The organism is Mesorhizobium sp. 8, assembly GCF_006351905.1.
In the GTDB taxonomy this organism is placed as follows: domain Bacteria; phylum Pseudomonadota; class Alphaproteobacteria; order Rhizobiales; family Rhizobiaceae; genus Mesorhizobium; species Mesorhizobium composti.
In genome coordinates, this window is the sequence record NZ_CP040914.1 from 2,844,582 (window position 1) to 2,898,530 (window position 53,949).

A 53,949-nucleotide genomic window follows, 5' to 3' on the forward strand; every position below is an offset into this window, starting at 1 on the left:
CTGCCGGCCTCCAGCGTCGAGACGCTGGCTCACCACATGCTCCGGCCCTGCGATCAACGGTGTGCCGATCAGGTCGCGGATACGGGAAGAGTGGCTGAAACGGGCCGACGACGTATCCTCGACCGTCGCGGTGGAATGCGCGGCGGTGGCGCGCGCCAGCGGCCGGAACTCGGTCGCGCCGTAGGTGTCGACGCCGGCGTTGACGATGTAGTGCTGGCGCCCCGACGACAGTTCGAACGACAGGCAGCCGGCATGCGCGGCTTCCGACACCTCGGTCGGCGGCGGCGGGCCGGTGTCGGCGATGACGGTCACGCCGCCCGCCGCGAGCCGCTCGTAGCCGGAATGCGGTGCGTGCAGCAGCGGCTGGCCGTCGGTATCGTCATGGCGCAGGATGGCGGCGATACGGTCGTGGATGGTGGCGCCCATGCCGTTGAAGCGGGCAAGGCTACCGTCGCTGTGACGGAAGAAGCGCAGCGCCGGCAGCATGCGGTCGATGGCGCCGATGAGGGCGGCGGGCGGCTGCTCGGCCTGGTTGGCGTAGGTCTGGCGCAGCGGCAGGAGATCGGCCAGGATTTCCAGCACGGCAAGCGGACTACGCGAGATGTGGCCGCCGTCGGGCAGGATCTGGCGATCCAGTTCTTCCGCCAGATGGCGCGTGGCGGCGCGCAGCGCCGAGGCCGGCGCCGGCAACGAAAGCGCCGCGAAAGCCAGCGCCACGCGGGCGCGCAGCCGCTCCTTGCCGTCCGGCATGCCGGGTGCGGCCGAGCGCAGGTAGCGGATTTGCATGGCAAGCGACTTCAGGAAGGCGCGATAAAAGGGAAATTCCGCCCCTTGCAGCACGACAGAGGAATGCTGCAGCCAGGCGATGATGCGCTTTGCCGTCGTGCCGGGCTCCCAGGCCGGGCCACCCATGCGGCTGCCGTGGATGGCGATCCAGTCGGTGACCAGCGCACGCGCATTGGCGGCGGCGAGCTCGGTGCCGGCGGCGCGCATGTGGCGCAGCCAGCGGAAGCCGTGCAGCGACTTTTCCCAGCCGCGGCTCGCCACCTCCATCTGGAACGGCGACTGGCCGCCCGTCTCGACCAGATGTCCCGCCAGCGGATAGCGGCCGTAGTAGATCTCGGAGGCGATCTGCGGATCGGCGAGCCGAAGATCCGGCGGCGCGATCAGCACGCGCTCGGGCGTCCGCCCGGCATAACGCCAACGGAAAACCGGCCCGACGCGCATGCGTCGGCGGGTCTTGCGCCAGAATTCCCGTGCGACAAGCGCCCACAGACGCGTCATGTTGCCGGCTGCGAGCGCCAACATCCCTCCAAAACTCTTTCGCCCACAAACAAGTTTATATGATTCAACGCTTTATGCGAAGGCGCGCGGCGAAGAATCCGTCCAGTCCGGAAACGCCGGGCCGGCCGAGATCGAGGTCGGCCGGCGTGGTGCGAAGGGTGCCTTCGGCGGTCAGGAACGGATCGATGCCGGCGAATTCGCCCGGCCGTACCGGATCGAGCGCGATCCCGGCATGGTCCGAAAGAAAGGCGGCAAGCAGCGCCTCGCCCTCCTGCGGATCGAGCGAACAGTTGGAAAAGACGACCGCACCGCCCGGCCGCACGAAACTCACCGCGCGCTCCAGCAGGCGCCTTTGCAGATCGGCCAACTTGGCGATGTCGGCCGCCGTCTTGGTCCACGGCACGTCGGGATGGCGGCGCACCGTGCCGGTCGAGGAGCAGGGCGCGTCCAGCAGCACGGCGTCGAACGGCGCCGCCGGCTGGTATTCCAACAGGTCCGCCTGCACCGTTTCGGCGCCCAATCTCAGCCGGTCGAGATTCTGCCTCAGCCGCGCCAGCCGGTTGCGCGAGGTGTCGATGGCGGTGACCTCGGCGCCGGCGAGCACGAGCTGGGCGGTCTTGCCGCCCGGCGCTGCGCACAGGTCGGCCACGCGCATGCCACGCACGTTCCCCAGCAATCGCGCCGGCAGCGCGGCGGCGGCGTCCTGCACCCACCATTCGCCCTCGGCGAAGCCCGGCAGTTCGGTCACCGGCGCGGCAAGCCGCTCGACGCGGACCGAACCGGTCGGCAGGACGACGCCGCCGAGCCGCTCGGCCCATGGCGCGGGATCGCCCTTGACGGTGAAGTCGACAGGCGCCTCGTGCCGGTGCGCTTCGAGGATCTTTCCAGTCGTTTCTTCCCCGTAGGCCGCCGCCAGCCGCTCGGCGAACCAGTCCGGCGCGTCGGCCGTCGTGGCCAGCGCCTCGGGCAGTTCCGCATCCTTGGCTCGCGCCAGCGCTCGCAGCACGCCGTTGACCAGCCCGGAAAAGCGCGCCGTACGCGGGTCCTCCTTGGCGTGGGTGACGGCGAGATCGACGGCGGCGCTGTCGGGCACGTCGAGGAACAGGATCTGCGCCGCCGCGACATGCAGGATGTGGGACAGCGCGGTGGCATTGGCCGGCAGTGGCTTTTCCAGCCGCCGCGCCAGGAGCGCCGCGATGGTGCGCCGATGACGCAGCGCCGTGACGACGATGGCGCGCACCAGCGCGCGGTCGCGGCCGTCCAGCACCCGGTATTGCGGATGGCCATGCTCGGCGTCTGTCATGCCGTCGAGCGGGGTGTGGGCGTCGATGACCGCCGCCAGCAGCCGCGCCGCCGCCTTGCGCGCGGCAAGGCCCGGAGCGGACGAGGGGCGAGAGGGACGGGCCGCCTTTGACTTGTTCATAGGCCGCCCATGTCACGGAGCCGGACGCTTGTCGAGGGGCAGCGGCAGGCAAAGGACGAACGCGGCCGCCGTCGACGGGCATCCAGGCCCGGCACATCAGCCCATAGTCAGATGGACGCCTTCGCCCTCGCGGCGCTAAGCTGGGGCGAAAGCAGCATTCGGGAGGAAAGAGATGCCGTCGCGCTATCATGAGGTTTACGACAGTTGGAAGCGCGACCCAGAGGGTTTCTGGCGCGAGGCGGCGAAGGGGATCGACTGGTACCAGCCGTTCGATACGGTGTTCGACGCGGCTGACGGCATCTATGGCCGCTGGTTCGCCGGCGGCGTCTGCAACACCTGCTTCAACACCGTCGACCGCCATGTCGCGGACGGCCGCGCGGACCAGCTCGCGCTGATCCACGACAGCGCCATGACCGGCAAGGTGCGCACCTACACCTTCCTGGAGCTTCAGCGCGAGGTGGTGGCGCTGGCGCAGGTGCTGTGGCACCACGGCGTGCGCAAGGGCGACCGCGTCATCATCTACATGCCGATGGTGGCGGAGGCGGCCATCGGCATGCTCGCCTGCGCGCGGCTCGGCGCCATCCATTCCGTGGTCTTCGGCGGTTTTGCCGCGCGCGAACTGGCAACCCGCATCGACGACGCCCAGCCCAGCGTCATCGTTTCAGCCTCCTGCGGGCTGGAGCCCGGCCGCACCGTGCCCTACAAGCCGCTGCTCGACGGCGCCATCGAGCTTGCCCGCCACAAGCCGAAGCATTGCCTCGTCCTGCAGCGCGAGCAGCTCCCCTGCGATCTCATCCCCGGCCGCGACGTCGACCTCGGCGACGCGATGGCGCGCGAGAAGGCGGCCGGCGCCTGGGTGGACTGCGTGCAGGTCGAGGCGACCGATCCGCTCTACGTGCTCTACACTTCCGGCACCACCGGCCAGCCGAAGGGCGTCGTGCGCGACAATGGCGGCCACATGGTCATGCTCCACTGGTCGATGGAGAACGAATTCGGCATGAAGCCGGGCGAAGTGTTCTGGGCGGCCTCCGACGTCGGCTGGGTGGTCGGCCATTCCTACATCGTCTACGCGCCGCTTCTGGCCGGCTGCACCACCGTCATGTACGAGGGAAAGCCCATCGGCACGCCGGATGCCGGCGCCTTCTGGCGGGTCATCGCCGAGCACGGCGTCGCCGCCCTGTTCACCGCGCCGACCGCCTTCCGCGCCATCAAGGGCCAGGACCCGCAGGCGTCCTTCCTGCCCAAATACGATCTGTCGAAGTTCCGCACCCTGTTTCTCGCTGGCGAGCGCGCCGACCCGGAAACGATCAAATGGGCGGAGCGGCACCTGAAGGTGCCGGTCATCGACCACTGGTGGCAGACCGAAACCGGTGCGCCGATCACCCATAATCCGGTGGGGCTCGGCCTGCTGCCGGTCAAACACGGCTCGCCCGGCGTGCCGATGCCGGGCTACGACATCCGCATCCTGAGCGACGCCGGCCATGAGGTGCCGAACGGCACGCTGGGCAACGTGGTGGTGAAGCTGCCGCTGCCGCCGGCCTGCCTGCCGACGCTGTGGAACGCCGACAGGCGTTTCCGCCAAGCCTATCTCGATGAGTTCCCCGGCTACTACAAGACCGCCGATGCAGGCATCCTCGACGAGGACGGCTACTTGTTCGTCATGGCCCGCACCGACGACATCATCAACGTCGCCGGCCACCGCCTCTCCACCGGCGCCATGGAGGAGGTGTTGGCCGAACATCCCGACGTCGCCGAATGTGCCGTGGTCGGCGTCGCCGACGAGCTGAAGGGACAGGTGCCGCTCGGCTTCGTCGTGCTCAACGCCGGTGTTTCGCGCGACACCGCCGCGGTCGAGAAGGAAGCGATCGCGCTGGTGCGCGAGCGCATCGGCCCGGTCGCCGCCTTCAAGACGGTGGTGACGATCAAGCGCCTGCCCAAGACACGCTCCGGCAAGGTGCTGCGCGGCACGATGCAGAAGATCGCCGACAAGGAGGAATGGAAGATGCCGGCGACCATCGACGATCCGGCGATTCTCGATGAGATCGGCGTCGCCCTGCACGCCAGAGGCATCGGGGTCTGACCCGCAACGGTCTTTCCTTTCCGGCAACGGTCGGCTAGAGCGTCCGCTTCCCAAGAAAGCGCATCCCAGCACCGGCAGGTCATGCGCCGTCCATTGCGAGCTTCCGACCATGGCAGAAGCCTTCTGTGGTGTCGATTTCGGCACCACCAACTCCACCGTCGGCCTGTGCGAACCGGGCGGCGCGCCTGTTCTCGTGCCGCTCGAGGAAGAGAACCTGACCATTCCCTCGGCGCTGTTCTACAGCCTCGAGGACGGCAGGACCTATTTCGGCCGCGCCGCCGTCTTCGAATATATGGATGGCGCCGAAGGGCGCTTCATGCGCGCACTGAAATCCATCCTCGGCACCAGCCTCATGAAGGATACGACGCAGGTCGGGCGCGAGCGCCTGCGCTTCGAGGCGATCATCGGCCGCTTCCTGCGCCATCTGCGCGGCCGGCTCGAGGCCGAAAGAGGCACGGCACCCGAAAAGGTCGTTCTGGGCCGGCCCGTGCGCTTCGTCGACGAGGATGACGAGGCCGACCGGCAGGCCGAGGCGCAGCTCCAAGCGGCGGCACGCATGGAAGGCTTCCGTCACATCGAATTCCAGTTCGAGCCCGTCGCCGCGGCCCTGAGCCACGAAAACGCGATCGACGCAGAACAGCTTGCGCTGGTGGTGGATATCGGCGGCGGCACTTCGGACTTCTCCGTACTCAGGCTGTCGCCCGAACGCGCCAAGCGCGCCGACCGCCGCGACGACATCCTCTCCACCACCGGTGTCCACATCGGCGGCACCGATTTCGACCGGCAGCTCAACATCGCCAAGGCGATGCCGCATTTCGGCCTCGGCTCCTCCACCGCCGACGGCAAGCGCAGGCTGCCGGTCTGGTACTTCAACGACATGGCGACGTGGCATCGCATCAATACGCTCTATACGCGCAGGAATGCCGACGACATCCGCATGCTGATCAGGGAAGCGGCCGAGCCGGAAAAACTGGAGCGCTACGCCCACCTGCTCAGGCATCGCTCCGGCCACCGCCTTGCCGCGGAAGTGGAGAAGACCAAGATCGCGCTCACCGACGCGGACACCGGGACCATCGCCCTGCGCGAACCCGGCTTGGCGCTCGAAGTGCCGGTGGCCAGGGCCGAATTCGAAGCGGCGAGCCACGATCTCGTCCATCGGATCGGCGCTTCCATCGACGATGCCCTGATCCAGGCCGGCACCAAGGCCGATGCGATCGAAACCGTGATCCTGACCGGTGGCGGCGTCCAGGTGCCCGCCGTGGAAAAGGCCGCCACGTCGCGTTTCCAGCGGGCGCGCATGTCCCGTTCCGATCGATTCGGTTCGGTCGGCCTTGGTCTGGCCATCGACGCGGCGCGGCGCTTCGGCTGACGCCGCACAGAAGAATTCCATTCGCCCCGGCGCCGTCCTGACAGACTGCTGTCAGGAGCCCTGTGCGATACTGCCTCCATCAAATCGACAGGAGGTTGTCATGAAAGAGAGCACGCTGTTTTCCGGTATGAGGACCTATCTGGGCAAGATCCGCACGCTGCGCAACGAGAGCCGCACGCGCCGCCTGCTCTGCAACCTGCCGCTCAGCGTCCAGAAGGACATCGGCTGGCCCGATCGCGACGACGATCGCTTCCGCCGCAATTTCCGCTAGATCAAACCTTGGCAAACCGCTCGCCGCAACCCAGATAAAGTCCCCGGCGAGCGAACAGGAGGACAGCTTGTCAGAACCGAAGAAGATTGGCTTCGTTTTCATCCCCGCTTTCGCGGATTGGGAATTCGGCATGCTGTCGGGTCCCGCCGCGGATTGGTTCGGCCAGAAGACGGTCGCGCTGACGCCCGGCGGCGAGCCGGTGACATCGATCGGCGGGTTCCGCCTGAGCGGCGCGCGTTCCCTGGATCCTGCCGAGAATGCCGATCTCGATGCCGTCGCGGTCATCGGCTCCGACACATGGCCAAGCGCGGATGCGCCCGACATTTCCCCGCTGCTGCACGCCGTCGCGCAACGCGGCGGGCTTGTCGGCGGCATCTGCGGCGGCACGCTGGCGCTGGCGCGCGCCGGCCTGTTCGATGGCGTCGAACACACCAGCAACGGACGCGACTGGATTCTCAAGCATCTGCCGGACTATGCCGGGCGGGATCGCTACCGCGACGTGCCGCATGCGGTTGCCGACGGCCGCATCGTCTCGGCGCCGGGCTCCGCGCCCGGAACATTCGCACTGGAATTCCTAGCCGCGCTGCTGCCCGGACAACAGGCCCAACTTGCCGAAATGCGCGCGCTGTTCGGCAGGGAGTACGGCCAAGCCTCCTGACACGATGTTGTCAGGAGCGCCATGCCATAACAGCGCGCCTTGGGCAGGGGGCCGGAAGGACGTTTGTCACGATTGGCCGGGCGGTTCGGTTGAACACGGCCGGCTTCGGCGGTATCAAGCCCGCCCGGCGATGCCTGTGCCGATGGCTGGAACCATAAGGACCGGGGATACGAACGATGCGACGTGCCGACAGGCTTTTCCAGATCGTCCAGCATTTGCGCGGCGGCCGGCTGGTCACCGCGCAGAAGCTCGGGACATGGCTGGAAGTATCCGAACGCACCATCTACCGCGACATAGCGGACCTGCAGTCGACCGGCGTGCCGATCGACGGCGAGGCGGGCGTCGGCTACATGATGAGGGAAGGGTTCGACCTTCCGCCGCTGATGTTCACGCGTGACGAGATCGTGGCGCTCGTGGCCGGCGCGCGCATGGTGCGTGCCTTCGGCGGCGCGGCGATGGCGCGCGCGGCCGACGAGGCGCTGGTCAAGATCGGCGCCGTGCTGCCGGACGCCGAGAAGGACCGCATCGCCCGCACGGAGATCCACACACCGATGTGGGTGGTCAGCGATACCGACCGCGCCAACATCGACCTGATCGAGCGCGCCGTGGAAAAGCGGCAGGTGCTGACCATCGACTATCGCGATGAAGCCGGCCGCGGCTCGGAACGCGATATAAGGCCGCTCGGCCTGTGGTTCTGGGGCAAGGTGTGGACGCTCGTCGCCTGGTGCGAGATGCGCGGCGATTTCCGCGCCTTCCGCATCGACCGCATCGGCGCGGTCGTCATCGCCGGCCGCATCTTTAAGCCGGAGCGCGGCAAGCAACTCGCCGACTTCTACCGCGCGGTCGAGCGCAGCGAAGCCTACGGCATGAGCCCGACCGCCAGGGGCGCGTAAGCACCCGGCGGTTTATTCCTCGTCGGTGTCCTCGTCCTTCGACTTCAGCGCCGACAGCTTGGCGAAGACAGCGTTGGCGTCGAGTTCCTCGTCCTCGTCGCGCGGCTTCGGCTGTTCCGGCGTCAGGCGCTCGGTGAGCGCTGCCGGCAGCAGCGTGTCGCCGGTCGGCTGCGGCGCCTCGCGGCCGCGCGAGGCGCGCTGCACTTCGAGGTCGAGGTCGATCTGCGAGCACAGGCCGAGCGTCACCGGGTCCATCGGAACCAGGTTGGCGGCGTTCCAGTGCTTGCGCTCGCGGATCTGCTCGATGGTCGATTTGGTTGTGCCGACGAGGCGCGAGATCTGCGCGTCCTTCAGCTCGGGATGGTTGCGCACCAGCCACAGGATAGCGTTCGGCCGGTCCTGCCGCTTCGACAGCGGCGTGTAGCGCGGTCCCTTGCGCTTGGATTCGGGCACGCGCACCTTCGGCTCCGAAAGTTTCAGGCGATAGTCCCCGTCCTTTTCGCCGCGCGCGATCTCCTCGCGGGTGAGCTGGCCGGTGATGACCGGGTCCATGCCCTTGATCCCTTGAGCCGATTCGCCATCGGCGATGGCCTTCACCTCGAGCGGATGCAGCGAGCAGAACTGCGCGATCTGGTCGAAGGAGAGCGCGGTGTTGTCGACCAGCCAGACGGCGGTCGCCTTGGGCATGAGCAGGGTGTTGGCCATCAGATAAATCCTTCTCGTTCGCCCGCGTCCCGGCGCGGGCGGTGGTACAAGGCCACCAGTAAGGGAAATCGCGGCGTGTATAACCGCTCCTGTCCCGTTTCGCAACGATTTTGGCCGAGAACCCTCAAGAAGGCGGATGCAAACGAAACGGGCCGGCTGGGAGCCGGCCCGTCCGGGTCAATGCCGGCGAGACTATTTCCAGTCCCGGATATCGACGAAGTGGCCGGCGATCGCCGCCGCCGCCGCCATCGCCGGCGAGACGAGATGCGTGCGACCCTTGAAGCCCTGCCGGCCCTCGAAATTGCGGTTCGAGGTCGAGGCGCAACGCTCATGCGGGGCCAGCCGGTCGTCGTTCATGGCAAGGCACATGGAACAGCCTGGCTCGCGCCAGTCGAAGCCGGCCTCGATGAAGATCTTGTCCAGCCCCTCGGCCTCGGCCTGCGCCTTCACCAGGCCGGAGCCCGGCACGATCATGGCGTTGACCGTCGGCGCAACCTTCTTGCCCTGAGCGACGGCCGCCACTGCCCTGAGGTCCTCGATGCGGCCGTTGGTGCAGGAACCGATGAAGACGCGGTCGAGCTTGATGTCGGTGATCCTCGTGCCGGCGGTCAGGCCCATATAGTCGAGCGCGCGCTTCTTGGAATTGCGCTTGTTCTCGTCCTCGATCTCTTCGGGATCGGGAACCACGCCGAGGACGGAAGCGACGTCCTCGGGCGAGGACCCCCAGGTGACGATGGGCGGCAGCTTGGCGGCATCGAGCACCACGACCTTGTCGAAATGCGCGCCCTCGTCGGACTTCAGCGTCTTCCAGTATTCGACAGCAGCGTCCCACGCCTCGCCCTGCGGTGCGCGCGGCTTGTCCTTGACATAGGCGAAGGTCGTCTCGTCCGGCGCGATCAGGCCGGCGCGTGCGCCGCCTTCGATCGACATGTTGCAGATCGTCATGCGCCCTTCCATGGAGAGCGAACGGATCGCCTCGCCGGCATATTCGATGACGTAGCCGGTGCCGCCGGCGGTGCCGATCTCGCCGATGATGGCGAGGATGATGTCCTTGGCGGTGACACCGACCGGCAGCTGGCCGTCGACGCGCACCAGCATGTTCTTGGCCTTGCGCTGGATCAGCGTCTGCGTCGCCAGCACGTGCTCGACCTCGGATGTACCGATGCCGTGCGCCAGCGCGCCGAAGGCGCCATGCGTGGAGGTGTGGCTGTCGCCGCACACGATGGTCATGCCGGGCAGGGTAAAACCCTGTTCCGGGCCGATGATGTGGACGATGCCCTGGCGGCGGTCCTTCTCGGAATAGTATTCGACACCGAAATCGGCGGCGTTCTTCGCCAGCGCCTCGACCTGGATGCGGCTTTCCTCGTTCTTGATGCCGTTGACGCGGTCAGGCGTGGTCGGCACGTTGTGGTCGACCACGGCCAGCGTCTTTTCCGGGTGCCGCACCTTGCGGCCGGCCATGCGCAGGCCCTCGAAGGCCTGCGGGCTGGTGACTTCGTGGACGAGGTGGCGGTCGATCCACAGGAGACAGGTGCCGTCGTCCTGGCGGTCGACCAGATGGTCGTCGAAAATCTTGTCGTAGAGGGTGCGCGGTGCGCTCATGTGCGTAAATCCGTCGATTTGAGAATGGAAAGAGCCCGGCAAATGCCGCCGGAAGGCCGGAAAATCAGCCGAGCAGGCAGGTCAAGGCGCCGCAAACCTGCGCGAAGAAGCGTGCCGGCAGGCGCTTGCGGTCCTGCAGCACGAACTTCTTGTAGGCGGGATCGCCGAAAAGCTCTTCCATGGCAGCGTCCATAGCAATCTTTTGCCGGAACGGCAATCGAGACGCCGTCCTCAAGCCGCCTGCTGCTCCTGGCAGATCTGTCCGGCCTCGGCATCTTCCAGCGGCTGTTCCAGCAGCCGGCAGAAATGCGCGCCAGGCCCGCGTGCGTCCCATGCGAAATGGCGGCAATCGCGGCAGATGCCGAAAGCACGTCCACCCCGCGCCACAAGGGCGACCTGCATCAGCGCCGCCAACCCTTCGCGCAACGCCGCCTGCCGTTCCGGCGCAAGTCCGGCCAAGGCCTGCCGTATCGATGCCATGCCGTCCAGCGCCAGCAGCGCCCGGCCCTTTGCCGACAGGTCGAGCCGAACTGAGCGCCCGTCGCCGGGATTGGCGGTCTTTTCGACCAGGCCTGCGCGCTCCAGCGCCATCAGCGTCTGCGAGACCGTGCCCTTGGTGACGCCGAGATAGGCGGTCAGTCCGCCCGGCGTGCGCGAGAAGCGGTTGGCGCGTGCCAGATAGCGCAACGCTTCCCATTGCGCCGGCTTCAGCCCGTGGGAATGACCCTCGTTGGCGATCAGCCGCGCCAGCCGCTCGACCAGCTCAATGGTTTCGTCGGAATCGGTCATGGCATTTAGTATCGTAACTATACCACTCTTGCAACGGTCCGCCGACCCTGCTAGTCCATAAATGTATCGACTCGATACTATTGGAGGAAATCATGAGAACCATTCCCCTCGCCGCTGCCGGCTTTTTCGCGCTGGCCGCAACCGCCACGGCGCACGACATCACCAGCGCCGTCGATCCAGCCAGGCCCGCCGCCTTCGACATCACTTCGGCTTCCGCCACCACCGACGGTCGGCTCGCTACCTTCATGATGGAGGTCGCCGGCGAGGCCGGGTCGGTGAAACCGGAAGCGACAGGCAAGCTGCCGGGCGCCAAGGTCGCGGCCTATGTCTGGCCGACCCGCTTCGACCCGTCCGTCGTCGGCTTCGCCGAGAAGTCCGGCATCCTGGCGCTCGCCATCACCGCGCATCCGGACTTCGACGACACGCCGCTCTACGACGAGAACGGCGACGGCGACCCGGCCAACGACGGCGCCGGCTGGCATTCGCACTGGGTCGTTCTGGAAAAGGCCGAAGCCTGCGGCGCCGGCCTGAAGGTGCGCGACGTCTCGCCGGGCGTCGACGTGCTGCCGGCAACCGCGCCGATGCTGCCGTTGGCGCTCGACAGCCCCGGCATGTCGCCGTTGCTGAAGGGCAAGGTGGCGAAGATCACGGTGCCGGTGAAAGGCGGCGAAGGCGTCTCCTTCGATGCAGTGACGGCCGAATTGCAGGTGAACGCGGAAGGCAAGGCGCCGCTGCTGTGCGTGACAGGAGTGCACGATGTCGCCTCCGGCGATCTTTCGCTGCCGGGCAAGATCGTCAAGGAGTGATCGCGGGTCGAAACAATGCCGTGGCCGGCCACGGCGAGAGGCGCCGCGTCAGCAGACTTCAAACACGAAGGTCCTCACCTGCGCTTCCGGTTCGACCACCGCATAGCAGCGGAACCACGGGCTTTGCTCGACCGGCCGCCATTTGCCAGCGGCTTCCAGCCCGTCGAACACGGCCTGGAAGCCACCGCTATCGAAAACCTGGTCGCGCACCGTGAAGATGGCGTGGCCGCCTTTCTTCGTGATGCGCACGAGGTCACGCAGGCCGGCGGCCGGCGCATGGCCCATGGTGAACACGCCGGTGGAGAAGAAGGCGCGGAAATGCCCGTCCGGCCACGGCAGCCGCTCGCCCAGCGTCGCTTGTTTCAGTTCGGCGTAGCTGTCGCGCCCGGCGGCTATTCCCAGCATCTCTTCGGAGAGATCGAGCCCCGCAAGGTCGTCGTAGCCCAGCGCCTTGAGCTGCGGGCCGGAAAGCCCGGTGCCGCAGCCGGCGTCGAGCAGCGGCCCGCCACCGGGCTGAACATAGCGCGCCACCCACGCCGGAATCAGGAACGGCAGCAGATAGCCGAGTTCGGCCGTTTCGCGGTCGTAAGTCGCCGCCCACCCGGCATAGGCGACAGAGACTTCGCGCGGATCGCGGGCGGAGTAGACGGCATCCAGTGCCGCATTGGCCTTTTCGACGGTCATCGGCTTCCTCCCATACCAGTCAGCGGCCGGCGTCCCCGTATTGGCTCTCCGGGCTGCGCAGGCGCTTCTCCAGCCCTCTCAGCGCCAATGACAAGCCGACCGTCAGGAACAGATAGATATAGGCGACGATGGAATAGGTCTCGAAGAATCGGAATGAGCCGGCCGCATAGACCTTCGCCATCTGCGTGATGTCGGCGACGCCGAGTATGGAGACCAGCGAGGAATCCTTCACCATCGCGATGAAATCGTTGCCGTATGGCGGCAGGATGGTGCGGAAGGCCTGCGGCCAGACGATGTGGCGGAAGCGCCGGTAGCGGCCGAGCCCGAGCGCCTTCGCCGCCTCGATCTGGCCGAGGGCGACGGACTTGATACCCGCCCGGAAGATCTCGGCGATGAAGGAGGAATAGGCGATGGTCAGCGCGATGACGGCGCGCCACAGAAGCGAGACGTCGCGCACGACCAACGCGTCCATCAGGCCGGCATCCTGCAACGGCGCGGTGATGAAGTTCCACGCCGTCACGAACAACGGCACACCGACGAAGGCGATCCAGAACAAAAGCACCAGGATCGGCACGCTGCGCACCATCTCCACATAGAAGCGCGCCGTCTGCCTCAGCCATATCGACTGCGACAGGCCCATCAGCGCCACGGCAAGGCCGAGCAGGGAGGCCATAGCGAAGGCGATCAGCGTGACGAAGACGGTCACGCCGATGCCGGCGACGACGGTGGAGAACACCTGCCGGTAGAGATCGCTGGCGGCAATCGCGAGCGCCGCCGCCGCAGCAATGGCGACGGCGGCGGCAAGCCACCAGGGGAAGTCGGGTTTCGAGGCGGGTCCCATCGTCAGCGGGTGGCCGCGCCGCCGGGCCTATGGAACGGGTCGCACGCCAAGATGAACGTCTACTCGCCCATCTTGTAGTCGAGGAACCACTTCTTGTTCAGCGCCTCGATGGTGCCGTCTGCCTTGAGCGCCGCGATCGCCGCGTTGACCGGCACCACGAGATCGGACCCCTTGGCGAAGATGAAGCCGAAATCCTCGGTGCCGAGCGGGCCGCCGATCAGCTTCAGCTTGCCGTCGGAGGCCGCGACATAGCCCTTGCCGGCGGTGGAGTCGGTCAGCACCACGTCGACGTCGCCCACCTTGAGCGCCTGCACGGTGGCACCGAACGTCTCGAACAGCTTGATGCGCGGGTTCTGCTCGTTGCCGTCGAGGACCGAGTAGACGGCGGTATAGAAGGGCGAGGTGCCGGGCTGGGCGCCGATCAGCCCGTCCTTGAAAGCGGCGAAGCTCTTGGCGTCGGTGAAGCGGGTCTCGTCGCCGCGCACCAGCATATACTGCTCGTTGCGCATATAAGGGTCGGAGAAATCGACCTTGGCCTTGCGCTCGTCGTTGATGGTGATGCCGGTCATGCCGATGTCGTACTGCTTGTCCGACACCGCCTGGATCATCGCGTCCCATGAGGTGTTCTGGTACTCCACGGCGAAGTTGAGCCGCTTGGCGATCTCATTCATCGCGTCGTATTCCCAGCCGATCTGCTTGCCGCTCTTGGGATCGACGAATTGCAGCGGCGGATAGGCATTCTCCGTCACCACCACCACCTTGCGGCCCTGGAGGTCTGGCAACGCATCGGCGGCGAGCGCCGCCATCGGCGCGACAAGGCAGGCGAACAGTGCCGCCAGATAGAGCTTCGATTTTGTCATGTGCCTTCCCCGAGCTTGGTGCGCCCGCAAATGCGGAACCGCGAAATCGCCGAGACTTTAACCGTCCGCCGCAACCTTGCAAGCGGCTACGATGCGCACCGCGCAGCCACGATAAAATGCGTTTCCAGGCAAATCTCGAAAACGGCAATGAAAAAGGCGGCCGAAGCCGCCTTTCGCAACAGATACCAGCGTGAAGCTTACTCGGCAGCCTTCGCGGCTTCTTCCGCGGCCTTAGCCTCGGCGGCGTCCTGCGCGGCCTTCTCGGCAGCCAGAGCCTGCGCAGCGGCGACCTTCTCGGCCTCGATGCGGGCCTTCTCGGCGGCCAGCGCCTCGCGCTCCTCGTCGTTCAGCTTGCGGGCGCGCACGCCGGTGTTCTCGGAAATGCGGGCCGACTTGCCGCGGCGGTCGCGCAGGTAATAGAGCTTGGCGCGGCGCACCTTGCCGCGGCGCACGACCTCGACGCCCTCGACCATCGGCGAATAGACCGGGAAGACACGCTCCACGCCCTCGCCGTAGGAAATCTTGCGCACCGTGAAGTTCTCGTTGAGGCCTGCGCCGGAACGGGCGATGACGACGCCCTCATAGGCCTGCACGCGGGTGCGCGAACCTTCCGTGACGCGCACGCTGACGCGAACGGTGTCGCCGGGCTGGAATTCGGGCAGCTTGCGCTTGGCTTCGATCTTGGCGGCCTGCTCGGCCTCGAGCTGACGGATGAGATCCATCTCAAAAATCCACTTCTTGTTCTTCCGACAGTCAGAGCGCCCGCGCTCGCCTCGCAGTTCATAAGACCGCTCGGCTATGCCTCGATCGGATCGATCTCGGCAGGGGCGATTGCACCGTCCTTGTTGACGGGCCCGGCAGTTTCACCGGTTCGGGCGGGCACATACAGGGAATTTTCGCGCTTGTCACGCACCAAAGCGAATTTCGGCCTGCGATTTGCGGCGCGGACCGCAGCCGCCGGGTTGCAAGGCCTGTCACTGGACCGGTAAGTAGGCCGCAATGTGGCTTGTGCGGTCGGGCGCTCCTTCCTAATGCCTTGGCCTCAATCGGGGATCGACGCGCCTTGGATATTCTCACCATTGTTCTTCTCTTCGTCGCCGGCGTGTTCACCGGCATGATCAATGCGGTGGCCGGCGGCGGCACGTTTCTGTCCTTCGGCGCGCTGACGCTGATCGGCGTCCCGCCGGTGGTCGCCAACGCGACATCGTCGATCACGCAGTTTCCCGGCTACATCACCTCGACGCTCGCCTACTGGGAGGATTTCAAGACCTTCTGGCGTGGCGCGATCGCGCTGTCGCTCGCCTCCATCGCCGGCGCGCTGCTGGGCTCATGGATCCTGCTTCAGCTCGACAATCCGCAGTTCCGCACGCTGGTGCCGTGGCTGCTGCTGGCCGCCACCGCCTTGTTCGCCGCCGGTCCCTATCTCAAGCCGAAGCCGAAGCCTGGACAGGAAGCCTCGGTCGGCTCGTTCTTCGGCACGGCGATGCAGTTCGTCACCGCCATCTACGGCGGCTTCTTCGGCGCCGGAATGGGCGTGATGATGCTGGCCTCGCTCGGCCTGTCGCAGGCCGGCGACTATCACCGCCTCAACGCCCTGAAGAACATGCTGGCCGTGGTGATCGCCGCAGTCGCCATCGTCGTCTTCGTCTCAGGCGGCGTGGTAGCGTGGCCGCAGGCCATTGTCATGATCCCCGGCGTGGCGCTCGGCGGCTGGAGCGGCGTGTGGGTGGCCAAGCGCGTGCCGCAGAGCATCATGCGCTGGGTGGTGATCGCCGTCGGCCTGCTGCTGGCGGTCTATTACTTCGTCAAGTAGCCCGCTTCGGCGGGTCGGCGAGCAGGTCCGGCCGCCGCTCGGCGGTCAATCTCTCCGCCTCGGCGCGCCGCCATGCGGCGATCTTCTTGTGGTTTCCCGAGGTCAGCACCTCGGGGATCGACCGGCCTTCCCACTCCTGCGGCCGCGTATAGTGCGGATGTTCGAGCAGGCCGTTCTCGAAGCTCTCCTCCTCGCCCGACGCCTCGTTGCCCATGACGCCGGGCAAAAGCCGCACCACCGCGTCGAGCAGCACCAAGGCCGCCGGCTCGCCGCCCGACAGGATGAAGTCGCCGATCGAGACTTCCTCCAATCCGCGCGCTTCGATGACGCGCTGGTCGACGCCCTCGAAGCGCCCGCACAGGATGACCGCGCCCGGCCCGGCGGCAAGTTCGCGCACCCGCTCCTGCGTCAGCGGTTTTCCGCGCGGGCTCATCAGCAGCCGCGGCCGCGGATCGCCCTCCGGCGAGGCATGGTCGATGGCGCGTGCCAGGACGTCGGCGCGCATCACCATGCCGGCGCCGCCGCCGGCCGGCGTATCGTCGACGGTGCGGTGGCGGTCGGTGGCGAAGTCGCGGATCTGCACCGCCTCCAGCATCCAGGTACCCGCCTCCAGCGCCCGGCCGGCCAGCGACAGGCCGAGCGCACCGGGAAACATCTCCGGATAAAGGGTAAGGACGGTGGCGCGGAACATCAGTTGTCCATTGTCAGGCGCGTGTCTTGCGCCGCGTCTCACGCTCGATCTCGTGCTTTGCAGCGCGAGCAAGGAAGCCGGACCGCGTGTAGCCCGTGTCTTGTGCAAACAGATCGATCTGCCTCAACACATCCTCGGGAAAGGTCACGTTGACGCGGATGGAACGCTGGTCCGCATCGGGCACCTTTACCAGTATGGCGACGCCGTCACGGTTGTCGGGGTCGGCCATGACGGCCTCAAGGGAGGACGGCTCGGGGATAGAATCCCCGTCCTCGATCATACCCTCGATGTGCAATGCCAATGCCTCCTCCGCGCCGGCACGGGCATCGTCGAGCGTCGGACCCGCTGAAACGCATCCCGGAAAATCAGGAAAGGAGACACCGTAGTCGCTGTCGATGTCCTTGTGGATGAGACCGATGTAATTTGCCATGTCAGACCAGCTTCACACCCGATTGCTTCTCGATGCTGCGCAAGGTGCCGATGGGAATATCCCGTCGCGGATCGGGAACCGTAACCCGCCCCGCCTTGGTCGGATGCTTGAACTGCGCATGACTTCCCTTGCGCGCCACCTCCCGCCATCCGTCAGCCTCAAGTCGCCTGATGACGTCACGGCTACGCATGATGTGTATCTATACACACAGAAAAATTTTGCAAGACTTCACCGGTTGCCTCCCGCGCCCTTCGGGCCGCGCGGCCGGCGTTTGGCGTCGAAGCCCGTGCGGTCGGGCGCCGTTTCCATATCCGGTTCGCCGTCACCGTCCTCGTCTTCCACCAGCCCCGCCGCCACCGGATCGACGCGGATATAGCCGCCGGCGACGGAGACTTCCGGCACAGCGGCTTTGGAGAACGGAATCAGCACGCCTTTGGCGTGGCCCAGCGTCAGGTCGAGGATATCGCCGCCGCCGAAGTTCTGCACCGCGACGACCTTGCCGATGGCAGCACCCTTATCGTCGCGCACGTCGAGGCCGATCAGGTCGGCCTGGTAAAAATCGTCTTCGTCGTCGTCATCCGGCAGCGCCGAGCGATCGACGAACAGTTCCGTTCCGGTGAGCGCTTCGGCGGCGCTGCGGTCGGTGACGCCCTTGAAGCGCACCACGACGACCGTGCCGGCGGGACGGATATCCAGCATCTCGAAGGCGCGGCCGTCCTTCGCGTAAAGCGGCCCATAGTCGCCCAGCGCGAGCGGATCGCCGGTGAAGGTCTTCACCCGCACCTCGCCCTTGATGCCGTGCGCGGCGCCGACCACGGCCATCTGGATAGGATTTTTCAGCTTGGGCATTGGAGCTTCACCGCTCGCTAACTTCGATCGTTCAGCATTGCCTTATTCAATCGGATGCAAACTGCCAATGCAGGAATTCCTCATCCCGGCCAGGCCCGACCTTCAGGCCGCGCGCGAAAGCTGGCTGAAGGCACTGGCCGGCGAGCGGCGCCTGTCGGCGCTCACCGTCGAGGCCTATGAGCGCGACAGTCGCCAGTTCCTGCAATTCCTGACCGGCCATTGCGGCGGTGCGCCCGGCCTCAAGGACATTGCCGACCTCAGGCCGGCGGATCTGCGCGGCTTCCTCGCTTCCCGCCGCAACACCGGCGCCGGTCCGCGCACGCTGGGGCGCGGGCTGGCCGGCGTGCGCTCCTTCCTGCGTTTCCTGGAACGGCGCGGCCTTGCCAATGCGGCGGGGGCTGCGGCGCTGCGCGCGCCGAAACAGCCGAAATCGCTGCCCAAGCCGCTGACGGCGGGCGATGCCCGGCGCGTCGTTTCGGCCGATGAGCAACTGGCGGAGGAACCCTGGATCGCCGCCCGCAACGCCGCCGTGCTGACACTGCTCTACGGCTGCGGCCTGCGCATTTCCGAGGCGCTCGGCCTCACCGGCGCCGATCTTGCCTCGTCGCGCGAGACCGTGCTGCGCATCACCGGCAAGGGCGGCAAGACGCGGCTGGTGCCGGTGCTGCCCGTCGCCTTCGCGGCGGTGGCGGAGTATCGCCGGCTTTGCCCTTACCATCTCGACATGGAAGGTCCGCTGTTTCGCGGTGCGCGCGGCGGATCGCTCAACCCGGCCATCGTCCAGCGTGAAATGGCCAGGCTGCGTTCGGCACTGAATCTGCCGGACACCGCCACCCCGCATGCGCTGCGCCATTCCTTCGCCACGCACCTGCTCGGCCGTGGCGGCGACCTCAGGACCATCCAGGAACTGCTCGGCCACGCCAGTCTGTCGACGACGCAGATCTACACCGGCGTCGACACCGCCCGCCTGCTCGATATCTACGAGGCGGCGCATCCACGCGCCTGAATGCCGCCATGCCTGATCGACAAGTTGTCGGGCGGCGTTAACCGTTTCGCTGTCTTTTGTCCTTAGACAGGACGGCATGAAACCGCTCGTCGCCCTCGCCGACCGCGCCTCGCTCCCAGCGTTCAAGCTGCTGGTCGCGCTCAATGGGCTGGCATTCCTGGCGTTTCTGGCCGGCCTCCTCGTCGCCCTGGGCAGGATTTAGCACAGCCTATCCCACCAGACCTGGCCACTCCGTCCGGCCGCGTCGTCCGCTCCTCTTTCACGGTCTTGTGAAACCCAATCGCCTTTCGCGCGTTTGGTTGCTGCCGAACCAGGTTTCACGGAGGACGACATGGCCAATCCCGGCAATCTGGATCCCAACGATCCGCGCCTGACCGACCCGCTCAACCCCACCCCACCGCGCGATACCGACCCGGTCATCGACAACAGGGTCGTCAACCAGCCGAGCGGCAGCGGCGGCACCTGGCTGATCGTCCTGGTGGTCGTCATCCTCGCCGTCGTCGCTTACTTCCTGTTCGGCCGCAGTGCCGAAGCGCCGGCGCCGGGAGAGCCGCCGGCCGCGAGCGAGACTGCGCCGGCCCAGCCCGCACCCTCGGATGGCGGCACCATGAAGCCGGCCGAGCCGGCACCGGCTCCAGCAACGCCGCCGGCCGACAATTCGACGGCTCCGGCCAATCCGCCGGCAAACGGCGGCACGACCGAACCAGCCCCGGCGACACCGCCCGCCAACAACTCGACGACACCGGCTCCGGCACAGTAAGCCGGTACAGAATCCGCAAACGAAACGGCCCGCCATTGGCGGGCCGCGCTCTTTAATTCAGGCGAGATGGCTCAGATGTGGATCGGCTTGAAGAAGGTGGCGAGCGCCGCCTCCTTCACCGCTTCCGACATGGTTGGATGCGCGTGGCAGGTACGCGCCAGATCTTCCGACGAACCGCCGAACTCCATCAACACCGCCGCCTCGTGGATCATTTCGCCCGCGCCGAAGCCCAGGATGTGGACGCCGAGCACCTTGTCGGTCTTCTTGTCTGCCAGGATCTTCACGAAGCCGTCCGTATGCAGCATGGCGCGCGCGCGGCCGTTGGCGGTGAAGGGGAACTTGCCGGCCTTGTAGTCGACGCCGGCCTTCTTCAGCTCCTCCTCGGTCTTGCCGACAGACGCCACTTCCGGGCTGGTGTAGACGACGCTCGGGATGACGTCGTAGTTCACGTGGCCGGCCTGGCCGGCGATGCGCTCGGCCACCGCCACGCCTTCGTCTTCGGCCTTGTGCGCCAGCATCGGCCCGGCGATCACGTCGCCGATCGCCCAGATACCCGGTACGTTGGTCTGCAAGTGTCCGTCCGTCTTTACACGGCCACGCTCATCCACCTCGACGCCTGCCTCCTTGAGGCCGAGATTGTCGGCATAGGCGCGCCGGCCGGTGGCGACCAGTACCACGTCGGCCTCGATGGTTTCGGCCGCACCGCCCTTCACCGGTTCGAAGGTGACGGAGGCGCCCTTCTTGCCCTTGGCGACGGCCGTCACCTTCGATCCCAGCTTGAACTCGAAACCCTGCTTGGAAAGCAGGCGCTGGAACTGCTTCGCCACCTCACCGTCCATGCCGCCGAGGATCGAGTCGAGGAATTCCACCACCGTGACCTTGGCGCCGAGCCGCGCCCAGACCGAGCCAAGCTCCAGCCCGATGACGCCGCCGCCGACAACGATCAGCTTTCCCGGCACCTTGGCCAGCGACAGCGCACCGGTCGAGGAGACGATCACCTTCTCGTCGATATCGACCTTGACGCCGGGAATGCCGGCGACCTCGGAGCCGGTGGCGATGACGATGTTCTTCGCCTCGATCTCCTGGCTCTTGCCGTCCTCGCCGGTGACGGAAACCTTGCCGGCGCCAAGCACCTTGCCGGTGCCGCGGAAGGCGTCGATCTTGTTCTTCTTGAACAGGAAGGCGACGCCATTGACGTTGGCCGAGACCGTCGTGTCCTTGTGCGCCATCATCTTCTTCAGGTTCAGCTTCGGCTGCACCTCGACGCCCAGCGTGTCGAAGGAATGGCCTGCCTCGGAAAACATCTCGGAAGCGTGCAGCAGCGCCTTGGAAGGGATGCAGCCGATGTTGAGGCAGGTGCCGCCGAACGTCTCGCGCTTCTCCACCACGGCCACCTTGAGCCCCAACTGCGCCGCCTTGATGGCGCAAACATAGCCGCCGGGGCCGGAGCCGATCACCACAACATCATATGCCATTTCGCAAATCCCTGTCCGATGCGGCCCGCGGGCCGGTCCCTCAATACGATCTTCAGTCCGGCAATGCCACCGCCGGACGGTTCATTCCTGGCAACCCTTCAGCGCGAAAACGTCCCACGGCACTTTCGTGAAGCCGCTCTCGCCATAGGCCGTCGAAAGCCTGAGCGACGGGCCGAGGTCCGGAAAGATCAACGCCTTCGGCGCATCGCCCGTTTTCGGCAGCAGGTCGATCGCGCCGGCATCGTCCACCGCATAGATGACGCCCTGCCAGACGGTGCAGGCTTCCAGTTCGGCGCCGGTAACGTCACCGTCCGGGCATCTGTAGGTGAGCGTGCCGTAGGGCCGCTCCGTTCCTTCGCTCCACATGACTATTCCGTCCAGCATGGTGCCGTTGTCGAGGTTCATGCGGAAGGTGTTGGTCACGGCGGCGAGATCGATGGCCGGACGGAAGTCGATGCCGGCCGCGTCGTCGCGGTCGCCGTAGACGGCAAGCTCGACCGGACAGGCCGCGAAAGCGGACGCCGCGGCAAGGATGGCCGCGCAACCCACGAGCATGCCGGCCGATCGTCGGACCAGGGAGTCCGGCATGGTCAGGCCATCAGCCGGAACAGCATCATCACGAGGCCGACCACCGATACGCACCACGCAAGGGTTCGCACCGCCGGCACGCCGAAGGCATAGAGCGGTACGTAGACGATACGCGCGATCAGCCAGATCCAGGCGCCGGTCGCGGCGATGCCGCCGGTCTTGCCGGTGACGGCGAGCGCCAGCGCCAGCGCGACGAAGGCCGGGTAGGTTTCCAGCAGGTTTTCCAGCGCCCGCTTCAGCCGGCCGGCCCAGACGTTGCCGGACTGGCGGTTGTCGTCGCGCGGCCCCAGCAGATAAGGGCCGAGATCGTAGGTCGAGATGGCCTGCAAAATGATCTGCACGAGCAAGAGCACGACGCTCCATCCGAGCACGACGATCTCGGTCGATGCTGCTGCGGCTTCCATGACGGCCTCCTTGGCGAACGCGGCCCGTGCCGGTCGGCTACAGATCCAGAACCAGCCGCTCCGGATCCTCCAGGCTTTCCTTGACCCGCACCAGGAAGGTGACGGCTTCCTTGCCGTCGACGATGCGGTGGTCGTAGCTGAGCGCTAGGTACATCATCGGACGGACGACGATCTGGCCGCCGACCACCACCGGCCGCTCCTGGATCTTGTGCATGCCGAGAATGCCGGACTGCGGCGCATTCAGGATCGGCGTCGACATCAGCGAGCCGTAGACGCCGCCGTTGGAGATGGTGAAGGTACCGCCCTGCATGTCCGCCACCGAGAGCTTGCCGTCGCGCGCGGCGATGCCGAGGCGGCCGATCTCCTTCTCGATATCGGCTATTCCCATGGCGTCCGCGTTGCGCACAACCGGCACGACGAGGCCCTTGTCGGTGCCGACCGCCACGCCGATATGGGCGAAGTTCTTGTAGATGATGTCGGTGCCGTCGATCTCGGCGTTGACCGCCGGGATTTCCTTCAGCGCATGGGTCACCGCCTTGGTGAAGAAGCCCATGAAGCCGAGCTTGACGCCGTGCTTCTTCTCGAACACGTCCTTGTATTTCGAGCGCAGGTCCATCACCGCCTTCATGTCCACCTCGTTGAAGGTGGTGAGCATGGCGGCCGTCGATTGCGCTTCCTTCAGGCGGCGCGCGATGGTCTGGCGCAGCTTGGTCATGCGCACGCGCTCTTCGCGCGGGGCATCGTCAGGAGACGACGGCGCACGCGCGGCAGCCGGAGCGGCGGGCTCGCGCGGCGGCTCGGCCGGCTGCGAGGGCGCGCCGCGGGCGATGGCGTCCAGCACGTCGCCCTTCAGCACCTGGCCGCGCTTGCCGGAACCGGACACCTGGTCGGCCGAAAGGTTCTGCTCTGCGAGCAGCTTCGCGGCCGACGGCGCCGGCGGCATGCTGCGCTGCTCGATCGGCCCCTCGCCTGCGGTTCCGGCCTGCTGGGCGGCTGCTTCCTTCGTGCTCGCAGCGGCGGTAGGCGCCGACGCCTGTGCCACCGCCGCTTCCTGCTTCGGCGTCGGCTGGGCGGCAGGCTTGGCGGCAACGCCGCCGGCCGAGATCGAACCGAGCAGGGCGCCGACATTGACCGTCTCGCCTTCCTTGACAACGATCTCGTCCAGCGTGCCGGCGGCCGGCGCCGGCACTTCGATGGTCACCTTGTCGGTTTCCAGTTCGACCAGCGGCTCGTCGGCGGCGACGGCGTCGCCGGCCTTCTTGAACCACTTGCCGACGGTCGCCTCCGTCACGGATTCGCCGAGGGTCGGAACTTTGATTTCGGTGGCCATGGATCGTTTCCGTTGTTGGAGGTCTGTCTGCGCCGGCGGCTCAGCCGCCGAGCGCGTCTTCGAGCAGGGCGGCGAGCTGGGCGAGGTGCTTCGACATCAGCCCGGTCGCCGGCGAGGCCGCCGCCGGGCGGCCGGTGTAGCGCACCCGCTGATGCTTGGCGTCGATATGGGCGAGCACCCATTCCAGGTATGGGTCGATGAACGACCAGGCGCCCATGTTCTTCGGCTCCTCCTGGCACCACACCATCTCTGCATTGCGGAAGCGCGACAGTTCGGTGATCAGCGCCTTCGCCGGGAACGGGTAGAGCTGTTCGACGCGCAGGAGGTAAATGTCGTCGATGCCACGCTTCTCGCGCTCCTCGTAGAGGTCGTAATAGACCTTGCCCGAGCACAGCACGACGCGACGGATCTTGGAATCCTTCACCAGCTTGATCGGCTGATCGCCGAGATACTGCGCATCGTCCCACAACAGCCGGTGGAAGGTCGATTCGCCCGCCATTTCCGACAGCGTCGACACCGCCCGCTTGTGGCGCAGCAGCGACTTCGGCGTCATCAGGATGAGCGGCTTGCGGAAGTCGCGCTTCAGCTGCCGGCGCAGGATGTGGAAATAGTTGGCCGGCGTCGTGCAGTAGGCGACCTGCATGTTGTCTTCCGCGCAGAGCTGCAGGAAGCGTTCCAGACGCGCCGACGAATGCTCAGGGCCTTGCCCTTCGTAGCCATGCGGCAACAGGCAGACGAGGCCCGACATGCGCAGCCACTTGCGCTCGCCCGACGAGATGAACTGGTCGAACACCACCTGCGCGCCGTTGGCGAAGTCGCCGAACTGCGCTTCCCACAAGGTCAATGCCTTGGGTGCTGCCAGCGAATAGCCGTATTCGAAACCGAGCACGGCTTCTTCCGACAGCATCGAGTTGATCACCTCGTAGCCGGCCTGTGCCGCCGAAAGGTTGTTCAGCGGGATGTAGCGGGTCTCGTCGCGCTGGTCGTAGAGCACGGAGTGGCGCTGCGAGAAGGTGCCGCGCTCGCTGTCCTGGCCGGAAAGCCGGATCGGGTTGCCGTCGAGCAGGATAGAGCCGAAGGCGAGCGATTCGGCGGTCGCCCAGTCGATACCCTCGCCCGTCTCGATGGCGTGGCGGCGATTGTCGAGGAAGCGCTGGATCGTCTTGTGAACCTCGAAATCCTTCGGCACGTCGGTAAGCTTCTTGCCGACCTCCTTCAGCACCTTCAACGGCACGGCGGTCTTGCCGCGGCGCAGTTCGTCCTGGCTGTCGGCCGTGCGCAGGCCCGACCACGCGCCGTCGAGCCAGTCGGCCTTGTTCGGCTTGTACTGCTGGCCGACCTCGAACTCGGATTCGAGATGCGCGCGCCAGTCGGCCTTCATCTTGTCGACCTCGTCCTGGCTGATGAGACCCTCGGCGATCAGCTTGTCGGCATAGAGCTGCACCGTCGTCTTGTGGCCGCGGATCGAGCGATACATGATCGGCTGCGTGAAGGCCGGTTCGTCGCCCTCGTTGTGGCCGAAGCGGCGGTAGCAGAACATGTCCACCACCACCGGCTTGTGGAACTTCATGCGGAACTCGATCGCCACCTTGGCGGCGTGGACGACCGCTTCGGGATCGTCGCCGTTGACGTGGAAGATCGGCGCCTCGATCATCTTGGCGACGTCCGACGGATAGGGCGAAGACCGCGAGAAGCGCGGATTGGTGGTGAAACCGATCTGGTTGTTGATGATGAAATGCAGCGTGCCGGCGACGCGATGGCCGCGCAGGCCCGACAGGCCGAGGATCTCGGCGATCACACCCTGGCCAGCGAAGGCGGCGTCGCCATGCAGCAGCAGCGGCAGCACCTTGGCGCGATCCTCCAGCGGCACGATCTCCTCGCGGCCGCGCCCGAACAGCTGGTCCTGCTTGGCGCGCGCCTTGCCCATCACCACCGGGTCGACGATTTCCAGGTGCGAAGGGTTGGCCGTCAGCGACAGATGCACCTTGTTGCCGTCGAACTCGCGATCCGACGAGGCGCCGAGGTGGTATTTGACGTCGCCCGAACCCTCCACGTCGTCGGGCGCGTAGGAGCCACCCTTGAACTCGTGGAAGATGGCGCGGTGCGGCTTGGCCATCACCTGGGAGAGCACGTTGAGGCGGCCGCGATGGGCCATGCCGAGCACGATGTCGCTCATGCCGAGCTGGCCGCCGCGCTTGACGATCTGTTCCAGCGCCGGGATCAGCGATTCGCCGCCGTCGAGGCCGAAGCGCTTGGTGCCCTTGTACTTGACGTCGATGAACTGCTCGAAGCCCTCGGCCTCGATGAGCTTCGACAGGATCGCCTTCTTGCCCTCGGCGGTGAAGGAGATCTCCTTGTCGGCGCCCTCGATGCGCGACTGGATCCAGGCCTTTTCTTCCGGATCGGAAATGTGCATGAACTCGACGCCCAGCGTCGAGCAATAGGTGCGGGTGAGGATTTCCAGCATCTGCCGGACGGTACCGAATTCCAGCCCGAGCACGTTGTCGAGGAAGATCGGCCGGTCGTAGTCGGCTTCGGTGAAGCCGTAGTTCTCGGGCGACAGCTCGTTGTAGTCCTCGAGCTGTCCGGCGATGCCGAGCGGATCGAGATTGGCGTGCAGGTGGCCGCGCATGCGGAAGGCGCGGATCATCATGATGGCGCGCACCGAATCGCGCGTCTGCTGGTGAACGTCGGCTTCCGAGATCGCCTTGCCGGTCGCAGCGGCGCCGTTGGCGGCCTTTTCGCGGACCTTCTTCTCGATGACCTTCTCGACGAGGCCCCAGTTGCCGTCGAGCGCCGAAACCAGCTCGCCGTTGGCGGCCAGCGGCCAGCTCGGCCGCGACCACGAGGCACCGCGTGCGTTCTTGCGAACGTCGTCGGCATTGTCCTTCAACGCGGCGAAGAAATCCTGCCACTCGGGATCGACCGAAGCGGGATCGTCCTCATAGGCGGCATGCAGCGCCTCGATGTAGTCGGCGTTGCCGCCATAGAGGAAAGAAGTAAGGGAGAACTGGTCGTTGGTTTGATCTTGTCGTGCCATTGTACGCCTCGGAGTTTCCGCTCCATCTCCTTGGTAGGAAGGGAATAGGTGAATAAGGGAGTAGGGCAGTATGTTGGCGATCCCTGTTCCCCTACAGCCCTATTCCCATACTCCCTTAACCTTTAATCGCTTCCACCAGCGTCGTGCCGAGCCGCGCCGGCGAGGGCGAAACCTTGATACCGGCCGATTCCATCGCCGCGATCTTGTCTTCGGCGCCGCCCTTGCCGCCGGAAATGACGGCGCCGGCATGACCCATCGTGCGGCCGGGAGGCGCCGTGCGCCCGGCGATGAAGCCGGCCATCGGCTTCCTGCGGCCGCGCTTGGCCTCATCCTTGAGGAACTGTGCCGCGTCTTCCTCGGCAGAGCCGCCGATCTCGCCGATCATGATGATGGACTTGGTCTCGTCGTCGGCCAGGAACATTTCGAGCATGTCGATGAATTCGGTGCCTTTCACCGGATCGCCGCCGATGCCGACGGCGGTGGTCTGGCCGAGGCCGGCATTGGTGGTCTGGAACACAGCCTCATAGGTAAGTGTTCCCGAGCGCGAAACAACGCCGACGGAACCTTGCCTGAAGATGTTGCCGGGCATGATGCCGATCTTGCACTGGTCGGGCGTGACGATGCCGGGGCAATTCGGCCCGATGAGGCGCGACTTCGACTTGTCGAGCTTCGCCTTGACCTTGACCATGTCGAGCACCGGGATGCCCTCGGTGATGCACACGATCAGCGGGATTTCGGCCTCGATCGCCTCGATGATGGCCGCAGCCGCGCCCGCCGGCGGCACGTAGACGACGGACGCCGTGGCGCCGGTCTTTTCCTTGCCTTCGGCCACGTTGGCGAAGATCGGCAGCTTTTCGCCCTTCGAGCCTTCCCAGGTCTCGCCGCCCTTCTTCGGGTGGATGCCGCCGACCATCTTGGTGCCGTGATAGGCCAGCGCCTGCTCGGTGTGGAAGGTACCGGTCTTGCCGGTCAGGCCCTGGACCAAGATCTTGGTGTTCTTGTCGATGAGAATGGACATGCCGGACCTTCTTGCTCAGAGGGTTGTTTGGGACGGCGAAACGCGCCGGAACGCGCCCTTCGCCATGTCTTGCCAGTTTTCGGAACCGGCGGGTTTGAATTCCAGGTGAGTGCGGTAACCGTCTGGACCATCGATCATGTAGGTGACGCGAGCCGCTCCGCGCGGCGACAGGCGCTCCAGCACAAGCCGGTCGCCCTCCCATGAGCCGCTGGCCGGACCGGCCGGGAAGAAGCCCATCGAATCGAAGGCGAACATCTTGGTCAGCCCGTCAGCCTGGTCGAAACCGAAGACGTTGTGCGAAGCGAAGCTCTCGCGACCGTCGCGCGTCTGCCGGTAGCGCTGGGTGACGAACAGGCCGCCGAATTCGGCCGCCGCCTCGACTTCCGCCGAGGCCCGGCCGGCCGGCGCCCATTGCGTCGCCGACATTTCCTCCTCGCCGCGCCAAGCGCCGACCAGCGCCTGCAGGCGCCGGTGGTCTGGGGTAAGGGAGGGGGCGGCACTCATGGTCACACCTTGGCCGGGCCGGGGAGGCCGGCCCAACCTTTACTTGCCGACGGCCGCGACGATCTTCTTGGCGGCGTCGTCGAGATCGTCGGCAGGTTGAACATTCAGCTTGCTGTCGCGCAGGATCTGCTTGCCGAGCTCGGCATTCGTGCCTTCCAGCCGCACCACAAGCGGCACCTTCAGGCCGACTTCCTTGACCGCCGCAACCACGCCCTCGGCGATGACGTCGCACTTCATGATGCCGCCGAAGATGTTGACCAGGATGCCCTTCACGGCCGGATCGGCGGTGATGATCTTGAACGCCGCCGTGACCTTCTCCTTCGAAGCGCCGCCGCCGACATCGAGGAAGTTCGCCGGCTCGGCGCCGTAGAGCTTGATGATGTCCATCGTCGCCATGGCGAGGCCGGCGCCGTTGACCATGCAGCCGATGTTGCCGTCCAGCGCCACATAGGCGAGGTCGTACTTCGACGCCTCGATCTCCTTCTCGTCTTCCTCGGTCGTGTCGCGCAGGTCGACGACGTCGGGATGGCGGAAGAGAGCGTTGTTGTCGAACGACACCTTGGCATCGAGCACGCGCAACCGGCCGTTCTTCATGACGATCAGCGGATTGACCTCGAGCAGGCTCATGTCCTTCTCGACAAAGGCCTTGTAGAGCACCGGGAACAAAAGCGCGCCGTCATCGGCCGCACCGCCCGTCAGCTTCAGCGCGGCGTTGAGCTTCTCAACGTCGGCATCGGTGACGCCCTTGTCCGGATCGATCGCCAGCGTGACGATCTTCTCCGGCGTGTCGTGCGCCACCGTCTCGATGTCCATTCCGCCTTCGGTGGAAACGACGAAGGCGACGCGGCCGACCGTGCGGTCGACCAGGATCGACAGGTAAAGCTCACGGTCGATGTCGGCGCCGTCCTCGATATAGAGGCGGTTGACCTGCTTGCCGGCCGGGCCGGTCTGCTTGGTCACCAGCGTGTTGCCGAGCATCTCGTTGACGTTGGCGATCACCTCGGCGACCGACTTCGACAGCCTGACGCCGCCCTTGGCGTCCGGGCCGAGTTCCTTGAACTTGCCCTTGCCGCGGCCGCCGGCATGGATCTGGCTCTTCACCACATAGAGCGGGCCGGGCAGCTTCCTGGCGGCGGCTTCCGCCTCGCCTGCCTTGAACACCGGCACGCCTTCGGCCACCGGCGCCCCGAAACCCTTCAGAACCTGCTTCGCCTGGTATTCATGGATGTTCATGGCGCCCGCTCCGCTTACTTCTTGGCCAGTTGCGGCGCGATGCCGACGCAGGCCTCGGTCAGACCCTGCACGGCGGCGACCGACTTGTCGAACATCTTCTGCTCGGCCTTCGAGAAATCCAGTTCGAGGATGCGCTCGACGCCGCCGGCACCGATCACCACCGGCACGCCGACATAGGTGTCCTTGACGCCGTATTGGCCGTTGAGATGCGCCGCGCAGGGCAGCACCCGCTTCTTGTCCTTCAGGTAGCTCTCGGCCATGGCCACCGCCGAGGACGCCGGCGCGTAATAGGCAGAGCCGGTCTTGAGCAGCGCGACGATCTCGCCGCCGCCCTTGCGGGTGCGCTCGACGATGGCGTCAAGTCGCTCCTGCGAGGTCCAGCCCATCTTGATGAGGTCGGGCAGCGGCACGCCGGCCACCGTCGAATAGCGCACCATCGGCACCATGTCGTCGCCGTGGCCACCCAGCGTCATCGCCGACACGTCCTCGACCGACACCTTGAACTCCTCGGCGAGGAAATAGCGGAAGCGTGCCGAGTCTAGCACACCGGCCATGCCGACTACATGCGTCTTCGGCAGGCCGGAGAACTTCTGCAGCGCCCACACCATGGCGTCGAGCGGATTGGTGATGCAGATGACGAAGGCCTTCGGCGCATACTTCCTGATGCCGGCGCCCACCTGCTCCATTACCTTGAGGTTGATGCCCAGCAGGTCATCGCGGCTCATGCCGGGCTTGCGCGGCACACCGGCGGTGACGATGCAGACGTCCGCGCCCTCGATGCCGGCATAATCGTTGACGCCAGTCAGCCGCGCGTCGAAACCTTCAACCGGCGAGGACTCGGCGAGGTCGAGGCCCTTGCCCTGCGGGATACCCTCCGCGATGTCGAACAGCACCACGTCGCCAAGTTCCTTGAGACCGATCAGATGAGCGAGCGTGCCGCCGATCATGCCCGAGCCGATGAGCGCTATCTTGTTGCGTGCCATGTCAGGATTGTTTCCTTTAGCTGTGGCGCCGGAACGGCGTCGAGAAGAGCGGAACTGTGCGGGAACCCGCGCGAATTCGCCGCACCCATTACTGCCATCGGCAAAAATACTCAACGGTTATTTTCGCCCCAGCAATTTCAATCGGTTATACTAATTTTGACTTACGTAAACGTCAAAGTTTTTTGCACCTTTCGAGGAGTCTTACACCCAAGCTCCAGGTTTCAGAAGATAGCCGTTCGTCGATGACACGCTTGTGATGGCGGGCCGGTGTCAGCCGCCCGACGCGACATCCTGGCGGGGTGGCGCGGCCTCGCGTGCATGCCGCGCGGCCCATTCCTCCAGCCAGTCCTTGCTCTGCATCTCGATCAGGCGCGAGGCGGTGCGATCGAACTCGAAGGCCTCTGTGGTGCCCGTACGCCCGGCATAGAGCTTGTCCGGCGCGGCCTCGGCGCTCATCACCACCCGCTTTTTCGTATCGTAGAGCGTGTCGACAAGCAGGATGAAGCGCTTGGCCGGGTTGCGCCGGGTCTGGTCGAGCACCGGGACATGGTCGATGAAAAGCGTATCGAAATGCTCGGCCAGCGCCAGGTAGTCGCGCGCCCCGAGCGGTGCGTCGCAAAGCTCGGCGAAGGAAAAGCGCGCGGCGCGGCCGGCCGCATGCGGCACCGTCACCTTGCGTCCCTTGACCGTGACTGTGGTCTCCACCGCCTTGCCGCCGGTGATCTCCGTCCAGGCCTCGTCCATCTGGCGATCGGCATCGGCATCGGCCGGCATCAGGTAGACCGGCATGCGGTTCATCTTATCCTGCCGGTAGTCCTTGTCGGAATCGAGCGCCAGCACCTCGGCGTTGCGTTCGAGAATGGCGATGAACGGCAGGAAAAGCTGTCGGTTCAATCCGTCGCGATAGAGATCGCGCGGCGCGACGTTGGACGTCGCCACCAGCACCACGCCATTGGAAAACAGCGCCGAGAACAGGCGCGACAGCACCATCGCGTCGGCGATGTCGGTGACCGTGAATTCGTCGAAGCACAGCACCCACGCTTCCTCGGCGAGCGTCCGCGCCACTGGCGGAATCGGATCGTCCTCCTTGACCGTGCCTTCCCTGCGCGCCTGCCGGTGCTTCTGGATGCGGTCGTGCACATCGGCCATGAAGTCGTTGAAGTGGACGCGGCGCTTGCGCCGCACCGGCACGAGCTCAAAGAAGAAATCCATCAGCATCGTCTTGCCGCGCCCGACGCCGCCGTGGATGTAGAGACCCTTCACCGGCTCCCTGGTCTGGCGCTTCGAGGCGAACAGCCAGCCTAGCGCGCTCGACTTGCGGGCGATGCGCTTGTCGGCGATCTCGCCGATCAGCCGGTCGAGGCGGTCGGCGACCGCCTCCTGCGCGCCGTCGCGCTGCAGCGTGCCGTTGTCGACCAGGTGGTCGTAGCGCTGGCGGACGGTCGCGTGGGTCTGGAGGCCGTCGCGCAGGTGCATGGTTCGGTCGCTGGAAACGTCGGCCTATCGGGAGAGCGAGATCGGCAGGCCGTTCGACGTCTGGCCGTTGAACTTCTCACCGCCCGAGGAATAGAGCCGCGCCAGCGTGCCGCCGTTCTGGTCGTAAAGGGTGAGCTGCTTGCCGCCGACGTTCCACGACTTCACGCCATCGACGGGAGCGGGGCAGCGCAGCGGCCCGGCCCGGTAACCGGCGCCGAACTTGGTCTGCGGCGTCGCCACCTTGCAGGTCTGGCCGCCGACATTGACGGTCCATACGCCGGCGACGCTGGACGGCGTCAGGTCGGCGGCACCTGCCGGCGCTGAACCGTCGGGCGGCAGGGAGGCGACCTGGGTGTTCTGCGGCGCCTGCGGGAACTGCGACGGGTCGTTCGTCCCCGGCTGCGCCGGCGGCGGCAGCTGGCTGGAAGACACGGTGCCGGCCGGAGCGGCCTCGAGCGGCGCCGGCTGGGTCGAATCCATGGAGGAAAAGCGCGTGCTCGAGCAACCGCTTGCCAGAAGCACGGCCAGGGATGCGGCCACCAGGCCGGTTCTTGCAAAATTCATGTGCACACCTCTGCGGGGCATCGCGCCTAGAACGAAGCCTTCCCGTCACCAAAATGGTGACCGTGGCAGAATTTCAACCCGATATGGTTAAAATAGGGTTTTGCCGTCCCATTGTTGCAATTTTGCCGCGCTGCGGTCGAAGAAGGCCGGTTGGCAGCAGGATCGCCGCGAACCGCAAGGAACCGCCGACGCCGGGCAAGCGTTGTTGCGCCATTACCCACAGCATCAGTCCGAGGTTCCCCATGATCAAATGGATCGTCATCCTGCTCATCGTCGCCGCTGCCGCCAGCCTGCTCGGCCTGCCGGCGCTGGCAGGCGCCGCCGCCACCGGCGCGCGCATCCTGATCGGCATCGTGCTGATCCTGTTCCTGCTCGTCGTCCTCGGCCTCTTCGCCGTCACCTGAGGCGGGCGAGGCGAAGGCCGGCTGCTGCCGCAACACTGGTAATTGCCGGCCGTTTCCGCCATATAGCGGCGAACGGACAAAGGAATTTCGGGTGCGATGGCAGCCACTGCCCCCTTCGCCAAGATGAACGGTGCCGGCAACGAGATCATCGTCGCCGATATGCGTGGCCGCGCCGATCGTGTGACGGCGGCGGCGGCGATCGCGCTCAACGCCGATCAGGCGACGCGCTTCGACCAGATCATGGCGATTCACGACGCCCGCACGCCCGGCACCGGCTGGTTCATCGACATCCTGAATTCCGACGGGTCCGGGGCGCAGGCCTGCGGCAACGGCACGCGCTGCGTGGTGCAGGCACTTGGTGCCGAGACGGGGCTCAAAACCTTCACGCTTGAGACGGTCGCCGGCATTCTCAACGCGGTCGAACATGACGACGGGCTGATCTCGGTCGACATGGGCCGTCCGCGCTTCGGCTGGCAGGACATTCCGCTGGCCGAGGAGTTCCGCGATACCCGCATGATCGAACTCCAGATCGGCCCGATCGACGCACCGGTGCTGCACTCGCCCTCGGTCGTCTCCATGGGCAACCCTCACGCCATCTTCTGGGTGGACGGGGACGTCTGGTCCTACGACCTCGACCGTTTCGGCCCGCTGCTCGAAAACCATCCCATCTTCCCCGAGCGCGCCAACATCACCATCGCTGAGGTGACCTCGCGCGATTCCATGGTCATCCGCACCTGGGAGCGCGGCGCCGGGCTGACGAAGGCATGCGGCTCTGCCGCCTGTGCCGCCGCCGTCGCGGCCGCCCGCACCAATCGCACCGGCCGCCGTGTCGCGCTGACGGCGCCGGGCGGCCAACTGGCAGTCGAATGGCGTGACGACGACCACGTCGTCCTCACCGGCCCGGCCGAATGGGAATTCTCCGGCCGTTTCGACCCCGTGAGCGGCGCCTGGCAGCGCGACGCCGAAAGCGCCGCCTGATGGCCGCCGACCCGAAAGGCGTGGAGGTCGTCACCTTCGGCTGCCGGCTCAACACCTACGAGTCGGAGGTCATGAAGCGCGAGGCGGAGGCCGCCGGCCTCGGTGTGCTGAAGAATGGCGCCATCATCTTCAACACCTGCGCCGTCACCGGCGAGGCGGTGCGGCAGGCGAAACAATCGATCCGCAAGGCCCGCCGCGAAAACCCGAATGCGAGGATCATCGTCACCGGCTGCGCGGCGCAGACCAAGCCGGACGATTTCGTCGCCATGGACGAAGTGGACCTCGTGCTCGGCAACGAGGAAAAGCTTCAACGCCACAACTACCGCGCTTTGCCGGACTTCGGCGTCAACGCCTTCGAGAAGGCGCGCGTCAACGACATCTTCTCCGTGCGCGAGACGGCCTCGCACATGGTCGACGCCATCGAGGGCCGCGCCCGCGCTTTCATACAGGTGCAGAACGGCTGCGACCACCGCTGCACCTTCTGCATCATTCCCTACGGACGCGGCAATTCGCGCTCCGTGCCGATGGGCGGCGTGGTGGAACAGGTCAGGCGGCTGGCCGGCAACGGCTATGCGGAGGTGGTTCTATCGGGCGTCGACATGACCAGCTACGGCCCCGACCTGCCGGGCGCCCCGCGACTCGGCAAGCTGGTGAAGGCCATTCTGAAACAGGTGCCGGAACTGAAGCGGCTGCGCCTCTCCTCCATCGATTCCATCGAGGCTGACGACGACCTGCTCGACGCCATCGCCACCGAGGCGCGGCTGATGCCGCACCTGCACCTCTCGTTGCAATCCGGCGACGACATGATTTTGAAGCGCATGAAACGCCGCCACCTGCGCGACCAGTCGATCCGCTTCTGCGAGGACGTGCGCAAGCTGAGGCCCGGTATCGTCTTCGGCGCCGACATCATCGCCGGCTTCCCGACCGAGACGGACGCCATGTTCGAGAATTCTGTCCGAATCGTCGAGGAATGCGGGTTGACCCACCTGCACGTCTTCCCCTTCAGCCCACGCGAAGGCACGCCGGCGGCGCGCATGCCGCAGGTGCGGCGCGAGGTGGTCAAGCAGCGCGCCGCACGCCTGCGCGCGGCCGGAGAAACTGCCTATCGCAAGCATCTCGCCTCGCTGGCCGGAACGTCTCAATCGATCCTGGTCGAGCGCGAAGGCCTCGGCCGCACGGAAGGCTTCACGCTGGCGGCCATCAAGGCTGGCCAGCCGGGCGAGATCGTCGAGGCGGTCGTCACCGGCCATGACGGCGGCCGGCTTCTTGCAACACCCAACGCCGCACGGGCGGCATAGGGCGCGCGCATGGCATTCGGTTTCATCAAGAAGGTCTTTTCCTTCGGCAGGAAGGAAGTCGTCGAGGAAAAGCCCGACGAGACGGCCCCGCTGCCGCCGCTGAATTTCGACGCGCTGAAGCCGGCGGAAGACACCGCACCGGACGCCCCCCTCCCCCTTGAGGGGGTCCGAAGGACGGCTGCGCAGCAGCCGGGAGGGGTCGGCGAAGCGTCGGGGGGCTTGGAAGCTCCGAGCCCGGCCGAGGCGACCCCCTCTGGCCTTTCAGGCCATCTCCCCCTCGAGGGGGGAGATGAGCTGGCGCCAACCGAACCGACACCGGAAATCCAGCCCGAGCCCGCCCCGGAAACCGAGCCCGCGCCACCACCCGAACAGCCGGTAGCGACGCAGCCGGAAACGCCGCCGGCGGAGCCGCAGGAGGTCCCGCCGGAACCTGTCCGTCCGGAACCCAAGCCTGAGCCGACTCCGGAAGTTCCTCCGGCGCCCGCGCCACAGCCCGAAAAGCCCGAGGTTCCCGCACCCGCCCCGGAGGCACCGACGCCACCGGCGGAAGTTCCGCCTCCGCCGCCGCAGGAGGAACCTGCGCCGCAGCCGGTCGAGATTCCAGCTACGCCTGAGCCGACTCCGGCCGAAGTGCCGGTGGAGGTGCCGGAGCAAGCCGCGTCGCCTGCCCCCCTCCCCCTTGAGGGGAGGGTGACCGCGAAGCGGTCGGGAGGGGTCCACGAAGCGGCGAGGGATCCGGCAATGCCGAGCCCGGCCGAAACGACCCCCTCTGGCCCTTCGGGCCATGTCCCCCTCAAGGGGGGAGAGAAGCCGGCGCCGGACAAGGTCACCGTTTCGAAAAAGGTCGAGCAGAAAGCCGAGCCCGTCGCTGCTCTCGCGCCGGAACCGAAAAGATCGTGGTTCCAGCGCATGCGCGAGGGGCTGGCGCGCTCGTCGCGCGAGCTGACCGGCAACATCGCCGGCGTCTTCACCAAGCGCAAGCTGGACGAGGAGACGCTGCAGGACCTGGAAGACATCCTGATCCGCGCCGACCTCGGCGTCGAAACCGCCTTGCGCGTCACCGATTCGCTCGCCTCCAGCCGCTATGGCAAGACCATTTCCGACGAGGAGGTCCGCACCGTGATGGCCGACGAGATCGGCAAGGTTCTGACCCCGGTTGCGCTGCCGCTGGAACTCGACCTGTCGCACAAGCCGCACGTCATCCTGGTCGTCGGCGTCAACGGCACCGGCAAGACGACCACCATCGGCAAATTGGCTGCGAAGCTTTCGGATGGCGGCCTGTCGGTGATGCTGGCGGCTGGCGACACTTTTCGCGCCGCCGCGATCGAGCAGTTGAAGATATGGGGAGAACGGACCCGTTCGCCGGTCATCGCGACAAAACTCGGCGCCGACGCCGCCGGCCTCGCCTACGACGCCTTCGAGAAAGCCAGGGAAGCGGGTTCCGACGTTCTCATCATCGACACCGCCGGGCGCTTGCAGAACAAGACCGAACTGATGGCGGAGCTGGAAAAGATCGTACGCGTGCTCGGCAAGCTCGATCCGGAAGCGCCGCACACAGTTCTCCAGACCGTCGACGCCACCACGGGCCAGAACGCGCTCAACCAGGTCGAGATCTTCCGCAATGTCGCCGGCGTCAACGGGCTGGTGATGACCAAGCTGGACGGCACGGCGCGCGGCGGCATTTTGGTCGCAATCGCGGCCAAACATAAACTGCCGGTCTATTTCATCGGCGTCGGCGAACAGGTCGACGACCTCGAACCGTTCTCGGCGAACGATTTCGCCAGAGCGATCGCCGGGGTGGCGTAGCCGTCCCCGCCGCAATACGAACAGGAAGCCATGAGCAACCCGATCCTCGAACGCGATCCCGCCGACCCGCAGAAGGCAAAGAAGGAAGCCCTCAACCCGCTGCTCAAGCTGGTGCTGGAGCTCGGACCGCTGATGGTGTTCTTCTTCGCCAATGCGCGCGGCGAATGGCTGGCCGGAAAATTCCCGGCGCTGGCCGAACTCGGCGAGCCGATCTTCATCGCCACCGGCCTGTTCATGGCCGCGACCGTCATCTCGCTGGCGGTGTCATGGCTCTTGGTGCGCCGCCTGCCGGTGATGCCGCTCGTGTCCGGCATCGTCGTGCTCATCTTCGGCGCGCTGACGCTCTATCTGCACAACGACGTCTTCATCAAGATGAAGCCGACCATCATCAACTCGCTGTTCGGAGCGGCGCTGCTCGGCGGCCTCGCCTTCGGCAAGTCGCTGCTCGGCTACGTCTTCGACGAGGCCTTCCGGCTCGATGCCGAGGGCTGGCGCAAGCTGACGCTGCGCTGGGGCCTGTTCTTCTTCTTCCTCGCCATCGTCAACGAGGTGGTGTGGCGCAACTTCTCGACCGATTTCTGGGTCGCCTTCAAGGTGTGGGCGACGATGCCCATCACCATCCTGTTCACGATCAGCCAGATGCCGCTCATCATGCGCCATTCGCTGGAGGAACAGGCGGAAAAATAGCGGCGCTGCGCCGCCATCCGCGTATGCGTTCAACGCAATGCTGCATTGCGACATATTTTATTGCAGCGCAAAATACCCATGTCATGGTGCGTAACGGCCAGGGAGGAACAACCTGTCGCCCGCAAGCACGGCGCCCATGGCCCGGCGCGTGGCGGCAAAGCGAAGGAGTTCGCCATGTTCGACACCCTTGTTTCCCGCGCCCGCGCCTCGATCGCCAAGCGCAAGCGCTACAATCAGCTCGTCAATGAGATCAACAGCCTGAGCGAGCGTGACCTTGCCGACATCCGCGCCAGCCGCTCGGACATGCTGCACCACGCGCACAAGCAGATCTACGGCTGATCGATCCACTCGATCCAACGCCCGTGGTAGTCGCAACGGGCGAGGCGGCGCGTGACGCCGCCCTGCCTGCTTGTTCCCGGCCCTCGTATTCCGGACCATTGCGTCAGCGACAGCGTCGCAAAGGGGCCGCCGCTCGACAACGGCTCCATACGCAGCCAGAAGACAGGCGCGGCTGGCGTGGCGGCGGCGCCGGCCTCTTCCATATGCGCCGTGATAGCCGCCCTCGCAGCATCCGGCAGATATTGCCACATGATCGAATGGCCGAGCACGAAGCTGCCGCCTGCGGTTCGACCGGCCAACGCCTGGGCAACGAAATCGGCGGCATCGGCTTTTACCAGTTGCGGCGGGAATTGCGCGGCGATGGCGAGTGCGGCATCGAGCCGGGCCAGCCGCGCCGCCTGATCCGCCCAGACATAGGAGCGCAGCCGCAACCGTGCGATGGGATCGCCGCTATCGATCGGCGCGATGTCGCAGCCGGCGCGCGACCGCACCGTCAGTGTTCCTGCCAGCGGCGGCACGGTGCCCCGCACCTCCGGCGCCAGCCTGACCGGCGAATCCAGATCGCCCCACTCCGCATCGGCGTAGCGGTAATGGAACCGGTCGAACAGCAGGTTGAGCCCGGCGCTGGCGCCGATCTCGCACAGATCAAGCGGCAGCCCGCTTTCGCGCGCGATCGTCAGCAGCCCCGGCAGCAACATGGCGGAACGGGCGATCTCGTTGGTCTGCGGCGCGCTGGCGAGACCGGCGACGAGGCGGTCGTCGAAGCGCCGCATCGTACCCGCCACCGCCGTCGCGATTTCGTCGTCGCCGGCATCATGAGGCGGATAGACGGCCGCCAACTCGGCGTCGGCGCCGGTCAGCACCAATTGATGCAACCCGCCGCACAACCGCAACGACACGGCATCGGCGCGCACGTCGCCCGGCCAGCCGAGCACGGTCCGCCCCGTGCGCGTGCTGGCGTCGAGATGCTGCGCCAGTATCCGGCACAATCTGGCGGTGAAGGGCGAGCCGAGGCCGTCGCAGGCCTTCGCCTGGGCGAGAAAATGGGCCCGGATCTCATCCATCTCCGATTCCCCTCGGCATGACTTGGTCGTGATTCCGGACGAGCGGGCTCAACCCGGCGCGGCCAGCGCTTTCTCGATTTCGGGAAGCAGCGACGCGCGCACCGACTCAGGCGTCAGCGGCCCGACATGCTTGTAGGCGATCCTGCCGTCCTTGCCGACGATGAAGGTTTCCGGCACGCCGTAGACGCCCCAGTCGATGGCGGTGCGGCCTGTCTCGTCGACGCCGATGGCGGCGAACGGATTGCCGAGTTCGCCGAGGAAGCGGCGGGCATTCTCGGGCTTGTCCTTGTAGTTCAGCGCGGCCAGCCGGTAGCGCTTGTCCTGCGACAGCGCCAGCAGCACCGGATGTTCCTCGCGGCAGGGCGCGCACCATGAGGCGAAGACGTTGAGCAGCGTCACCTTGCCGGCGAAGTCCGCCGTATCCAGCCCCGGAAGACCGGACCCGTCCAGTGCCGGCAGATGCGTCTGCGGCGCCGGCTGGCCGATCAGCGCCGACGGAATGGCGGTCGAGTCGCGGCCGGACAGAAGCTGCATCAGGAAAAGGCCGGCCAGCCCGATGAAGACCAGCAGCGGCACCAGAAGCATCAGGCGTCGCCGGCCAACCCCCGGCACCGCGGCCCCAGCGCCGCCGTTCCGGTCCACGCTCATGGCCTGCCCGCCCTGTCGGAGCGTCGCCGGATGCCGGCAGCCTCCAGTTCGGCAAGCTCGCGCTTGCGCGCCTTCAGGCCAAGCAACACCCAGCCGATCAGCCCGGCGAGCACGATCGCCGTCACGGCATAGGCCGCTGTCACGTAAAGCGCATGTGCGCTCATGCCGTTTCGCCTCGGCCTGCGATGGCGGTCCAGCCCGGCCCTGTACGCGTCGTCTCGCTCATGCGCCTTCCATAGCGAGACGGCCAAAGCTCGGCAATCGGCCGCGCTGCCGCAGGCCGGCCCGTTGACCGGATCGTGATCAATCCGTGCCGTATTTGAGCGCCACCGCCGCCGCCACCGGCCCGACCACGGCCGAGAACAGCGTCAGCGCGGCCAGGATCAGGAACGGCGGCAGGAACGGTTCGGGGTCGTTGACCGCGCCGTAGCTCGCCGAGACGCCGAAGATCAGCACCGGTATGGCGAGCGGCAGCACCAGAACAGAGATCAGCACGCCGCCGCGCGGCAGCGCCACCGCCACCGCCGCACCGGCGGCGCCGATGAAGGCGATGGCCGGCGTGCCGGCAAGCAGGGTGAGAGTGGTGGCGCCGATGCCGGCCGCCGGCATGTTCATGAACAGGCCGAGCAGGGGAGAGGCGACCACCAGCGGCAGCACGCTCGCCGTCCAGTGGGCGAGGCATTTCACCAGCACCGTCAGCGCCGGCATGTGGCGGTCGGCCTCCAGCACCAGCAGGTCGAGCGAACCATCCTCGCGATCGGCCTGGAACAGCCGGTCGAGGCCGAGCAGGCAGGATAGCAGGGCGCCGATCCACAGGATCGCCGGGCCGATGCGGGCGAGCAGGTTGAGGTCCGGCCCCACCCCGAAGGGAATGGTGGCGATGACGGCAAGGAAAAAGATGACGCCGGTCAGCGCTCCGCTGCCGGCACGGAAGGCGAGACGCAGGTCGCGCAGGTAGAGCGCCCACATGTCAGCCGCCCATCCTCAGTTCCACCGTCCCTTCAAGCCCGAGCGGCAGGTGCGTCGCCGCCACGATAATGCCGCCGCCGCGCAAGTGCTCGCCCATCAGTCCGGCGAAGCGCCGTTCGGAAGCCTTGTCCAACCCGGCAGTCGGCTCGTCGAGCAGCCAGACCGGGCGGCGGCAGACCAGAAGCCGGGCAATGGCCGTGCGGCGGCGTTGGCCGGTGGAGAGATAGCCGAAGGGCAGATGGCCGATGCCACCGAGTTCGACCGCCTCCAGCGCTTCGTCGACGCCCAGCCCCGACTTTGTCTCGGCGTCCGCCGAAAAATCGCGCCAGAAGCCAAGATTCTCTGCCACGGTCAGCGCCGGCTTCATCGCGTTCTGATGACCGAGATAGTGCGAGGCGGAGGCGACGGTGGGAAACGCCTCGCCGCCCCCCTCCAGCCTCACCGTACCGGCGGTCGCCGGCAAAAGCCCCGCGATGACGCGCAGCAGCGTCGACTTGCCCGAACCGTTCGGCCCGGTGACGATGCAGGCCGCGCCGTCCTCCAGCGCAAGCTCGATGCCGGAAAACACCGGCTCGCCGCCCCGTTCTCCCGCCAGCCCTTCGGCAATCAGCCGCATTCCGTCCCCTTCGCCGAAAGTTGCATCGCCGCACCGGCACGGCGCGGCAAAATTGCCCAAACACCGTCTAGAACTATTCCAGGAACTTCTCTATATCCGACATACCAACCCCAGCGGTCGGGGAAGGCAAACTTTATTGCGCCGGACCAGCGCCTGCCGCACATACGGCTGGGACGCTTGGGAGCGGACAGCGGAAATGACCGTACCCGCACCTTTGCGCGTGATTGCATGCCATCGGAGTCCGTTCCCCCGCAGAACAGACCAAAGGTGGTAGCCCCATGGCCAAATCTCTCGACAGTTTCAATTGCCGCCGCACCCTGACCGCGGGTGGAGCCGAATATGCCTACTACAATCTGGTTGAAGCCGAAAAGAACGGCCTCGCCGGCATTTCCAAGCTCCCCTATTCGATGAAGGTGCTGCTGGAGAACCTGCTGCGCAACGAGGACGGCCGCTCCGTCACCAAGGAATCGATCCAGGCAGTCGCCGCCTGGCTGACCGACAAGGGCACCGCCGGCGTCGAGATCGCCTATCGCCCGGCCCGCGTGCTGATGCAGGACTTCACCGGCGTTCCGGCCGTGGTGGATCTGGCCGCCATGCGCGACGGCATCAAGGCGCTCGGCGGCGACCCGGAAAAGATCAACCCGCTGGTGCCGGTCGACCTCGTCATCGACCACTCCGTCATCGTCGACGAGTTCGGTTCGCCGATGGCGTTTTCCCGCAACGTTGAGCTGGAGTACCAGCGCAACGAGGAACGCTACAAGTTCCTGAAATGGGGCCAGCAGGCATTCCGCAACTTCCGCGTCGTGCCGCCCGGCACCGGCATCTGCCACCAGGTCAACCTCGAATATCTTGGCCAGGTGGTGTGGACCAACACCGAGGACGGCGAAACCACCGCCTATCCCGATACCTGCGTCGGCACCGATTCGCACACCACCATGATCAACGGCCTCGGCGTGCTGGGCTGGGGCGTCGGCGGCATCGAGGCGGAGGCCGCCATGCTCGGCCAGCCGGTCTCCATGCTTTTGCCGGAAGTCATCGGCTTCCGCCTGACCGGCAGGCTGAAGGAAGGCGTCACCGCCACCGACCTCGTGCTCACCGTCACCCAGATGCTGCGCAAGAAGGGTGTCGTCGGCAAGTTCGTCGAGTTCTTCGGCCCCGGCCTCTCCAACATGACGCTGGCCGACCGCGCCACCATCGGCAACATGAGCCCCGAATACGGCGCCACCTGCGGCTTCTTCCCGGTCGATGCCGAGACCATCCGCTACATGACCATGTCTGGTCGCGCCGAGGACCGTCTGGCGCTGGTCGAGGCCTATTCGAAGGCGCAAGGCCTGTGGCGCGAGGATTCCTCCGCCGATCCGGTCTTCACCGATACGCTGGAGCTCGACCTCGGCGACGTCGTGCCGTCGATGGCCGGCCCAAAGCGGCCGGAAGGCCGGCAGGCGCTGGAAGACATCCCCGCCGGCTTCGCCAAGGCGATGGAGACCGAGTACAAGAAGGCCGCCGAGATCCACAAGCGCTATCCCGTGGAAGGCACCGACCACGATCTCGGCCATGGCGACGTGGTGATCGCGGCGATCACCTCCTGCACCAACACCTCCAACCCGTCGGTGCTGATCGGCGCCGGCCTGCTCGCCCGCAACGCCAACCGCCTCGGCCTCAAGCAGAAGCCGTGGGTCAAGACCTCGCTGGCGCCGGGCTCGCAGGTCGTTGCCGAATATCTGGAGAAGTCGGGCCTGCAGAAGGAGCTCGACCAGATCGGCTTCAACCTCGTCGGCTTCGGCTGCACCACCTGCATCGGCAATTCCGGCCCGCTGCCGGGACCGATCTCCAAGACCATCAACGACAAGGGCCTGATCGGCGCCGCGGTGCTCTCGGGCAACCGCAACTTCGAGGGCCGCGTCTCGCCCGACGTGCAGGCGAACTACCTCGCCTCGCCGCCGCTGGTCGTGGCGCATGCGCTCGCCGGCACGGTGACGAAGGACCTCACCAGGGAGCCCCTCGGCGAGGACAAGGACGGCAAGCCGGTCTACCTCAAGGACATCTGGCCGACCACGGCGGAAATCCAGGAGTTCATCGAGAAGAACGTCACGCGCGAGCTGTTCGCCCGCAAATATGCCGACGTCTTCAAGGGCGACGCCAACTGGCAGAAGGTCAAGGTGCCGGCAGGCCAGACCTATGCCTGGGACGACGATTCCACCTATGTGCAGAACCCGCCCTACTTCGCCGGCATGGGCAAGAAGGCCGGCCATACGTCGGACATCAAGGGCGCGCGCGTGCTCGGCCTGTTCGGCGACAAGATCACCACCGACCACATCTCGCCGGCCGGTTCCATCAAGGCGGCCTCGCCCGCCGGCAAGTACCTGATGGACCACGGCGTCGGCGTCGCCGACTTCAACCAGTACGGCACGCGGCGCGGCAACCATGAGGTGATGATGCGCGGCACCTTCGCCAACATCCGCATCCGCAACCACATGCTGGGCGAGAACGGCAAGGAAGGCGGCTACACCATCCACTATCCGTCCAAGGAGGAGATGTCGATCTACGACGCCGCCATGGAATACCGAAAGGAAGGCGTGCCGCTGGTCGTCTTCGCCGGCGTCGAATACGGCAACGGCTCGTCGCGCGACTGGGCGGCCAAGGGCACCAACCTGCTCGGCGTGCGCGCCGTCATCGCCCAGTCCTTCGAGCGCATCCACCGCTCGAACCTGGTCGGCATGGGCGTCATCCCCTTCGTCTTCGAGGAAGGCACCTCCTGGGCCACCTTGAACCTCAAGGGCGACGAACTGGTCGAGATCGACGGGCTGGAGGCGATCAAGCCGCGCCAGAAGATGACGGCCAAGATCACCTACGGCGACGGCACGGTGAAGAACGTGCCGATCCTGTGCCGCATCGATACGCTGGACGAGCTGGACTACTTCAAGAACGGCGGCATCCTGCAATACGTGCTGCGCGATCTCGCGGCGTAGGCGGCAGCGCCTTCCTCCACCCGGGCAAAATGGCCAGCCGTGACAAACGGCTGGCCATGACAGGACGCCGAATACCTGCCGAACCGGCCTTGTAAAGGCGCCGGAAAGACCGCCGAAACGTCGAGCGCGATGGCGCGGAGCCTCGTTCGGCGATTGACGTCTTCGTGCGGGAATGTCACATTAGCCTCCGCTTACATTCCGGAGGCATGATGATGCGCAAGGTCATCGACTGCCGTGGATTTCCAAGCAAGTCGAACTGTTCCGAGACAGTCATGACCGAGGCCGAGGTGCCGGCAGCGCGGCGGCCTCGCCATGGCACGCGCCGGAAAATATAGCGCGCACATAGAAACTGATCGGACGGAGAGCCAGCCATGAGTGCGTTCAACGCAGTGCGTTTTCGCGTGAAAGCCGGGCAGGACCAGAATTTTCTCGACGCCCACAAGGGCATCGCCGGCTGGCCCGGCCTCACGCATGCCAACATCATCAAGACAGGTGAGCAGACCTACTGCATCATCGCCGAATGGACCGACATGGAGGCGCTCGCGGCAGCGCGGCCGGGCATGATCGCCACCCTCGACAAGTTCCGCTATACGCTCGAAGATCTCGGCGATGGCCTCGGGGTGACCGATCCGGTGTCCGGACCGGTGGTGATGAGCCTCAGATAGGGCAGCGCCGCACCGACCCTGCCTCACCGGCGGCGACGGTGGGTTCGATCCGCACGACGGATGAAGGGAGAACGCGTGCGTAAAAATTTCACCGCAACGTGACTTCCGCTTGACCGCCGCTTCTGCCAAGAATTTCGGCCACGGTGGGCCGGCAATGCCGGCCGTAGATGGAATGGTCATGGTATTTCGAGGTCTATCCCGGCTGGTGGCTGCGACGCTGGCCACATCGGCGGTCGCCGGCGGCACGGTTGCCGCCGGGGCCGGCGATCAGGCGTCGGAAAAGCCGCTCGGCGTCGTCGAGCTGTTCACCAGCCAGGGCTGCAACTCCTGCCCGCCGGCCGACGAGTTCTTCGCCGAGCTGGCGGCGAATCCCAATCTGGTCGCGCTGTCCTATCACGTCGACTACTGGGATTATCTCGGCTGGCGCGACACGCTCTCGCGCAAGGAAAACACCGAGCGGCAATACGACTACATGCGCGCCTTCAACAGCCGTTCCGTCTATACGCCGCAAGCCGTCATCAATGGCCGCGCCCACGTCAACGGCGCCAGCCGCGGCGCTGTGGACGGTGCGCTCGACACCATGGCGAAGGCAGGCGAAGGCATGCTCGTCGCAATCCGTGTCAGCCGTTCGGGCGACGGCGTCATGATCGACGCCGGCGACGCCGCCGCGGGCTCCGGCAACGCGAACGCCCATGTTGTCGTCGTCTATTTCGACCCGCCGAAGACCGTCGCCATCGGCAAGGGCGAAAACGACGGCCGCAACCTGACCTACTGGAACGCCGTCTCCGACATCCAGACCGCCGGCATGTGGCACGGCAAGGCGCAGCGCTACGAACTGCCGGTAAGCGAGATTTCCAGGAAGCAGGGCGGTTCGGCCGTGCTTTTGCAGGCAGTCGGGCAGGACGGCTTGCCCGGCCCCATTCTCGGCGCCGCCTTCATCCAGAAGCCCGAGTAGGATCTCGGCCTCTACGGCCTCATTCCGTTCCTGTCACCTCAACGAAAAAGCCGACGTCAGCTTGCTTCTGACGCCGGCCATTCAGGATTTTCTTTTGGGATTGTCGCACCCGATCTTCCTTCTGGAAGACCGAGGTTGGTTCGATCCGACGCAGACCCGTGGGCGGGGGGCTTGGGGTTTACGAGCCGGTGCCGGACCGAACCGTCTCAGGCAACGGGTGTAAGTTCGGCGGACATTGGGGCGACAGCGCGGATAAAAGAGGGCAGGAATAAGGCAGAGGCATCACCAATTCCAACATGCGATATATAAACGTGAGTGGACGTATCGGAAATCGCGAGCGCACGGCGAATCGCCGGAAGGGCTAGGATCCGCTCAAATCGGATCGCCGTGGCGCCGCCCGGCGGCAAGACGCCGGCCTTGCAATTGCCCAACGAACGCGCGACCTTTGGCCGGCGCAGGAAATCGCCTGCGATGAAACCGGTGAGGATCATGGCATGACCGATCGCGGCGGCACGGAGGATGGGGACGCATCCGCAATATTGATCCCGCTGGCGGAGGCGCGGCGCGAACGCCTCAACCAGCCGGTCGCCTTCGACAGGCGCGAACTCGACATGATCCTCAGGCTCTATGGCCGCATGGTCGCCGCCAACGAATGGCGCGACTACGCCATCGATCATCTGGCCGACCGCGCCGTCTTCTCGGTCTTCCGCCGCGCCCACGACGTGCCGCTCTACCAGATCGTCAAGGACCCCAGGCTGGCACGCAGGCAGGGCGCCTTTTCCGTCGTCGCCGCTGGCGGCCGTATCCTCAAGCGCGGCCACGAACTGGCGCGCGTGCTCAACGTGCTGGACAACAAGCTGACGCTAGTGAAGGCGTAACCTCATGCGCTATTGAATTGCCGCTCCGGCCATGAGTCCGGGTCCGGCGGCAGGGACGTGCCGCCGTTCAGCTCAAGCTGCATGAATGCCGTATCCAGCCAGCGCCCGTGCTTGTAGCCGGATCCAGCCAGCCGGCCGGCATGGGAGAAACCCAGCCGCTCGTGCAGCCTCACCGAGGCGCTGTCGGCGCGGCCGTCGCCGATGACGGCGACGATCTGCCGGAAACCCAGCGCCCGCACGGACTCGATGAGCCGCTCCATCAACAATCGGCCGACGCCGCGCCCCTTGGCTTCGGGCGCCACGTAGACCGAATCCTCGACGATGAAACGGTAGGCAGGTCGAGGTCGAAAGGCGCCCGCATAGGCGTAGCCGACAACTTGGCCCGCTTCGTCCACCGCAGCCAGATAGGGAAAGCCGCCGGCCTTCAGGCTGTCGAAACGCACGGCCATCTCCGCCCGCGACGGCGGTTCCAGTTCGTAGCTGGCCGTGCCGTGCCTGACCGCATCGGCATAAATCTCCGTGATCCGATCGAGGTCGGAAGGGGCGGCATCACGGATCGTTATATTGCTCATTTTTTGTGCAGCAGCCTTTGCTGCACACCATAACAGCAGGGCGCGCGGCAAAAGAAAAGGGCGGCCATTGGGCCGCCCTTCGAAACTCTATGGTCCAGCCGTGTCGCCTTTAGCGGCGGTCGCCCATGAACTGCAGCAGGAACATGAACAGGTTGATGAAGTCGAGATAGAGCGTCAGCGCGCCCATGATCGACTTGCGACCGGCGACCAGTTGATCGTCGCCCTCGTAATACATCTCCTTGATCTTCTGCGTGTCGTAGGCGGTCAGGCCGGCGAAGACCAGCACGCCGATCGCCGAAACGGCGAAGGCGAGCGCCGACGATTGCAGGAAGATGTTGACCAGCATGGCGATGATCAGGCCGAACACGCCCATGATCAGGAACGAGCCCATCGCGGTCAGGTCGCGCTTGGTCGTGTAGCCGTAGAGCGACAGCGCGCCGAAGGCGGCGGCCGTGGCGAAGAAGGTCTGCGAGATCGACGCGGTGGTATAGACCAGGAAGATCGACGACAGCGACAGGCCGACCAGTCCAGCATAAACCCAGAACGTGGTCTGGGCGGCCGACACACTCATCGACTGCACGCGGAAGGACAGGAAAAACACCGCGGCCAATGGCGCCAGGATGACTACCCATTTCAGCGGCGAGGCGAAGAGGGCGTAGCCGAAACCGGTGAGATAGGTGCCGTCGGCGATCTGGTAGGCGGTCGGGGTGGACGTCGTCGCCAGCATGATTGTGGCGACGGCGGCGATGCCGGTAATCAGCAGGCCCAGACCCATCAGGTTGTAGACCTTGATCATATAGGCGCGCAGGCCCTGGTCGATCGCCGCGTCGGCGTGGCCTGCGGGCACGGCGCGGGTTTGATAGTTGCGGAAGTCAGACATGGGATCCTCTATCGCTTCTGCCCCGTCGGGTGTCGGGCCACCGGCCCAGGCGCCGCTGGCGGAGCTCCAGCATGCCTGGGGCAAATATGAGCACTATTCCGGTCGAGAACAAGACCATAACTGATTGTAATATCTCGTGATACGATAGAAACAGGCCGAATCCGGCGTTCAGGCGCCGAATCTTACGCAAATTTAACCAAGCCGGCGGCCGCGACGGCTCCCGGACTATAGTTCGCGCAGCACCGGCGCGGCCTTGTGCCCCAAAACGCGCCACGTCCCGGCAAGACCGACGCCGACCGTGACGAGGAGCGCGGCCGCAACCGTCGCCAACGCCACCTCGGGCTGGACATGCGCCGGCAGCTTCATGATGCGGGCGGTGACGAACCATGCCGCAGCGCTGCCTGCGGCCAGTGCGAAGACCGCCGTCGCCAGTCCCAGCAGCGCATATTCCAGCGCGAAAGCCGCCATCAGCGTGCGCCGCGTGGCGCCGAGCGTCTTCAGCACCACCGCATCGCGGATGCGCGCCCGGTTGCCGGCGGCCAGCGCGCCGGCCAGAACCAGCACCGACGACACCAGCGCGACCCCAGCGGCGACACGGATCGCCGTGCCGAGTTGGCCGATCAGCCGGTTGACGACGTCCAGCGCATCCTTGACGCGCACCGCCGTGACAGTGGGAAAGGCACGGGTGACGGCATTGAGCAGGCGCGCGTCGTCCGCCGTGGTGGAAGCCTTGTCGGCCAGCGTCGCCAGCCAGGCATGCGGCGCCCCGGCGAAGGTGTTGGGCGAGAACACCATGACGAAGTTGATGCCCATCGTCTCCCACTGCACCTGGCGGAAATTGGCGACCCTGGCCGTGACATTGCGGCCGAGCACATTGACGGTGACGGTATCGCCGAGCTTAAGGCCTAGCGCCTCGCCCTCCTCGGCCGAAAACGATACCAGCGGCTCGCCGGCATAGTCGGTCGGCCACCATGTGCCTTGCGTCAGCGTCGCATTGGCCGGCTTTTGCGCATCGTAGGTGAGGCCGCGGTCGCCGCGCAGCACCCAGGCGCCGTCCGCCGCGACCTTCGCCTTTTCCGCCGGCACGCCGTTCAGCGCCATGATGCGCCCGCGCAGCATCGGCACCTTGGCGAGCACCCCTTGCGGCGCCTCCCTGGCGATCAGCGCCGAGAACGCGTCGACTTCGGCGCCCTGGATATCGACGAAGAAGAAATTCGGCGCGCGTTCCGAAAGACTGCCGGAAATCTCGCGCCTGAGGTTACCGTCGATCTGCGCCAGCGTGACCAGCAGCGTCAACCCGAGGCCGAGCGACAGCACCACCGAAGCCGTCAGCGCGCCGGGCCGATGGATGTTGCCGACGGCCAGCCTCAGCACCGTGGAGCGAATGCGGGGCGCTCGTCTTGCAAGCCATTGCACCACGAAAGCGACGACGCGCAGGACAACGAAGGAGGAGAATGCGGCGGCGACGAAGATCGTCGCCAGCCGCCGGTCGTCAGCCGTCAGCACGGCGAGCGCGGCAAGGGCCAGCGCAATGGCGGCCGCGGCCGCCAGATAGCGGAAGCCGGGCAAGCCACGGCTCTCAAACCCCGCCTCGCGGAACAGCGCCGCCGCCGCAACGTCCCGGGCCCGGCCGAGCGGCAGGATGGCGAAGGCCAGCGTCACCAGAAGGCCGAACAGCGCGGCCAGCGCCAGCGCGCCTGGATAGACACCGCCTTCGGCCGGCAACGGCACCAGCGAGCGTAACGCCCAGTCCGCCGCGAACGGCATCAGCGCGCCGAGCGCCAGCCCGGCAACGATGGCCATGCCGGCTATGAGCAGGATCTGCGTCAGATAAACGGCGAAGACGAATCCGCCGGAAGCACCGAGGCTCTTGAAGGTGGCGATGACGGCACGCTTGCCGTCGAGATAGGCACGCACGGCGTTGGCCACCCCGACGCCGCCCACCACCAGCGCCGTCAGGCCGACCAGCGTGAGGAACTGCGAGAAGCGCTCGATATTGGCCGACAGCGCCGGGGCAGCGGCGGCACGCGTCCGCACCGACCATCCCGCCTCGGGAAATTGTTCCGCCGCGCTCTGCTTGGTCGCCTCGATGCCGGCATCGCTCGTGGCCGCCGGCAGCCTGAGCTTGTAGACGTGCTCGACGAGACTGCCCGGCTGCACGAGGCTGCTTGCCTTCAGTCCGTCCAGGGAGACCATCAGCCGGGGCGCGAAGCCGAAGCCATCCGACAACGAATCCGGTTCGCTCACGATCCGCGCCCGCAGCTCGTATTCGGCGTCGCCAAGCTTCAGCCGGTCGCCGAGCTTCAGCCCCAGCCGCTCCAACAGAAGGTCCTGCGCGGCCGCGCCGAAAACGCCGTCCCTCTCCGCGAACAACGCCTCGCTCGGCAAGGCCGGTTCGGTTTCCAGCGCCCCAAAGAGCGGGTAGGCTCTGTCCACTGCTTTCAGTTCGACCAGCGCCTGATCCGAGCCGTCCGGCAGGCGCGCCATGGAGCGCATGCCGGCGCTTTCGGAGACTTGGCCGAGCCCGGACAGGAAGGCGCGCTCCTGCGGCGTCGCCTCACGCTGGTTGAGCTCGAAGCGCATGTCGCCGCCGAGAAGGACCTGACCCTGGTCGGCGACGCCAGCCGCAATCGACCGCGCCACCGAATTGACGCCGCCGATCGCCGCCACGCCGAGCGCGATGCAGGCGAGGAAGACGAAGAAACCGGACAGGCCGCCGCGCATTTCGCGCAGCGCGAAGCGGACGGCGAGCCGGAAGGCGCGGAAAGGCGACATCGCTCTACGCCCGGCCGGTCATGCGCTCGCCAGCCTGGCCGGCGCCGCATCCTCGACGATCCGCCCCGAGCGCATGGCGACCTGCCGGCCGCAGCGCGCGGCAAGCGCCGGATCGTGGGTGACCAGCACCAGTGTCGTGCCGCGTTCGGCCGCCTTGGCGAACAGGAGGTCAGCCACCTGCGCGCCGGTCGCCTGGTCGAGATTGCCGGTCGGTTCGTCGGCGATCAGGATATGCGGCGCCGGCGCCAGCGCCCGCGCGATCGCCACGCGCTGCTGCTCGCCGCCGGACAACTCGCCCGGATAATGCGTGAAACGGCCGGCGAGGCCGACCGCACTGAGTTCGGCTGCGGCCAGGCCGAACGGATCGGCATGGCCGGCAAGCTCCAGCGGCACGGCAACATTCTCAAGCGCCGTCATGTTGGGGATGAGATGGAAGGACTGGAAGACGATGCCGATGTTTCGTCCCCGAAACGATGCGATCCAGTCTTCGTTTTTCCCGGCAAGCGACTGGCCCGCAATCCGTATCGTGCCCGAATCGATCCGCTCCAGCCCGGCCAGGACCATCAGCAGCGTCGACTTGCCGGAACCGGACGGGCCGACGATGCCGACCGCCTCGCCGGCGGCAACTTCCAGGCTGACGCGGTCGAGCACCTTCACGGCGGACGCGCCCTCGCCCAGGGTCAGCGAGACGTCGCGCATCGCGATCGCGGCGTCCTTCACGGCGCGACAAGTCCCGAGCGGGGTGAAACTGAATTGAACATTCTGCCGGAACCCGCCCTATATGGCCAACATCGACGCAAGAAACGCCTCGCTCATATGGGTCTGCCGACATGGCTTTCAAACATCTTCTTCACGCGCTCGCGCTCCTCGTGCTGGGCCTGATGCCGCAGTCGGCCGGCGCCGGACCGTTGCAGATCGTCGGCTTCGGCGACAGCCTGATGGCGGGCTATCAGCTGGCGCCGGGAGACCGCTTCACCAACCAGCTGGAAAAGGCCCTGCGCGACAAGGGCTTCGACGTCAGCGTCGCCAATGCCGGCGTGTCCGGCGACACCACCAGCGGCGGGCTTGCCCGACTCGACTGGTCGGTGCCGGATGGCACGGCACTCGTCATCCTCGAATTCGGCGGCAACGACATGCTGCGCGGCATCGATCCGGCACTGGTCGACAAGAACCTGGACGCCATGCTGGCGCGGCTGAAAGAGCGCGACATCCCGGTGCTGCTCGCCGGCATGGTGGCCGCGCCCAATCTCGGCCACGCCTACGGGGAGGCCTTCGGCACCATCTATCCACGCCTCGCTGAAAAATACGGCGTGCCGCTCTATCCGTTCTTCCTCGACGGCGTCGCCGGCAATTCCGCCCTGCAATTGGAAGACGCCATGCATCCCAACGCCGCCGGCGTGAAGCGGATCGTCGAGGGCATCCTGCCGATGGTCGAGAAAGCGGTGTCGACCTTGCAGACGAAGTCGTGAGCGGGCGGAACCGTCCGGCCCTTTCGCGATTGTTCTGATGGCGGGCGGCGGCGCCCGTGCAAAAAACAAACCGCTTGCTCCCGCCGGCCATCGGTGATTCGCTGTCGGACAAGATTTCGATTCGAGGACAGGAGGCTTGCCATGCCGCGTCTTTTCACCGCCCTCGAAATCCCGCGCGACGCCGCCCTTTCGCTGTCGCTGCTCAGGGGTGGCCTGCCGGGCGCCCGCTGGATCGACGTCGAGAACTACCACATCACGCTGCGCTTCATCGGCGACGTAGAAGGCCACGTTGCCGACGAGATCGCCGATGCGCTGGACCGTGTGCGGCGGCCCGCCTTCTCGCTGACCCTGTCGGGCGTCGGCGCCTTCGGCGGCAAGAAGCCGCATGCGGTGTGGGCGGGAGCCGCCGCCTCGCCCGACCTGGCCGCGCTGCAAGCCGAGATCGAGCGCATCTGCCAGCGGCTCGGCCTGCCTTCCGATCCGCGCAAGTTCATGCCGCACGTCACGCTGGCCCGGCTGCGCAATTCCAGCCCGCTCGACGTGGCACACTATCTTTCGGCGCGCGGCAATTTCGCCGCCCAGCCCTTCCGTGTCGGCCGCTTCGTCCTGATGTCGTCGCGCGATTCGGTCGGCGGCGGTCCTTATGTGATCGAGGAAGCCTGGCCGTTGCTGGCCGGCGAAGGGCGGTTCGCGGATCGGCACGACGACGCGCGCGACCTGTCGGGGGTCATGCGCTGATGGCACGCGAAAAGCTCTCCTCGGCGGCGGTGGACGAAGCACTCACACGGCTGAATGGCTGGACGCTTGGCTCTGACGGCGGGTCCATTGCCCGTACTTTCGAGTTCCGCAATTTCTCCGAGGCCTTCGCCTTCATGACGCGCGTGGCGCTGGCGGCCGAGAAGATGGACCACCATCCCGACTGGTCGAACGTCTACAAGACCGTTCACATTCGCTTGAACACCCACGATGCGGGCGGCCTGACCGCGCTCGATATCGAACTGGCGGGAAAGATCGACCGCCTAGCCGGCGGTTCGACCGGCCGCTGACCGCGAGGTCTTGCACCGGCCGCGCACTTTCCCCACATTTCCGTTGAACGGCCTTTCGGGGCCGGCGAAAGGAGATGGCAATGGCGAAGCAGACCGGCTTCGATTTTTCCCGTTTCGGCAAGCCTGGCGACGAGACCGAAGTGCGTGCAAAGTTCTGGCGTACCGCCAAAAAGGCCGCGCGGCACATCCCCTTCATGGAGGATGTCGTGGCCGCCTATTATTGCGCGCTCGACAAGAACACGCCGCTGCGCGCCAAGGGTATCCTGTTGGCTGCGCTGGGTTATTTCGTGCTGCCGACCGACGCCATTCCCGATTTCGTCTTCGGCCTCGGCTTCACAGACGACGTTGCCGTGCTGACGGCGGCGATCGCCGCCGTGCGCGCCCACATCACGCCCGCGCATCGGCTGGCCGCCCGCGAGGCGATCGCCGACGAAAGCTGATCCGGGGCGGATCGACGCACCGCTCCCTGCGCCGCCCGTGGCAGGCGCAGTCAAACTCTCGC

Annotated in this window: 59 protein-coding genes (1 of these 59 cut by a window edge); 24 read left to right on the top strand and 35 right to left on the bottom strand. The window is 66.2% G+C overall.

Going from position 1 to position 53,949, the window contains the following annotated elements; translation table 11 throughout:
• Positions 1–1,284 carry the 5' portion of a heparinase II/III family protein gene (locus FGU64_RS13870; RefSeq protein WP_246671348.1) on the bottom strand. 432 nt of this gene lie to the left of the window's left edge, so the window shows 1,284 of its 1,716 coding nt (coding positions 1–1,284); it begins with the start codon at positions 1,282–1,284; the stop codon falls past the left edge of the window.
• A 64-nt stretch (positions 1,285–1,348) separates the two neighbouring features.
• Positions 1,349–2,707 carry an RsmB/NOP family class I SAM-dependent RNA methyltransferase gene (locus tag FGU64_RS13875; RefSeq protein WP_139953749.1) on the bottom strand — a complete coding sequence of 453 codons (1,359 nt, stop codon included), beginning with the start codon at positions 2,705–2,707 and terminating at the stop codon, positions 1,349–1,351.
• Positions 2,708–2,879: 172 nt separating this feature from the next.
• Here FGU64_RS13875 and FGU64_RS13880 point away from each other — a divergent pair, with 172 nt between their 5' ends.
• The 5 genes from FGU64_RS13880 (at position 2,880) to FGU64_RS13895 (ending at position 7,978) form a co-directional block, all read left to right on the top strand.
• Positions 2,880–4,787, top strand: coding sequence for a propionyl-CoA synthetase (locus tag FGU64_RS13880; RefSeq protein WP_139953750.1), 1,908 nt, complete (start codon positions 2,880–2,882; stop codon positions 4,785–4,787).
• Between the two features lie 109 nt (positions 4,788–4,896).
• Positions 4,897–6,156 (top strand): Hsp70 family protein, encoded by a 1,260-nt coding sequence (locus FGU64_RS13885; RefSeq protein WP_139953751.1) that lies wholly within the window; start codon positions 4,897–4,899, stop codon positions 6,154–6,156.
• A gap of 100 nt (positions 6,157–6,256) precedes the next feature.
• Positions 6,257–6,427, top strand: coding sequence for a hypothetical protein (locus tag FGU64_RS23320; RefSeq protein WP_180375533.1), 171 nt, complete (start codon positions 6,257–6,259; stop codon positions 6,425–6,427).
• Between the two features lie 67 nt (positions 6,428–6,494).
• A complete protein-coding gene (locus FGU64_RS13890; RefSeq protein WP_139953752.1) occupies positions 6,495–7,085 on the top strand; it encodes a DJ-1/PfpI family protein in 591 nt (196 codons plus the stop codon).
• Positions 7,086–7,261: 176 nt separating this feature from the next.
• Positions 7,262–7,978: a YafY family protein gene (locus FGU64_RS13895; protein ID WP_136357729.1), complete on the top strand. Its 717-nt coding sequence runs from the start codon at positions 7,262–7,264 to the stop codon at positions 7,976–7,978.
• A 12-nt stretch (positions 7,979–7,990) separates the two neighbouring features.
• On the opposite strand, the gene FGU64_RS13900 is transcribed toward FGU64_RS13895, so the two are convergent.
• The 3 genes from FGU64_RS13900 to FGU64_RS13915 form a co-directional block, all read right to left on the bottom strand.
• Positions 7,991–8,683 carry a DUF1013 domain-containing protein gene (locus FGU64_RS13900; protein WP_136357727.1) on the bottom strand — a complete coding sequence of 231 codons (693 nt, stop codon included), beginning with the start codon at positions 8,681–8,683 and terminating at the stop codon, positions 7,991–7,993.
• A gap of 192 nt (positions 8,684–8,875) precedes the next feature.
• A complete protein-coding gene (gene leuC / locus FGU64_RS13905; protein WP_139953753.1) occupies positions 8,876–10,285 on the bottom strand; it encodes a 3-isopropylmalate dehydratase large subunit in 1,410 nt (469 codons plus the stop codon).
• A gap of 231 nt (positions 10,286–10,516) precedes the next feature.
• Positions 10,517–11,074: a MarR family transcriptional regulator gene (locus tag FGU64_RS13915; protein WP_139953754.1), complete on the bottom strand. Its 558-nt coding sequence runs from the start codon at positions 11,072–11,074 to the stop codon at positions 10,517–10,519.
• 92 nt (positions 11,075–11,166) lie between these two features.
• On the opposite strand from FGU64_RS13915, the gene FGU64_RS13920 reads away from it, so the two are divergent.
• On the top strand, positions 11,167–11,880 hold the full coding sequence (locus tag FGU64_RS13920; protein WP_139953755.1) for a hypothetical protein: 714 nt from the start codon (positions 11,167–11,169) through the stop codon (positions 11,878–11,880).
• Positions 11,881–11,928: 48 nt separating this feature from the next.
• On the opposite strand, the gene FGU64_RS13925 is transcribed toward FGU64_RS13920, so the two are convergent.
• The 4 genes from FGU64_RS13925 to rplS form a co-directional block, all read right to left on the bottom strand.
• On the bottom strand, positions 11,929–12,564 hold the full coding sequence (locus FGU64_RS13925; RefSeq protein WP_139953756.1) for a class I SAM-dependent methyltransferase: 636 nt from the start codon (positions 12,562–12,564) through the stop codon (positions 11,929–11,931).
• A 19-nt stretch (positions 12,565–12,583) separates the two neighbouring features.
• Positions 12,584–13,405 (bottom strand): amino acid ABC transporter permease, encoded by an 822-nt coding sequence (locus FGU64_RS13930; protein WP_139953757.1) that lies wholly within the window; start codon positions 13,403–13,405, stop codon positions 12,584–12,586.
• Positions 13,406–13,464: 59 nt separating this feature from the next.
• Positions 13,465–14,265, bottom strand: coding sequence for a transporter substrate-binding domain-containing protein (locus tag FGU64_RS13935; RefSeq protein ID WP_139953758.1), 801 nt, complete (start codon positions 14,263–14,265; stop codon positions 13,465–13,467).
• A gap of 197 nt (positions 14,266–14,462) precedes the next feature.
• Entirely contained in the window at positions 14,463–14,987 is a 525-nt protein-coding gene (gene rplS / locus FGU64_RS13940) for a 50S ribosomal protein L19 (protein WP_139953759.1), read from the bottom strand.
• Positions 14,988–15,328: 341 nt separating this feature from the next.
• Between rplS and FGU64_RS13945 the strand changes: the two genes are divergently transcribed.
• Positions 15,329–16,078 (top strand): sulfite exporter TauE/SafE family protein, encoded by a 750-nt coding sequence (locus tag FGU64_RS13945; RefSeq protein WP_139953760.1) that lies wholly within the window; start codon positions 15,329–15,331, stop codon positions 16,076–16,078.
• Here the strand turns inward: FGU64_RS13945 and trmD are convergent.
• From trmD to rimM, 4 genes are read right to left on the bottom strand one after another with little or no spacing between them, the layout of a single operon-like run.
• Positions 16,071–16,772 (bottom strand): tRNA (guanosine(37)-N1)-methyltransferase TrmD, encoded by a 702-nt coding sequence (gene trmD / locus FGU64_RS13950; protein WP_139955388.1) that lies wholly within the window; start codon positions 16,770–16,772, stop codon positions 16,071–16,073. The two genes, FGU64_RS13945 and trmD, sit on opposite strands and share 8 nt — an antisense overlap.
• A 10-nt stretch (positions 16,773–16,782) precedes the next feature.
• Entirely contained in the window at positions 16,783–17,199 is a 417-nt protein-coding gene (locus tag FGU64_RS13955) for a type II toxin-antitoxin system HicB family antitoxin (RefSeq protein WP_139953761.1), read from the bottom strand.
• Between the two features lies 1 nt (position 17,200).
• Positions 17,201–17,389 carry a type II toxin-antitoxin system HicA family toxin gene (locus FGU64_RS13960; RefSeq protein ID WP_139953762.1) on the bottom strand — a complete coding sequence of 63 codons (189 nt, stop codon included), beginning with the start codon at positions 17,387–17,389 and terminating at the stop codon, positions 17,201–17,203.
• A gap of 38 nt (positions 17,390–17,427) precedes the next feature.
• Positions 17,428–18,048, bottom strand: a complete 621-nt coding sequence (rimM, locus tag FGU64_RS13965; RefSeq protein ID WP_139953763.1) for a ribosome maturation factor RimM — start codon at positions 18,046–18,048, stop codon at positions 17,428–17,430.
• A gap of 67 nt (positions 18,049–18,115) precedes the next feature.
• Between rimM and FGU64_RS13970 the strand changes: the two genes are divergently transcribed.
• The 3 genes from FGU64_RS13970 to FGU64_RS13975 all read left to right on the top strand — a co-directional run bounded on the left by FGU64_RS13970 (position 18,116) and on the right by FGU64_RS13975 (position 19,814).
• Positions 18,116–19,054 (top strand): tyrosine recombinase XerC, encoded by a 939-nt coding sequence (locus tag FGU64_RS13970; RefSeq protein ID WP_139953764.1) that lies wholly within the window; start codon positions 18,116–18,118, stop codon positions 19,052–19,054.
• Positions 19,055–19,130: 76 nt separating this feature from the next.
• Complete coding sequence (locus tag FGU64_RS23750) at positions 19,131–19,256, top strand: hypothetical protein (RefSeq protein ID WP_281405277.1); 126 nt, start codon at positions 19,131–19,133, stop codon at positions 19,254–19,256.
• 129 nt (positions 19,257–19,385) lie between these two features.
• Positions 19,386–19,814: a hypothetical protein gene (locus tag FGU64_RS13975; protein WP_139953765.1), complete on the top strand. Its 429-nt coding sequence runs from the start codon at positions 19,386–19,388 to the stop codon at positions 19,812–19,814.
• Positions 19,815–19,885: 71 nt separating this feature from the next.
• On the opposite strand, the gene lpdA is transcribed toward FGU64_RS13975, so the two are convergent.
• The 12 genes from lpdA to FGU64_RS23325 form a co-directional block, all read right to left on the bottom strand.
• The gene (gene lpdA / locus FGU64_RS13980; protein ID WP_139953766.1) at positions 19,886–21,289 is read right to left on the bottom strand and encodes a dihydrolipoyl dehydrogenase; all 1,404 of its coding nucleotides are present in this window, start codon (positions 21,287–21,289) and stop codon (positions 19,886–19,888) included.
• A gap of 81 nt (positions 21,290–21,370) precedes the next feature.
• Positions 21,371–21,844, bottom strand: a complete 474-nt coding sequence (locus tag FGU64_RS13985) for a hypothetical protein (RefSeq protein WP_139953767.1) — start codon at positions 21,842–21,844, stop codon at positions 21,371–21,373.
• A 35-nt stretch (positions 21,845–21,879) separates the two neighbouring features.
• Positions 21,880–22,281, bottom strand: coding sequence for an MAPEG family protein (locus FGU64_RS13990; RefSeq protein WP_139953768.1), 402 nt, complete (start codon positions 22,279–22,281; stop codon positions 21,880–21,882).
• A gap of 37 nt (positions 22,282–22,318) precedes the next feature.
• Positions 22,319–23,611, bottom strand: coding sequence for a 2-oxoglutarate dehydrogenase complex dihydrolipoyllysine-residue succinyltransferase (gene odhB / locus FGU64_RS13995; protein ID WP_139953769.1), 1,293 nt, complete (start codon positions 23,609–23,611; stop codon positions 22,319–22,321).
• 40 nt (positions 23,612–23,651) lie between these two features.
• On the bottom strand, positions 23,652–26,651 hold the full coding sequence (locus FGU64_RS14000; protein WP_136357688.1) for a 2-oxoglutarate dehydrogenase E1 component: 3,000 nt from the start codon (positions 26,649–26,651) through the stop codon (positions 23,652–23,654).
• 115 nt (positions 26,652–26,766) lie between these two features.
• Complete coding sequence (gene sucD, locus FGU64_RS14005) at positions 26,767–27,669, bottom strand: succinate--CoA ligase subunit alpha (protein WP_139953770.1); 903 nt, start codon at positions 27,667–27,669, stop codon at positions 26,767–26,769.
• A 15-nt stretch (positions 27,670–27,684) separates the two neighbouring features.
• Positions 27,685–28,173, bottom strand: a complete 489-nt coding sequence (locus FGU64_RS14010) for a DUF1579 family protein (protein ID WP_139953771.1) — start codon at positions 28,171–28,173, stop codon at positions 27,685–27,687.
• Between the two features lie 39 nt (positions 28,174–28,212).
• The gene (gene sucC, locus FGU64_RS14015; RefSeq protein WP_139953772.1) at positions 28,213–29,406 is read right to left on the bottom strand and encodes an ADP-forming succinate--CoA ligase subunit beta; all 1,194 of its coding nucleotides are present in this window, start codon (positions 29,404–29,406) and stop codon (positions 28,213–28,215) included.
• Positions 29,407–29,420: 14 nt separating this feature from the next.
• Positions 29,421–30,389 carry a malate dehydrogenase gene (gene mdh, locus FGU64_RS14020; protein WP_139953773.1) on the bottom strand — a complete coding sequence of 323 codons (969 nt, stop codon included), beginning with the start codon at positions 30,387–30,389 and terminating at the stop codon, positions 29,421–29,423.
• A gap of 270 nt (positions 30,390–30,659) precedes the next feature.
• A complete protein-coding gene (zapE, locus tag FGU64_RS14025) occupies positions 30,660–31,865 on the bottom strand; it encodes a cell division protein ZapE (protein WP_139953774.1) in 1,206 nt (401 codons plus the stop codon).
• Positions 31,866–31,889: 24 nt separating this feature from the next.
• Positions 31,890–32,429: an AprI/Inh family metalloprotease inhibitor gene (locus FGU64_RS14030; RefSeq protein WP_136357674.1), complete on the bottom strand. Its 540-nt coding sequence runs from the start codon at positions 32,427–32,429 to the stop codon at positions 31,890–31,892.
• Positions 32,430–32,502: 73 nt separating this feature from the next.
• Positions 32,503–32,691 (bottom strand): hypothetical protein, encoded by a 189-nt coding sequence (locus FGU64_RS23325; protein ID WP_210239026.1) that lies wholly within the window; start codon positions 32,689–32,691, stop codon positions 32,503–32,505.
• Between FGU64_RS23325 and FGU64_RS14035 the strand changes: the two genes are divergently transcribed.
• The 6 genes from FGU64_RS14035 (at position 32,672) to FGU64_RS14060 (ending at position 37,941) form a co-directional block, all read left to right on the top strand.
• Entirely contained in the window at positions 32,672–32,833 is a 162-nt protein-coding gene (locus FGU64_RS14035; RefSeq protein WP_139953775.1) for a DUF1328 family protein, read from the top strand. The genes FGU64_RS23325 and FGU64_RS14035 overlap by 20 nt on opposite strands.
• Before the next feature lie 96 nt (positions 32,834–32,929).
• Positions 32,930–33,811: a diaminopimelate epimerase gene (gene dapF, locus FGU64_RS14040; protein WP_139953776.1), complete on the top strand. Its 882-nt coding sequence runs from the start codon at positions 32,930–32,932 to the stop codon at positions 33,809–33,811.
• Positions 33,811–35,109, top strand: a complete 1,299-nt coding sequence (mtaB, locus tag FGU64_RS14045; RefSeq protein WP_139953777.1) for a tRNA (N(6)-L-threonylcarbamoyladenosine(37)-C(2))-methylthiotransferase MtaB — start codon at positions 33,811–33,813, stop codon at positions 35,107–35,109. The genes dapF and mtaB overlap by 1 nt, the downstream gene beginning before the upstream one ends.
• A gap of 9 nt (positions 35,110–35,118) precedes the next feature.
• Positions 35,119–36,915 carry a signal recognition particle-docking protein FtsY gene (ftsY, locus tag FGU64_RS14050; RefSeq protein WP_139953778.1) on the top strand — a complete coding sequence of 599 codons (1,797 nt, stop codon included), beginning with the start codon at positions 35,119–35,121 and terminating at the stop codon, positions 36,913–36,915.
• A 30-nt stretch (positions 36,916–36,945) separates the two neighbouring features.
• Complete coding sequence (locus tag FGU64_RS14055; RefSeq protein WP_136357662.1) at positions 36,946–37,602, top strand: septation protein A; 657 nt, start codon at positions 36,946–36,948, stop codon at positions 37,600–37,602.
• 174 nt (positions 37,603–37,776) lie between these two features.
• Positions 37,777–37,941, top strand: coding sequence for a DUF1127 domain-containing protein (locus tag FGU64_RS14060; RefSeq protein WP_136357660.1), 165 nt, complete (start codon positions 37,777–37,779; stop codon positions 37,939–37,941).
• Here the strand turns inward: FGU64_RS14060 and FGU64_RS14065 are convergent.
• From FGU64_RS14065 to ccmA, 5 genes are all read right to left on the bottom strand, one after another.
• Positions 37,932–39,005 carry a DUF2332 family protein gene (locus tag FGU64_RS14065; RefSeq protein ID WP_139953779.1) on the bottom strand — a complete coding sequence of 358 codons (1,074 nt, stop codon included), beginning with the start codon at positions 39,003–39,005 and terminating at the stop codon, positions 37,932–37,934. The two genes, FGU64_RS14060 and FGU64_RS14065, sit on opposite strands and share 10 nt — an antisense overlap.
• A 48-nt stretch (positions 39,006–39,053) precedes the next feature.
• Positions 39,054–39,653 carry a DsbE family thiol:disulfide interchange protein gene (locus tag FGU64_RS14070; RefSeq protein ID WP_139953780.1) on the bottom strand — a complete coding sequence of 200 codons (600 nt, stop codon included), beginning with the start codon at positions 39,651–39,653 and terminating at the stop codon, positions 39,054–39,056.
• Positions 39,650–39,817 carry a heme exporter protein CcmD gene (gene ccmD, locus FGU64_RS14075; RefSeq protein ID WP_139953781.1) on the bottom strand — a complete coding sequence of 56 codons (168 nt, stop codon included), beginning with the start codon at positions 39,815–39,817 and terminating at the stop codon, positions 39,650–39,652. Before ccmD ends, FGU64_RS14070 begins: the two co-directional genes overlap by 4 nt.
• A 139-nt stretch (positions 39,818–39,956) precedes the next feature.
• A complete protein-coding gene (ccmB, locus tag FGU64_RS14080; RefSeq protein ID WP_136357652.1) occupies positions 39,957–40,622 on the bottom strand; it encodes a heme exporter protein CcmB in 666 nt (221 codons plus the stop codon).
• A 1-nt stretch (position 40,623) separates the two neighbouring features.
• The gene (gene ccmA / locus FGU64_RS14085) at positions 40,624–41,238 is read right to left on the bottom strand and encodes a heme ABC exporter ATP-binding protein CcmA (protein WP_139953782.1); all 615 of its coding nucleotides are present in this window, start codon (positions 41,236–41,238) and stop codon (positions 40,624–40,626) included.
• A 278-nt stretch (positions 41,239–41,516) separates the two neighbouring features.
• On the opposite strand from ccmA, the gene acnA reads away from it, so the two are divergent.
• From acnA to FGU64_RS14100, 3 genes are all read left to right on the top strand, one after another.
• A complete protein-coding gene (gene acnA / locus FGU64_RS14090) occupies positions 41,517–44,207 on the top strand; it encodes an aconitate hydratase AcnA (RefSeq protein ID WP_139953783.1) in 2,691 nt (896 codons plus the stop codon).
• Positions 44,208–44,578: 371 nt separating this feature from the next.
• Positions 44,579–44,872 carry a DUF718 domain-containing protein gene (locus tag FGU64_RS14095; RefSeq protein ID WP_139953784.1) on the top strand — a complete coding sequence of 98 codons (294 nt, stop codon included), beginning with the start codon at positions 44,579–44,581 and terminating at the stop codon, positions 44,870–44,872.
• Positions 44,873–45,050: 178 nt separating this feature from the next.
• The gene (locus FGU64_RS14100; protein ID WP_139953785.1) at positions 45,051–45,827 is read left to right on the top strand and encodes a thioredoxin family protein; all 777 of its coding nucleotides are present in this window, start codon (positions 45,051–45,053) and stop codon (positions 45,825–45,827) included.
• Positions 45,828–46,033: 206 nt separating this feature from the next.
• Here the strand turns inward: FGU64_RS14100 and FGU64_RS14105 are convergent, their stop codons facing one another.
• Positions 46,034–46,318, bottom strand: coding sequence for a hypothetical protein (locus FGU64_RS14105; protein WP_139953786.1), 285 nt, complete (start codon positions 46,316–46,318; stop codon positions 46,034–46,036).
• A gap of 3 nt (positions 46,319–46,321) precedes the next feature.
• Here FGU64_RS14105 and FGU64_RS14110 point away from each other — a divergent pair, with 3 nt between their 5' ends.
• A complete protein-coding gene (locus FGU64_RS14110) occupies positions 46,322–46,705 on the top strand; it encodes a DUF2794 domain-containing protein (RefSeq protein ID WP_139953787.1) in 384 nt (127 codons plus the stop codon).
• Between the two features lie 2 nt (positions 46,706–46,707).
• On the opposite strand, the gene FGU64_RS14115 is transcribed toward FGU64_RS14110, so the two are convergent.
• The 4 genes from FGU64_RS14115 to FGU64_RS14130 form a co-directional block, all read right to left on the bottom strand.
• Entirely contained in the window at positions 46,708–47,277 is a 570-nt protein-coding gene (locus tag FGU64_RS14115) for a GNAT family N-acetyltransferase (RefSeq protein WP_139953788.1), read from the bottom strand.
• Between the two features lie 109 nt (positions 47,278–47,386).
• Positions 47,387–48,157, bottom strand: coding sequence for a Bax inhibitor-1/YccA family protein (locus FGU64_RS14120; RefSeq protein ID WP_139953789.1), 771 nt, complete (start codon positions 48,155–48,157; stop codon positions 47,387–47,389).
• A gap of 225 nt (positions 48,158–48,382) precedes the next feature.
• A complete protein-coding gene (locus tag FGU64_RS14125; protein WP_139953790.1) occupies positions 48,383–50,932 on the bottom strand; it encodes an ABC transporter permease in 2,550 nt (849 codons plus the stop codon).
• Between the two features lie 18 nt (positions 50,933–50,950).
• Positions 50,951–51,652, bottom strand: a complete 702-nt coding sequence (locus tag FGU64_RS14130) for an ABC transporter ATP-binding protein (RefSeq protein WP_136357633.1) — start codon at positions 51,650–51,652, stop codon at positions 50,951–50,953.
• A 110-nt stretch (positions 51,653–51,762) separates the two neighbouring features.
• Here FGU64_RS14130 and FGU64_RS14135 point away from each other — a divergent pair, with 110 nt between their 5' ends.
• The 4 genes from FGU64_RS14135 to FGU64_RS14150 all read left to right on the top strand — a co-directional run bounded on the left by FGU64_RS14135 (position 51,763) and on the right by FGU64_RS14150 (position 53,887).
• Positions 51,763–52,401, top strand: coding sequence for an arylesterase (locus tag FGU64_RS14135; protein WP_139953791.1), 639 nt, complete (start codon positions 51,763–51,765; stop codon positions 52,399–52,401).
• Positions 52,402–52,542: 141 nt separating this feature from the next.
• Entirely contained in the window at positions 52,543–53,139 is a 597-nt protein-coding gene (thpR, locus tag FGU64_RS14140) for an RNA 2',3'-cyclic phosphodiesterase (protein ID WP_230978739.1), read from the top strand.
• Positions 53,139–53,447 (top strand): 4a-hydroxytetrahydrobiopterin dehydratase, encoded by a 309-nt coding sequence (locus FGU64_RS14145; protein WP_139953792.1) that lies wholly within the window; start codon positions 53,139–53,141, stop codon positions 53,445–53,447. Before thpR ends, FGU64_RS14145 begins: the two co-directional genes overlap by 1 nt.
• A gap of 80 nt (positions 53,448–53,527) precedes the next feature.
• Entirely contained in the window at positions 53,528–53,887 is a 360-nt protein-coding gene (locus FGU64_RS14150; RefSeq protein ID WP_136357627.1) for a YkvA family protein, read from the top strand.
• Positions 53,888–53,949: the final 62 nt, after the last annotated feature.

What these genes read in the sequence shown, in the direction of transcription:
- FGU64_RS13875 (WP_139953749.1), bottom strand. Translation starts at nt 2,707, where the DNA reads ATGAACAAGTCAAAGGCGGCCCGTCCCTCTCGCCCCTCGTCCGCTCCG.
- FGU64_RS13880 (WP_139953750.1), top strand. Translation starts at nt 2,880, where the DNA reads ATGCCGTCGCGCTATCATGAGGTTTACGACAGTTGGAAGCGCGACCCA.
- FGU64_RS13885 (WP_139953751.1), top strand. Translation starts at nt 4,897, where the DNA reads ATGGCAGAAGCCTTCTGTGGTGTCGATTTCGGCACCACCAACTCCACC.
- FGU64_RS23320 (WP_180375533.1), top strand. Translation starts at nt 6,257, where the DNA reads ATGAAAGAGAGCACGCTGTTTTCCGGTATGAGGACCTATCTGGGCAAG.
- FGU64_RS13895 (WP_136357729.1), top strand. Translation starts at nt 7,262, where the DNA reads ATGCGACGTGCCGACAGGCTTTTCCAGATCGTCCAGCATTTGCGCGGC.
- FGU64_RS13900 (WP_136357727.1), bottom strand. Translation starts at nt 8,683, where the DNA reads ATGGCCAACACCCTGCTCATGCCCAAGGCGACCGCCGTCTGGCTGGTC.
- leuC (WP_139953753.1), bottom strand. Translation starts at nt 10,285, where the DNA reads ATGAGCGCACCGCGCACCCTCTACGACAAGATTTTCGACGACCATCTG.
- FGU64_RS13915 (WP_139953754.1), bottom strand. Translation starts at nt 11,074, where the DNA reads ATGACCGATTCCGACGAAACCATTGAGCTGGTCGAGCGGCTGGCGCGG.
- FGU64_RS13920 (WP_139953755.1), top strand. Translation starts at nt 11,167, where the DNA reads ATGAGAACCATTCCCCTCGCCGCTGCCGGCTTTTTCGCGCTGGCCGCA.
- FGU64_RS13925 (WP_139953756.1), bottom strand. Translation starts at nt 12,564, where the DNA reads ATGACCGTCGAAAAGGCCAATGCGGCACTGGATGCCGTCTACTCCGCC.
- FGU64_RS13930 (WP_139953757.1), bottom strand. Translation starts at nt 13,405, where the DNA reads ATGGGACCCGCCTCGAAACCCGACTTCCCCTGGTGGCTTGCCGCCGCC.
- FGU64_RS13935 (WP_139953758.1), bottom strand. Translation starts at nt 14,265, where the DNA reads ATGACAAAATCGAAGCTCTATCTGGCGGCACTGTTCGCCTGCCTTGTC.
- rplS (WP_139953759.1), bottom strand. Translation starts at nt 14,987, where the DNA reads ATGGATCTCATCCGTCAGCTCGAGGCCGAGCAGGCCGCCAAGATCGAA.
- FGU64_RS13955 (WP_139953761.1), bottom strand. Translation starts at nt 17,199, where the DNA reads ATGGCAAATTACATCGGTCTCATCCACAAGGACATCGACAGCGACTAC.
- FGU64_RS13960 (WP_139953762.1), bottom strand. Translation starts at nt 17,389, where the DNA reads ATGCGTAGCCGTGACGTCATCAGGCGACTTGAGGCTGACGGATGGCGG.
- rimM (WP_139953763.1), bottom strand. Translation starts at nt 18,048, where the DNA reads ATGCCCAAGCTGAAAAATCCTATCCAGATGGCCGTGGTCGGCGCCGCG.
- FGU64_RS13970 (WP_139953764.1), top strand. Translation starts at nt 18,116, where the DNA reads ATGCAGGAATTCCTCATCCCGGCCAGGCCCGACCTTCAGGCCGCGCGC.
- FGU64_RS23750 (WP_281405277.1), top strand. Translation starts at nt 19,131, where the DNA reads ATGAAACCGCTCGTCGCCCTCGCCGACCGCGCCTCGCTCCCAGCGTTC.
- FGU64_RS13975 (WP_139953765.1), top strand. Translation starts at nt 19,386, where the DNA reads ATGGCCAATCCCGGCAATCTGGATCCCAACGATCCGCGCCTGACCGAC.
- lpdA (WP_139953766.1), bottom strand. Translation starts at nt 21,289, where the DNA reads ATGGCATATGATGTTGTGGTGATCGGCTCCGGCCCCGGCGGCTATGTT.
- FGU64_RS13985 (WP_139953767.1), bottom strand. Translation starts at nt 21,844, where the DNA reads ATGCTCGTGGGTTGCGCGGCCATCCTTGCCGCGGCGTCCGCTTTCGCG.
- FGU64_RS13990 (WP_139953768.1), bottom strand. Translation starts at nt 22,281, where the DNA reads ATGGAAGCCGCAGCAGCATCGACCGAGATCGTCGTGCTCGGATGGAGC.
- odhB (WP_139953769.1), bottom strand. Translation starts at nt 23,611, where the DNA reads ATGGCCACCGAAATCAAAGTTCCGACCCTCGGCGAATCCGTGACGGAG.
- FGU64_RS14000 (WP_136357688.1), bottom strand. Translation starts at nt 26,651, where the DNA reads ATGGCACGACAAGATCAAACCAACGACCAGTTCTCCCTTACTTCTTTC.
- sucD (WP_139953770.1), bottom strand. Translation starts at nt 27,669, where the DNA reads ATGTCCATTCTCATCGACAAGAACACCAAGATCTTGGTCCAGGGCCTG.
- FGU64_RS14010 (WP_139953771.1), bottom strand. Translation starts at nt 28,173, where the DNA reads ATGAGTGCCGCCCCCTCCCTTACCCCAGACCACCGGCGCCTGCAGGCG.
- sucC (WP_139953772.1), bottom strand. Translation starts at nt 29,406, where the DNA reads ATGAACATCCATGAATACCAGGCGAAGCAGGTTCTGAAGGGTTTCGGG.
- mdh (WP_139953773.1), bottom strand. Translation starts at nt 30,389, where the DNA reads ATGGCACGCAACAAGATAGCGCTCATCGGCTCGGGCATGATCGGCGGC.
- zapE (WP_139953774.1), bottom strand. Translation starts at nt 31,865, where the DNA reads ATGCACCTGCGCGACGGCCTCCAGACCCACGCGACCGTCCGCCAGCGC.
- FGU64_RS14030 (WP_136357674.1), bottom strand. Translation starts at nt 32,429, where the DNA reads ATGAATTTTGCAAGAACCGGCCTGGTGGCCGCATCCCTGGCCGTGCTT.
- FGU64_RS14035 (WP_139953775.1), top strand. Translation starts at nt 32,672, where the DNA reads ATGATCAAATGGATCGTCATCCTGCTCATCGTCGCCGCTGCCGCCAGC.
- FGU64_RS23325 (WP_210239026.1), bottom strand. Translation starts at nt 32,691, where the DNA reads ATGACGATCCATTTGATCATGGGGAACCTCGGACTGATGCTGTGGGTA.
- dapF (WP_139953776.1), top strand. Translation starts at nt 32,930, where the DNA reads ATGGCAGCCACTGCCCCCTTCGCCAAGATGAACGGTGCCGGCAACGAG.
- mtaB (WP_139953777.1), top strand. Translation starts at nt 33,811, where the DNA reads ATGGCCGCCGACCCGAAAGGCGTGGAGGTCGTCACCTTCGGCTGCCGG.
- ftsY (WP_139953778.1), top strand. Translation starts at nt 35,119, where the DNA reads ATGGCATTCGGTTTCATCAAGAAGGTCTTTTCCTTCGGCAGGAAGGAA.
- FGU64_RS14055 (WP_136357662.1), top strand. Translation starts at nt 36,946, where the DNA reads ATGAGCAACCCGATCCTCGAACGCGATCCCGCCGACCCGCAGAAGGCA.
- FGU64_RS14060 (WP_136357660.1), top strand. Translation starts at nt 37,777, where the DNA reads ATGTTCGACACCCTTGTTTCCCGCGCCCGCGCCTCGATCGCCAAGCGC.
- FGU64_RS14065 (WP_139953779.1), bottom strand. Translation starts at nt 39,005, where the DNA reads ATGGATGAGATCCGGGCCCATTTTCTCGCCCAGGCGAAGGCCTGCGAC.
- FGU64_RS14070 (WP_139953780.1), bottom strand. Translation starts at nt 39,653, where the DNA reads ATGAGCGTGGACCGGAACGGCGGCGCTGGGGCCGCGGTGCCGGGGGTT.
- ccmD (WP_139953781.1), bottom strand. Translation starts at nt 39,817, where the DNA reads ATGAGCGCACATGCGCTTTACGTGACAGCGGCCTATGCCGTGACGGCG.
- ccmB (WP_136357652.1), bottom strand. Translation starts at nt 40,622, where the DNA reads ATGTGGGCGCTCTACCTGCGCGACCTGCGTCTCGCCTTCCGTGCCGGC.
- ccmA (WP_139953782.1), bottom strand. Translation starts at nt 41,238, where the DNA reads ATGCGGCTGATTGCCGAAGGGCTGGCGGGAGAACGGGGCGGCGAGCCG.
- acnA (WP_139953783.1), top strand. Translation starts at nt 41,517, where the DNA reads ATGGCCAAATCTCTCGACAGTTTCAATTGCCGCCGCACCCTGACCGCG.
- FGU64_RS14095 (WP_139953784.1), top strand. Translation starts at nt 44,579, where the DNA reads ATGAGTGCGTTCAACGCAGTGCGTTTTCGCGTGAAAGCCGGGCAGGAC.
- FGU64_RS14100 (WP_139953785.1), top strand. Translation starts at nt 45,051, where the DNA reads ATGGTATTTCGAGGTCTATCCCGGCTGGTGGCTGCGACGCTGGCCACA.
- FGU64_RS14105 (WP_139953786.1), bottom strand. Translation starts at nt 46,318, where the DNA reads ATGATCCTCACCGGTTTCATCGCAGGCGATTTCCTGCGCCGGCCAAAG.
- FGU64_RS14110 (WP_139953787.1), top strand. Translation starts at nt 46,322, where the DNA reads ATGACCGATCGCGGCGGCACGGAGGATGGGGACGCATCCGCAATATTG.
- FGU64_RS14115 (WP_139953788.1), bottom strand. Translation starts at nt 47,277, where the DNA reads ATGAGCAATATAACGATCCGTGATGCCGCCCCTTCCGACCTCGATCGG.
- FGU64_RS14120 (WP_139953789.1), bottom strand. Translation starts at nt 48,157, where the DNA reads ATGTCTGACTTCCGCAACTATCAAACCCGCGCCGTGCCCGCAGGCCAC.
- FGU64_RS14125 (WP_139953790.1), bottom strand. Translation starts at nt 50,932, where the DNA reads ATGTCGCCTTTCCGCGCCTTCCGGCTCGCCGTCCGCTTCGCGCTGCGC.
- FGU64_RS14135 (WP_139953791.1), top strand. Translation starts at nt 51,763, where the DNA reads ATGGCTTTCAAACATCTTCTTCACGCGCTCGCGCTCCTCGTGCTGGGC.
- thpR (WP_230978739.1), top strand. Translation starts at nt 52,543, where the DNA reads ATGCCGCGTCTTTTCACCGCCCTCGAAATCCCGCGCGACGCCGCCCTT.
- FGU64_RS14145 (WP_139953792.1), top strand. Translation starts at nt 53,139, where the DNA reads ATGGCACGCGAAAAGCTCTCCTCGGCGGCGGTGGACGAAGCACTCACA.
- FGU64_RS14150 (WP_136357627.1), top strand. Translation starts at nt 53,528, where the DNA reads ATGGCGAAGCAGACCGGCTTCGATTTTTCCCGTTTCGGCAAGCCTGGC.